This window comes from Phosphitispora fastidiosa (assembly GCF_019008365.1).
GTDB lineage: Bacteria > Bacillota > Thermincolia > Thermincolales > UBA2595 > Phosphitispora > Phosphitispora fastidiosa.
The window spans coordinates 1-57,274 of sequence record NZ_JAHHUL010000022.1 but is presented as its reverse complement, the minus strand read 5'-3'; the positions used below and the strand labels follow the sequence as shown (position 1 = coordinate 57,274).

Below are 57,274 nucleotides of genomic sequence, written 5' to 3'. Positions count from 1 at the left end.
TTAAGGACATACAAGCCGGCTGCCGAGCTGCCCAGAGGGCCGGTAACCATAATTATATCTCCCGGAGAAGCGCCGGAACGGTAGACCACCCGGTCAGGTTCAACATAACCGGTGAGGGCCACGTTAACGGTCAGTCCTTTGGTTGAACTTACAGTATCACCGCCAACAATGTCGATTCCGTATTCTCTGGAACAGTCAATCAAGCCGGAGTACAGTTCTTCGACCTGTTCAACCTCCCAATCTGGAGGAATACTGACAGATACAGCCGCAAAGCCGGGCACCCCGCCCATAGCCGCAATATCACTGACATTAACAGCCATAGCCTTCCAGCCCACCGCCTTCAGGGAAAAGTATTTCAAGCTGAAATGAATATCCTCTACCAGCATATCTGTTGTCATCAGCAAAAACCTGCCGGGTTCCTGTCTCATCACGGCAGTATCATCACCGATTCCCTTTACCACCCTGCCGGAGTGCGGCAGTATTTTTTTGACAAGGATATTAATCAGCCCAAATTCTCCCACTTCCCTGATTCTCATGTTTATTCGGCCTTCCTGTAATAAAATACTAGAATTATTATACCTGTTAACCTTTGCGGTTGCAACCATGGTAAGGTGTTGTACCGTTTTTCCGCACTGCCGCCGGAGAAATCTAACCTTGTTCCTTGCGAAGTTCAGGAACACCGCCAATTCGGCGTCCTGCCTCAGTGGCGGCGCGGGCCATCCGTGGCCCGCGTCCTGAACTTCGCTTAGCGGAACTGCGGTAATATTTCTCACGGCGGCAGTGCAAGGAAAATCTTGTACAACGCCTCACCATATGCCGTGGTCATTAATGCAAAAGAAATTGAAAAATAATATTGACGGGGCTGAACATGCTTCAGAAGTACGGCCTCACTATGAACTGCATGGTTCTCTTAAGATTTTTTTAATATTTGGTTAACAATTAATACATGATGGGAATATTTAAGAATGAAGGCTATAAATTTTTTACGAGTAGAACGATAATTTATGTAAGAAAGCGAGAGGAATTTTTTTGAAAATTAAGATTAAAACGACTCGTTTTCCTATTGTGTCTTGCAAGCGAGTTAGATATAATAAAAACAAGGTAGTTTGCAAGCAAAACATGTTAAAAAGAAGGGAGGGGCGACTTGTGACTGAATTTGCACAAAAGCTCGATAAAATCCAATTGCCGCCCCACATTTTACGAGAACTTGGTTTGGAGAAAGATTGGCAAAAAAAAGTATCCCCAGAATTTATTCATAAAGTGGTCAAAACTGCAGAGAAATACAAAGATGTTTTAAAGGAGTTGTCAAAATATTAGTCACCGTTATTTAGCAGTAGCTGATTTGCTTATTATTCATTACGTGGTAATAGATGAGTATTTCAGCGAATTCAAGGATGATAGTTTTGACCAAAGGGGCATCAAAGACGCCTCTTTGTTTTTGTCTGCACTTAATCAACCAAATCGGAATGCCCCTGTCAGGGCATATGGTTGACATCATAACACGCCAGGATAACCCCACTTATATGAAGAGTTATCACCACCATGTCTACCAGGTTATTAATCCAAGGTTGGACTATACCGCCCTGAACATTGCCGCGGCTTTGGAAGCAAAAGGATTCCAGGCATTGCCAGTGGCGGATTCCCTGACAACTGATGAGAAGAATTTGAAGGGCATGTTCACCCATAAACTGGCGGCCAACCTTGCCGGCCTGGGCTGGATCGGCAAGAGCTGCTTCCTGATAACCCCGAAATACGCTTTGATGCCCAAAAGTGCGGTCGGCACCGCACAGAAAAAGAAAAGGCAACAGGAAGTCTTACCTGCGGCCTTTGTGTGTATATATGTCCCCATGGGAAACAGATGAAATGAGGTGATTTAACATCATGTCCCCTAAATACCTGTTTGCTGAAATGACATGGCCCGAAGTAAAGGAAGTGATTAAAGAAGAAAGAATAGCTGTTGTTCCAGTGGCAATCATTGAAGAACACGGTTACCATCTCCCGGTTGACACTGACCTTGTCCTGGTCTCCGAAGTATGTGCCAAAACAGGCCGGAAAATCCCCGGAGAAATTGTCGTGATTCCACCCGTTAACCATGGTTACGCTCCACATCAGATGGATTTTCCCGGAGTCATCTCTATCAGTGGCGAAACCTTTACCCGATATGTAACTGATGTTTGTATGAGCCTGGCCCGCCAGGGATTCCAAAAGATTCTCCTGGTTAATGGCCACGGAAGTAATATATCGTTTCTGCAAATCGCAGCCAGGGCAACAATTCTGGAATACCCGGATGTGATGTGTGCCGCAATCTCTTACTGGGACCTTCAGCCTGTTATTGATACCGCAGCCCGGATACGTGAATCAGAAAACCCGGGTGGAATGAATCACGCCTGTGAGCTGGAAACTTCGATGTACTTGGCCATCAAAGAAGAACTGGTTCAGATGGACAAGGCAGTAAGAGACCTCGATAAGTTTACTGCTTCAAAATACTTCTGGCTGGATCTGGTTGGGCAGGGCGAAGGCCGTCCCGTCATCATGATTCCCTACTGGAGCAGTATTTCTGAAACCGGAACTCTAGGTGACCCGACCACTGCCACAAAAGAAAAGGGCAGGCAGCTCCTGGCGGCAGCAGTAGAAGGCCTTATTGAGTTTATCAGCGTTTTTAAAAGCCGTAAACACTGTTCCCGCATTAGTCACCTCCCCTGAAAACACAACTTGTTTCCCCCTGAAATGCTGAAGAACCGGACTATTTCCCGACCAGTTCTCCAAAATTATGTCCCGCTAATTCGCCGATCAACTTTTCCTGAATACCTGCCAATGTCCGGTGTACCAAACATTCAGGCGCGCCCTTCTTACTACAGTAGGAAGGATCAATAAAACACCTATTGATTGTAATCGGCCCTTCAATGGCCTCAACGACATCAAGAAAAGTAATGTTTTCCGGGGCTTCCGCCAGAAAATAACCCCCTTTGGCTCCCCTCTGAGAGCCTGCTATACCTTTCTTTATCAGTGAGGGCATTATCTTCAGCAGAAACCGCATTGGAATGACCTCAGCTTTGGAAATTGTCTGGGCATCCACAACCTTTCCCTTGGTCTGTCTGGCAAGGTATAAAACTGCTCTGAATGCATAATCAGTAGCCTGATTAATGTTCATTATATCTACCGCCTTAAAGTATACCTTTCAAGTGTAGTTCGATTATAAACAAAAATGCACCGGTTGTCAATGCAACCAATGCATTTTTTCCCATATCAGCACTTATATCAATTATATCAGCACTTGGGAAACTGTGTCCCCAGGTATTCACCAATCACCTTCATGGCACAAAACTCGCCACACATAGTACATTCCTTCATGCCTTCCGGGTTTTTGTTCTTTCTCAAAGCCCTGGCCTTCACCGGGTCAATTGCCAGGTTGAGCTGGGCTTCCCAGTCCAGGTTCTTCCGGGCCTTGGCCATAGTATCATCCCATTTCCTCGCTCCCGGTACACCCTTGACTATATCGGCAGCATGTCCGGCTATCCGGGCTGCGATAACACCTTCATGGACATCCTGGTCAGTGGGCAGCCCCAAATGCTCCGCGGGAGTGACATAACACAAGAAATCAGCGCCGCTCCAGGCTGCAATTGCTCCCCCGATGGCTGATGTGATATGGTCATAACCAGGCGCCACATCTGTAACAATAGGGCCTAGCACATAAAAAGGCGCCTCTTTGCACAACCGTTTCTGAATCACCATATTTGCGGCAATCTGATCCATGGGTACATGCCCCGGTCCTTCAACCATGACCTGGACCCCCTGTTCCCATGCCCTCTCCACGAGTTCACCCAGGATGATCAGTTCCTGGACCTGGGCCTTGTCTGTAGCGTCAGCCAGGCACCCCGGCCGCAGACCGTCCCCGAGACTTAGAGTGACATCGTGTTTCAGAGCGATTTCCAGGAGGCGGTCATATTGTACAAAGAGAGGGTTTTCCGTTTCATGGTGCAGCATCCACCCCGCAAGAAATGCTCCCCCCCTGCTGACAATATCGGTAATCCTGCCTTCCCGGCGCAGCCTTTCGATCACTTCAAGGGTGACGCCACAGTGAACGGTAATAAAATCCACACCATCCTCAGCCTGTTTCTCAATCACCCCAAAGAGATCATCAGCAGTTAGCTGCATCAAGTTGTCGTACCTTTCCTTAGATTCCACAATTGCCTGGTAGATAGGTACGGTTCCGACACAAACGGGACAGTTTTCGATTATTTGTTTCCGGCATGTATTGATTTCGCCTCCCATACTGAGGTCCATCACAGCATCTGCCCCTGCGTCAAGGGCCGTCCGGAGTTTAGACATTTCTTTTTCGATGTCAGGATATTGGGGAGATGTCCCTATATTGGCATTCACTTTTGTTTTCAGTCCTTGTCCAATACCACAGGGTTTTAGATTACTATGGTGAATATTGGCTGGAATCGCTATCTTCCCCGCGGCCACCCTTTCCAAAATGATATCCTGGGCAACACCCTCCTTTTCAGCAACTTCCTTCATAGCAGGTGTTAGTTCCCCTGCTCTGGCTTTTAATATCTGAGTCATTTGCTGTCCTCCTAAGTATGATTTGCAGTCTGGTGATTACTTTTCTTTACCCTGTCAATTTCTGTAACCAAGTCCCGGGCTGCCCCGGCAATATCGGCTGCCCCGACAACAGCGCTGACAACCGCAGCGCCATCTGCCCCGGCCCGGATTACCGAGGCCACATTATGCAGCTTAATTCCTCCAATGCCATATATCGGCAGGGAAACCGCCTGTCTTACCTGTCCCAGTATTTCCAGTCCCCTGGGGGGCCTGGCATCCTTTTTGGTCTCGGTGGGGAAAACAGGCCCGACACCGATGTAATCAGCCCCGTTTCTCTCCGCCTCCAGCGCCTGTTCGGGAGTCCCTGCTGAGACACCGACTATCAGTTTACTGCCAACAAGCCTTCTTACAGCCTGCAGCGGCAGGTCTTCCTGTCCTACATGCACGCCATCAGCCTCCAGGGCCAACGCCAGGTCGACACGGTCATTAACAATAAACAGCGCTCCTCTTTTACGAGTAATCTCGCGGACTTCGCGGCCAATCTCGAAAACCCGGGAGACAGGCCAATTTTTTTCGCGCAGCTGAATAATACCCGCGCCACCTTCAATACATGCATTAATCACATCCCGGTAAGCCCTCCCCCCGGAAAATTCCATTCCGGTTACTACGTAAAGGCCTCCCCTGGCAGTCTTTTCTGCATATTTCATCAAAATTATACCCCGTCACCTCCCAAACGGCCAAACCCGGCAAAGTGATTGGGCGGGCCACCGCCACGCCCCACGGAATAACTGTGTTCCAGTGCGTAACTGACATACTTTTTGGCTTCTTCGACCGCTTCCCTGGTATTTCTGCCAAGGGCCAGTCCGGCAGCAACCGCTGCCGCAAAGGTACAGCCGGTCCCATGGGTATTTCTGGTAAGCACCCGTTTGCCGGTATATACATAGAAGCCGCTCCCGTCAAACAACAAGTCAACAACTGTATCTCCATTTTCCAAATGTCCGCCCTTAATAACAACATTGGGCGCACCAAGGCTCTGCAGGTCTATGGCAGCTGCTTTCATATCCTCCAGTCCGGTAATTTCCCTGCCTGTCAGGATTTCTGCTTCAGGTATGTTGGGGGTCACAATATGTGCCAATGGAATCAGCCTGTTTCTTAATGCCCAGATAAAATTCTCAACCCGATCATCCATCAGCAGATCTCCACTGGTAGCGATGATTACCGGGTCTACCACAATATTCTCTGCATTAGACCTGATAAACTGATCACAGACAGCTTCAATAATACCGGTATTTGCCAGCATTCCTGTTTTAATGGCAGCAATTTCCATATCCTCAAACAAAGCCGAGATCTGTTTGGCCACAAATTCCGGGGGAATGGCATGAACCCCGGAAACTCCCACTGTATTCTGAGCGGTAATGGCAGTCAGCGCACTTAATCCATAAACACCCATAGCGGCAAAGGTCTTCAGATCCGCCTGAATTCCCGCCCCCGCCCCGGAATCGGAACCGGCGACAGTCAATACCTTTTTCAGAGTCATAGCCCTTCTCCCTTCATTATCAACAGTCTTGCAAAAAAGTTAATTCCTAAATAAAAACAAACCCCACCTTCCTGAGGTGGGTACAAGTATGTCCTAACTTATGCCCACTTCCCTCCGCCGGTATTATCCGGTTGTGTGCAGCACCGCCCCAAAAGCCGGGACAGATATGCATTCGTCAGGTTCCAAGGGTTGACCCTAAAGTCTCTCAGCCGCCGCCGCAGCACCCCCAGTGGTCTGTATGAGTTTACTAATTATAGCATTTCAGATAACTTGTTGTAAATAGACACAGCATAAAAACACAAAAGACCGGTTCAGCGACCGGCCCAGCTCTAATTGCTCTTGCTGTTACAATGCAGATGCCCTGGGGAATATCTTTCGGGATACTTCATGAATTATCTGGCGAATCTCATCAACATCAAAGGGTTTGATGATACACTTAAAAGCTCCATTGGTACGTGCCTTATCAATGACATCCTTCTCAGTGAAAGCAGTCATAATAACTACCTGACAACTACATCCCGTCTCTTTCATCTTTTCCAGAGCCTTGGTGCCATCCATAACAGGCATGCGGATATCCATAAAAACTAAATCGGGGTTTATCTTAACAGCCTGTTCAACTGCTTCCTGGCCGTTAACTGCCAAAAAAGGCCTATGTCCCTCTTCCCTGATAATGGCATCAAGCAAATAACGCACCCCTGCCTGGTCATCTACTATTAAAACATCGAGGCATTGAGATTCCATAATGACACCCCCTGACATAAATTGCCCCATTCGACTTGTATTTTCCATTTTAATTATCCTTCGACGCTCACAGGCTAATCCCTCTAAAAACTTATAGTCTTTTTCCGACAAATAACGAGCATTATCGATAATAAGGGAGAAATTTAAAATATTCAGGCAATTCAGCCCAAATACGCGGTTTTTCCGCCTATTATGACATGTTCAATTCTAGTCTTTATTTCCAGAGGGTGTCCATTCATAATAATCAGGTCAGCATCTTTGCCTTTTTCAATACTGCCTATTCTGTCAGCAAGCCCGATTATTTCAGCAGCATTAATAGTAATCGCCTTTAAGGCCTCAGCTTCCTCCATTCCGGCCTTTACAGCAAGAGCCGCGCTCAAGCTCAGATAATTAATGGGGATAACAGGGTGATCTGTCATGATAGCTACCTTGACTCCTGCCCTGCTGAGTATGCCTGCATTTGCATTGGTGCGGTCTTTTAATTCAACTTTAGCCCTGCCTGTGAGCGCCGGTCCGGTTATCGCAGGAATGCCCCTGCGGGCCAGTTCATCAGCTATCTTAAAACCCTCTGTGCAGTGCTCTATGATAATTTTTACCCCGAATTCATCAGCCACCCTGATGGCAGTCATGATGTCATCAGCCCTGTGAGCATGAGCTCTTAGCGGCAGGTGCCCCTGAAGGACCCGAACCAATGTCTCCATCCTAAGATCCCTGTCCGGCAGCTTATCGGGGTCTTGGACACCCAGTTCCAGTTTCCTGAGATAATTCTGTGCCTTAACCAGGCTTTCCCGCAACAGCGCAGCAGTAGCCATCCTGGTCATAGGGCTTTTTTTGCCGCCGCCGTATACACGCTTCGGGTTTTCGCCAAAGGCAACCTTAACTCCAACAGGACTTTTCAGCACCATGTGGTCAATAATGCTGCCGGCGGTTTTCATGGCGAGATTCTCGCCCCCAATGACATTTCCGCTGCCCGGCCCGGTCACTACAGTTGTCACCCCACCCTCCAGGGCATCGGTAAACCCCTGGTCTTCAGGGTTTATGGCATCAATAGCCCTGAGGTGAGGTGTTACCGGATCTGTCATCTCATTAACATCATCACCTTCAATGCGGTAAGTTTCTTCCAGAATGCCCACATGACAGTGGGCATCAATAAAGCCCGGCATGACAATCTTCCCCGTGGCATCCAGAATGTCGGCGGCCTCGGGAATCTCTACATCTTTTCCCACTTCCTTTATCTTGCCATCTTCGATCAGGACAGTCCCTTTATCGATATCAGCACCCGCCATGGTTATAATTCTGCCGTTAATTACAGCCAGCATCATTTTTCTCCCCAATCTGTACATATTATTAATTCTCCCGGAATTTCAATTCCATTATAATATTACTCATTACTCAGGTTCAATGACTCCACTCATCCGAAGTACCTGCAGGCCTTTTTTCTCAAATTCACTGATAACCTGATTAATGCCGACAGAGTCACTGGCCATATGCCCAGCCACGACAACATTGCCGATATTCTGTTGTTTAACCGCCTTAATCGTACTATCAGGCATGTGCATGACAACAAGGGTGCCTACACCCGCTTCAAAGTAAGCTTTGGTAACATCTTCACCGCCACTGGTCCCCCCAGCCATAGTCACAAATACCCGACCGGCGTAATCAGACTCCCGGCCCACCCGGACAACCGGCTTGGCCAGGGTATTGCGGTACTCGGGAAGCTGTCCTAAAGCCCCTATCACATCCTTAACCGTAGCTTTTCCGGACTGCCCGAGCGTCCTATCCAGATGTCCCTGAATCAGGTTTTCCGCCAATATATCGGCAGGGGTATGGATAACGATAAAAGGCATTCCCATAAGCCTGGCTGCAGACATTACCCGGTCATAGTTGCCTACGTGGTGAGCCCGGCTCACCTCTTCCATACGTTCTTTCAAAGCCTTCTGGGCCTTATTTACAGGAACCCCGGCCTTAACCATCCGGTCAATCTGGTTAGACATCACATTATGGAACTCAACCATGGGCAGCCCGCCCCTGGGATGATGCGTTATCACCGCATCAGCGCCCAGTTCCCGTGCCAGCAGCAGTTCGGCAACCTCAATATCAACTCCGAAAGCGACCTTGGTAATATTATCTCCTGCCACTACCACCCCCGAATCAGCCGGGGTCTCCTCCAGCCCTGCAAGCTTCAGAGCCGTATTTAAAATATCCTGAGTATTCAAAAAATCACACCTCCATTTTTTCCCGGGATCAATCTGCCCCCACTGAATCAGGGGTCAGCGGGTCCCTTCCCAATAAGGGTCAGCGGATCCCCTCCCAATAAGGGTCAGCGGGTCCCCTTCATGCTAAGGCTCACCCGCTCTCTGGCCATATCCACACCGAGAACCCTTACCTTTACATTATCTCCCACTGAAACAACTTCCATAGGGTGTTTGACAAATTTATCAGCCAACTCCGAGATATGGACAAGTCCGTCATGCTTCACCCCAATGTCAACAAAAGCGCCGAAATCAACGACATTTCTAACTATTCCCTCCAGCACCATCCCGGGTTTCAGGTTTTCCATTGAGGTTACATCAGTACGGAAAACAGGCTTGGGCATTTCATCTCTGGGATCCCGCCCCGGCCTCTGCAGGGCCTCAATAATATCCCTGACGGTAGGCACTCCTGCTCCCAGCTCTGCAGCTACTGTTTCAGCATCGAGGGAAGCCAGCTTATGACGGATATCCTTCAGACCGGCTGTGCAGAGGTCATTGGGAGCAGCGCCAACCCTCTGCAAAATCTTTTCCGCAATATCATATGACTCCGGGTGAACCGGGGTGTTTTCCAGAGGGTTATCTCCATCCGGCAGCCTGATAAACCCAGCACACTGCACAAAGGTCTGGCCGCCCAGCCGCGGAATCTCCAGGAGCTGTTTCCGGCTGCTGAATCTGCCATGCTTTTCCCGGAAGCTAACAATACTTTTGGCCACCGCAGGTTTAATCCCGGCAACATACTTCAGAAGTGACGGTGAAGCAGTGTTCAGGTCAACCCCTACTGCATTTACACTGGATTCCACAACACCTCCCAGGGATTCCTCCAGCCTTTTGGAAGACACATCGTGCTGGTACTGGCCGACACCGATTGACTTAGGATCAATTTTTACCAGTTCGGCCAGCGGGTCCTGCAGGCGCCTGGCAATGGAAACTGCGCTTCTTAGGGAGAGGTCATATTGGGGAAACTCCTCCCCGGCAATTTTCGAGGCAGAATAAACAGAAGCACCGGCCTCACTGACTATGGTATAACTTACAGTGAGCCCTTCCTCCTTTATCATCCCGGCAACCACGGTCTCCGTTTCCCTTGATGCCGTGCCATTACCGATGGCGATAAGCCCTGCGGCATTCTCCCTGATCATCCGCTGCATAATTTCCCTGGCCTCTGCAGTCTTGTTCTGCGGCTGGTGTGGATACATCACACCCACCTCAAGCACTTTACCTGTTTCGTCAACAACTGCCAGTTTGCAGCCTGTTCTGAAGCCGGGATCAATGCCAAGAACAGTCTGCCCTCTGACCGGGGGCTGCAGCAAAAGACTGCGCAGATTTGCGGAGAAAATTTTTATCGCCTGTTCCTCAGCCTTTCCGGTTAATTCATTTCTGACCTCCCGGTCTATTGAAGGGGCCAGAAGACGCTTATAAGCATCCTGAGCCGTTTCCTCCAGGACTGTTCTCCAGATGGTTTTTTCATTCAAGATCAACCGTTGACAAATCAGGGAAACCAGTTTTTCTGCAGGGGCCTCCACCTTTACCGAGAGTATTTCATCTTTTTCGCCCCTGTTGATGGCCAGGATCCTGTGGGGAGGAATGTTCCTCAACGGCTCGTGGTAGTCGTAGTACATTTCATACGGGGTGCACTTTGCTTTATCTGCGGCCAGGGTCATCATAATACCTTCGTTGAATGTCAGCCTGCGCGCCAGCTTACGCATGTCGGCATCATCAGAAATATTTTCGGCGATTATATCCATAGCTCCATTAACCGCATCTCTGGCAGTATGTACTTCCATTTCGGGGTTGACATAACACTCCGCCAAATTTTCAGGGGTCCCGTCCATATCCTGCTGACCCATTATTCTCAGAGCCAGCGGCTCCAGGCCGCGTTCCCGGGCAATTGTGGCCCGGGTGCGCCGTTTTTGCCGGTAAGGCCGATAAAGATCTTCCACCTCCTGCAGTTTGTGAGATTTAACTATAGCATCCCTCAGTTCACCGGTCAGCTTGCCCTGTTCTTCAATTAACCTGATAACTTCCTCTTTCCTTGACTCCAGGTTACGGAGGTAGCTGACTCTTTCTTCAACATCCCGGATCATGTTTTCATCCAGTTCACCGGTGGCTTCTTTACGATACCGGGCAATGAAAGGGACCGTGTTGCCGTCATCCAAAAGCCTGACAGTCCCCAGAACCTGAGGCTCCCTGAGCCCCAGTTCCGCAGCAATCGTTTTTACATGCTGTTCCGCCTGTGATGTCTTATTTTTTGTTTCCATCATCTACTCTCCTCATAACTATAAAATTGTTTTGGACAGTTTATTTAAGATAATTGTTTTAGATAAATTATTTCAAGTAGCGCTGCCGCTTTTTCTGCTTACCATGTCTGACAAGGCCGGCCAAAACCCTGCCTAAAGGATTTACCTGCTTCATTTGCACGGCTTTGTTGGGACACAGCTCCTGACAGCAGAGACATGAGATACACCTGTTGTAATCTATTACGGGAATCTTTCCCGACAACTCCATTGCCTGTACAGGACAGCTATCCACACAAAAGCTGCACCCGGCACAGGCATCTTCAGCAATTACAGGCCGGGCTCTGAGCATTCCCAGAATTCCGCTGACCAGAAAACCGGGCAATAGTTCAAACATTAAATTGGAGGGAAGGTCAAAATCCCGAAGCTTCAAAGTTTCCAGCTTTTCTCCCAGTACCTCGATTTTAGACAGGTCTCCCATACCCAGACCTCGCTGGTGGGCAATCCGGGTTGTATGAATCTTAAATGGGGCCACCCCTGCTATGTAGGCCACAACTGCATCCAGGGCCACACCGTCCCCGGAGGCCAGAACCAGCCCCATATTCCTTGGGCTTCCTGCTGACGGCCCGTTACCTTCCATGCCTACTATGCCATCCATTATAGTCAGGGCCGGTCTTGTCAGACCATAGATATCTGCCAGCACCCTGGCAAAATCCTTCAGCCGCGGCGCCATCCGGTGGTATTCAGACTTCCTGTGTCCGGGCACACATCCAAACATGTTTTTAACTGCTCCCGTCAGAATGGTCACTGAGTGGGTTTTCAGCTTTGGCAGGGAGATCACTACATCCGCCTCCAGAACCGGCTTGGCCAGATGCAGTGTCCGTATAGGCCCCTCAGCAGCAACAGCGGCAACACCTGCAGAATCAAAATTGACCAGTTCGGCTCCCGCTTCTTCAGCCGCCCTGGCGATCCCGGCAACCTCAAAGGTACTCTTTGTGGGGGCCTGTCCGGCTACCATGCCCCCGGAACTGTCACCCACCAGGGGAATACCGCCGGCTTTTTTAACTTCAGCAGCCACAGCCTTGATAACAGCAGGATGGGTGGTTACCGCTTCTTCCGGAAGCTTCATTGTAAGTGCATTAACCTTCAACAAGACCATCAGACCGGGCCGGACAAACCGTTCCATACCTCCAATTAGCATTATTGCTGTACGTACCGCACTGTTTACCCGGTCCTGGTCATAATCAGCACACCTGGATACCGATACCTGTACCATTTTATCCTCCGTCCTGTTATTAGGAATATCTTATCTTAGGTATTATACCTTGAACATTATTATTCCATGAGCGCTGCAAATCCTGCCTCCGGTAATTAATTTTTTCGGGATTGGTCAGTCCGTGATGCCGCTTCTGTAAAAGCCCCGATCAGCAGCCTCGCATGCCGGTCCTTGGGCGCCATGCACTCAGGATGCCATTGGACCCCGATGACAAAAGGGCTTTCCCGGTGCTCAATTGCCTCAATAACACCGTCACTGCTCCTGGCAGTGACCTCAAATCCCGGGGCCGGGCTGCGGACTGCCTGGTGGTGAAAGCTGTTGACCCTGGTGCTGTTACATTTGAGAATCTCTGCCAGGCGGCTGCCTTTGGCAATGCTGACCTTATGTGTGGAGTGCCACCTGGGAGCTGATTGGGAATGCTTCAGGGGTTTGCCGATTTCTGCGGGAATATGCTGGATAACAGAACCTCCACAGGCCACATTAAGTATCTGAATTCCCCGGCAGATGCCCAGAATTGGTATCCGCCTCTGCATAGCAGCCCTTACCAGCATGATTTCAAACCTGTCCCTTTCAGGAGTGACCTCACCCAGTCCGGGAAGCGGCTCTTCATCAAAGAAACCGGGATCTACATCCCCACCTCCGGTCAACACAAGACCTCTGACCGCCCTGAAAAATGGCGCCACAGCTTTGATACTGCCTGAACCCGGCAGAATCAAGGGGATACCCTGGGCTTTAATAACGGCCTCCACATAAGCCTCGGGCAGGAAAAAACGCCCGTCCATATGGTTATACGAACACGAAATCCCGATTAAAGGCTTCATCCCTTACCCTCCCAACAAATTATATTGAATATGCTTTACTTGTATCATATTATTTAGCTTCGTGGAAAATGTTGCTGGGATGTCTCATTATGTCATCCAGGTCATTTCCAGAGCCTTGATGTTGGGAAAAAGTCAGAACGAAACCAATTTGAAAAATCAGGAAGTGATTTCCCAGCAGGAAAAAACGCCCCCTAGGGCGAACAATTTAACATATCCCTTTTAAGGAGATGAGGACATGGGCATTATCATTCCATTTCCCAATAACCGGAATATCCGGAAAATAGAAGACGGCGAAGAAACAGCAATACTGAGCGGAAAACATAAACAAGTACTCCAGGACAAACTTGAGGAAAAGACCAGATATGTTTCCGAACAGGATATCAAAACCATCGAAAGACTGACATACCATAAACTTAAGAAAATCCGCAGCCGGAAACTGTTTGTAAAAAAGATGCGGGAAAGAGTCAAGCTGCTCTATGAGATGTTATTTGACGAGGAAATTAAATTGACCAAAACAGCCAGGAAAACGGTGGCTGCAGGATTACTTTATTTTGTTTCCCAAAAAGATCTTCTGGCAGATGATATTCCCGGTCTGGGTTATCTGGATGATGCCTATATAATCAGGCTGGTATGTGAAAAAGCCGGTTCCGAGATCCAGAATTACCTTGCCATTAAGGGAAAAGATGAAAGATTGTATATCTAGGATGCAATCCATAAATATAATTCACAAACTCAACCATAAACACATTATACCATAGATGATCCGGGAGATTTATTATGTCAGTGATTGTTCTTAATGAACTGATTCAGGAATATGGACCGATGGTTTCTTCTATCAGCCGGAGAATGCTTCGGGATGAGGAACTGGCAAAGGATGCGGCCCAGGAGGTCTGGCTGCAGGTAATCAAAAGCCTGCCCGGCTTTCGAGCCGAGTCCGGGGTATCAACATGGATTTATACCATTGCCCGCCGTGTGGTTTCTAAGCATGCCCATAATGAAAGAATTTACTCAATCCGCTTTTTGAGAGATTATTTTCACCAGGGAGATGTTGAAGCCCCTTTTTACGAGGAGTATGATAAAAGACTCTGGATTAAGGAAATGTGTGACAAATGTCTCACAGGAGTTTTGCATTGTCTCGACAATGAATCAAGATTAATTTTTCTCTTCCGGGATGTTGCCAGGTTATCATATGACGATATTGCCGCGATTTTCTCCCAGGATAAAAGCGCTGTCAGGCAGACTGTTTCCCGGTGCCGGAAGAAATTGCGAAATTTTTTAAACTATGAGTGCATGTTATTTAATCCCTCAGGTAAGTGCAGGTGCCGCATGAAAAACCTGGTGGCAGATGTTAACCTGGCAGGAGAGTATGAAAAATTAAGGAGACTTGTAGGAAGGGTCAACCTCTTCCTGGAATCAGAAAAAATTCTGCCTGCCAAAAACTACTGGGAAACGTTTCTGTCGACGGATGAGCACCATTAATAATTTTTATCCAGAATAACAAAAATAATCACCGCCAGGCTGTCACAATTTTATAATTCCCCCCCACTAAACTAATAAAGGCAGTTAAAAATCTGCCAGCCAAATAATTGGGGAGGGGATTTATATGAACGTGGAAAACAGGCTCAAGGTGCTGCAAAACCTTTATGTGGGAGTTTTGGTTGATTCTGTGCGCAGGTATACCGCTGCAGGCATTCTAGACAAAGTGACTGAAGAAAAACGCAATGAACAGTTGGTGCAGGGGGCCCAGATAGCGAAGTCATTGAATATCCAAAAACCTGAAGAGGGTTTTACCCTGCTTGCCGAAATAACCAATTGTGCCCGCTGGGAAACGACCGAAGGTCCGGAAGGGATTGTGATGGAAACCGGCAGCTGCCGGCTGTGTGCCTTTGCCAAAAATCTGGCCACAGGCTGCCCATGCCACATTTATTGCCTGAATCCAATGGAGGGCATGCTAAAAGGCCTTGACTCCGGTTATGACTTCATTGTTGAAGAAACCCTGTGGCACGGAGCCAAATGCAGGGTCAGAATCGGGTAGGCCATACAAATGTATATACCTGAAAAACACCAAAGCAGGCGGAATTCCGCCTGCTTATCCTTTGCCGGTTCAGATTTGTTTTATTGATATGTTATGTCCGAAATCCTCAAACGGTCACCGTCATCCCGTAAAGTTGTGATCCGGTTCACTTCCGGCCAGCGCAAATCAGGGTTGCCGTTTCCTTTGATAACCACTGTTGATGGAGTAACTTCAATATTAAGATTCTTTTCAATAGAACTCAGGGCATCAAAATACTCCGTACCCTGAACTTCATATACCTCTTTTTCTTCTACTGTCGTTTTAATAAAAAAGTAACTGAAGATGTCTTCCGCTTCGGAATCGGTGTAATGTTTGGCAAGGGTATTTATAATCAGGTCCTTTTGCTCCAAACCTATCACCGGGGGGGTTTGGCCGGCCACAACCGCTACTACCTGATTGGTCCAATTCTCCACTCGGAGAAACCAGTCAAAGACCCCGTCAGAAGACTCCTGCAGTTTTTCTGCGGTAAGAGGCTCAGGAGCAGCAACCTTTTCCAGGGCTGCTTCAAGAGGGTCCCGGGCTTGCCCCTCAGAATCACCGCTTTCCTTCTGCTGTGGCACATCTTTTTCAGGTGCATTTGTACCGGACACATTGGGGCCGGAACCGGGACCGGTGTCACTGGCAGGTTTAGTTCCCTGGCATCCGGACACCATAATGCTTAACATAATTGCAGCAATAATTAGCAGATACCTCATGATAAATCCCCTCCATATGTTATGATGCTTCTTACATTATGTAAGACGAAAAAACCCCTCTCGGGGTTTCGTCCTTTCAGGGCTTTTCAGGCATAGTTACAGGCGGAATCCGCCTGCTCAGGCTGCTGACAAAGCCAGTAATTTTGAGCTAAAAATGTTATAAGACTGGGGTAGATGTGTTCCGGATGGCGGAGTCTATCGTCCGCCCGGCCAGCGATCCGCGAAGCGGGAGCTGTTTGCCGGCGGAGATGTAGCCCGCCGAAGGAATTCATCTACCCCTGTCTATAAGTTTAATACTCAAAAAAATATGGGGTTTGTCAATAAGCTGAGCAGGCGGGATTCCGCCTGCTTATATTTCAATTAATCCCAGAGAAATCTCCATCGCCTGGGCAATTTTTTCCATTATCTCTTCATTAAGTGTGGTTACTTTTTCCTTTAATCGGCTCTTATCGATTGTGCGAATTTGCTCAAGAAGAATTACCGAGTCCTTTTCCAGGCCGCTGCTCTTCGCAGTAACCTCCACATGTGTCGGTAGCTTCGCTTTACTAATTTGTGAGGTGATTGCTGCCACAATGGTTGTCGGACTGTACTGGTTACCGATATCATTCTGCAAAACCAGCACGGGTCTTGTCCCACCCTGTTCTGAGCCAACAACGGGGCTCAGATCGGCAAAATAAATTTCTCCGCGTCGAATCTGCATTTATTCATCCCCCGACAAGCGCCCACTGTATAGTTTACTGACTTCGTGTTCCAGGGCAAAGTTCTCCCCGGCCAGGGCCAAGTTAATTTTAGCCATCTCAATATATCCCTTTTTCATCTGTTCCCTTATAGTTCTCCTTTTTCTCTCCTGAATGTAGAGTTTCATTGCCTCACGGATAAACTCGCTCCTGTTGAGTTTTTCCGCAGCAACAATTCCGTCAACTTCGCGCAATAGATTGTCCGGGAGGCTGATCATTATCCTCTTAACTTCCGCCACCAAAGGGCACCTCCTTAGTAAAGCGTATAATACCAAGTATAACATCAAGTATACACCCTATTATATACCAGAGTATATACTGCAGTCAACTCACATGCCGGCATTCCGTCATCCTTTTGGGCATGTATTTAAGGTCCCATGTGCGCGTCTTACGACCAAGTCTATGCCGGAGTATACAGGTTTCCGTAAGGACGGTGGGAAACCGGTATCAGTTTGACAAAGTTTTCTTTAGTTACCTCTTCATAGTCTATACCTAAATCATTACAATATTCATTAAGGCAGCTGCCGAGAAGTTTTTTATCAGCTTCATCAAGCTCAAACACAGCAACCTCGCTGCCGAGGAGAGTTGAATCAACTTCACCTCTCACATATATTACCCCTCCGTGCATCCCTGTACCCAGATAATTCCCAGTAATCGGTCTGCCGGATTTGCGCTCCAGTCCCAACACAACCAAAATACCTCCGGCCATATATTCACCCAGGAAGCTGCCGGCTGTCCCGCCCACTACGATAACAGGAATATTATCTTCATACTCCTTCATGTGAATTCCCACGCGGTAACCCACATCACCCCTGATGAAAAGTTTCCCGCCCCGCATGGCATATCCCAGGACATCCCCGGCATGGCCGTGAACCACAATTTTACCCGAATTCATCGTATTGCCTATCGCATCCTGCCCGTTATCACGAACTATGACGGTAGATCCATTCATAAATGCTCCCAGGTCGTTCCCCGGCACACCTTTTATCTCTATCTCAACAGGCCTCCCTACCCTCGTGCCGATATACCTTTGGCCATTGACATTAGTCAGGACGATCTTTGCAGCCCCCTCATCAACAGCCTCCTGGATCATGTCATTAAGCTGCCTGTAATATAACCCTTTTGCATCTATCGTTTTTATCATTGTACCGCCCCCCCGCTCAACCTGGCTTTTCTATCCGCCTCGGGAAAATCAACATATCCGAATCCGGGACTCATAAGCCGCTCCTTAAATGGTGTAATATCTGTCTTTTCTTTGATTAAACCTGTAAGTATCCCGGCACGGTCTACTTTATTGAGCAGAATATAGCCTACAATCTTATTATCCTTCAAAATAATCTTCCGGTAAGAACAAGTCTCAGGATCAGCATTGACCAGGATCTCAAATTCCTCTGAATCAGGCTTTACAATTCCAGCAGTAAGCATCGGGAGGTCCCCAAAACCAATCGCATTCATTGCCAGCCCGCCATTAAATATGGTTTCAACCCCAGCCATGTTGCGGCCTGCCGCCTCTCCCTGAAGATATGCATTAGGCAGCAGCGGCAGTACCCTGTTAGCGCCGGAACTGATATCAAAGCCCTCGGAAACATCACCGGCAGCATATACACCGTCCAGGCTGGTTTCCATTTTTTCATTGACCAGGATACCCCGGTTAACACTGACCCGTCCTTCAACCAGACCGGTATTAGGCCTTACCCCAATGGCGACAACCAGCATATCACACTTGACGACGGTTTCATCTCTGAGGGTGACTCCGGTCACTTCAGCATCACCGATTACTTTTGAAACACTATTATTAAGAATAAATTTGATTCCCGTTCCTTCCAGGTATCCCTGAACCATCTGTGCTGACTCCTCATCAAGTATGGCCGGCAGGATACGGTTGGCAAGTTCCACAACAGTAACGTCAATACCAAGCCTGTTCAAGGCTTCAGCTGCTTTCAGGCCTATCAGTCCGGCGCCGATAACCACGGCTTTCTTCTTACCGGCAGCAGCCGCATGCTTGATTTCTTTAACATCATTAAGCTTTATAAAAGTAAAAACTCCCTCTTTGTCCAGGCCGTCCACAGGTGGGATAACCGGCTTCCCGCCTGCAGCTACAAGCAGGCGTTTATAAGGAACAACGGTCCCGTCTTCCAGTTCTACCTTCCGGTCCTCAAAATCAATCCTGCGGACCCTGCTGCCCAGCATTGAATTAACATTGTTGATTTCATAGAAATTCTCTTTCCGGAACATCATTTTATCTTCAGCAACTTTTCCGGCCAGCCAATATGAAATCAGAGGCCTGGAATAAGTATGGTAAGGCTCATCCGAAATCACGGTAATCCGGCCCTCCCGGTCAACCTGCCTGATTCCCTCAACAGCGCCGACGGCAGCAGCGGAGTTACCTATAATAACATAGTCCATTTCCGTCCCTCCTTAGTTTGACCAGGCATTATTCCCTCTCTTCAAACACCAGGGCTTCATTGGGGCAGTTGGCCACACAGGCGGGGACCCCATCACCCCTGCTGCACAAATCACATTTAGAAGCCACCTTTTTACCTGATTCGTCTCTCCGAATCGCCCCGAAAGGGCAGGCCAGGACACAGGTCCAGCAGCCAACACAGCGGTCTTCGTCATTGGTGACGATTCCCGTTTCCGGATCCCTATACATGGCGCCGGTGATACACGCCTTAGTACAGGGGGCCTCAGCACAGTGGCGGCACTGCAGGGCAAAAGAAACCGGTCGGTTCTCTTCTACAATAACCCTGGATAATGGCGGAACTCCTTTTTTGAAGGCCTTTACAATATCATTCGGGTATTGGGAGTGAGCAGCTGTACAGTATACTTCACAAAGTTTGCATCCGGCACAGACATCTTCTTTGGCATAAACTCTCTTCATAGTTCCCCTCCTACTCTCCGGCTGCTTTGACGCCAAGTATTTGCAGTTCCTTTTCAGAAAGGCCCACACCCCGCAGCATCAGCCTGTTCCCCCTGAGGCTCTCCAGGGCATTTATGCCCATGCCACCAAGCAGTTCCTTGATTTCAAGCGTCCAGGCCCTGAGCAGTTTGGCAGCACGCTGTGCTCCTATGTCAGGGTTAAGCCGCTTCACCAAATTGGGATTCTGGGTCGCAATACCCCAGTTGCACTTTCCGGTATAGCACTTCTGGCACATGTGGCAGCCCAGGGAAATCAGGGCTGCTGAAGCAATATATACTGCATCTGCTCCAAGAGCCACAGCCTTCACAATATCAGCGCTGTTCCGGACACTGCCTGCTATTACCAGAGATACCCTGTTCCTGATCCCTTCCTCGCGCAATCTGGTATCCACAGCCGCCAGAGCCAGCTCTATGGGAATCCCCACATTGTCACGTGTCCTCAGAGGGGCAGCCCCTGTACCGCCGCGCAGACCGTCAATTGTAACAATATCAGCGCCCGCACGGACAATCCCTGACGCAATGGCAGCCACATTATGAACAGCGGCAATTTTTACAGAAACTGGCTTTTGGTAATTAGTTGCTTCCTTAAGGGAAAAAATCAGCTGGCCCAGATCTTCAATGGAATAAATATCATGATGCGGAGCAGGTGAGATGGCGTCGCTTCCTTCAGGAATCATCCGGGTCAGGGATACCTCCCGGCCTACCTTTTCACCCGGCAGATGACCGCCGATACCCGGCTTGGCGCCCTGACCAATCTTTATTTCCACGGCAGATCCGGCATTCAGGTATTCGGAATATACGCCAAAACGTCCTGAGGCTACTTGAACAATAGCATTCCCGCCGTACCGGTAAAGGTCACTGTGCAGGCCGCCCTCACCGGTGTTAAAATATGTCCCTGATTCTGTCGCCGCTCTGGCCAATGACTTCTGCACATTGAGACTGACTGAACCAAAGGACATAGCGCCAAACATGATGGGTAATTCCAGTTCCAACTGGGGAGGCATCTTTTCTGCCAGCCGACCGTTCTCTATTTTCAGGGAATCAGGTTTACGGCCCAGGAATGTTTTCAATTCCATAGGCTCACGAAGTGGGTCAATGGAAGGGTTGGTAACCTGGCTGGCATTCAATAGGAGATGATCCCAGAAAATCGGGTAATTACGGTCTGTACCCATACCTGTAAGCAGAATTCCTCCTGAAGCAGCCTGTTTGTAAATACTGTTAATATCATGAGCAGTCCATCCGGCGTTTTGCCGGTATTCCAGGGGATACCTTCTGATAGTAAGGGCCCTGGTGGGACACAGAGCCACACACCTGTGGCAGTTGACACATTTAACATCATCAGAGATAACCCTGTTTTCCTCTTCATCATATATATGGGCTTCATTGGCACACTGGTTAACACATACCTTACAATTAATACACCTGTCCCTGTTTCGTTCTATTAAAAATTCCGGAGTTGTGTAGTCAAGGCTCATAATATAGTGTTCACTCCTTCCAACATCCCGATAACAGGTTCGCCGCCCCTTGGTATCCAGATATTTTCCGGTTCAGGGCAAATCTCCCTGATGGCAGACTCCTCACTGGCCACATATAGAAAATCTCCTTTGGTCGCGGCAACCAGGGAACGCAGTTTTATCCTGTCATTTAAGGCCACCATCCCATTGGCGGTCCCCAGGATAATTGAAAAGGGGCCGTTAATCAGGAGGCTGCTATAAACAGTCCTCAGCGCCCGAAAAAGCTCCCTGCGCTCAGCATCCATGCGGTCAATTTCCTTCCACAAGGGAGCAGCCACAGCAGCTATAGCCATTTCCAGAGGAAGGCCCTGTTTTCTCATCAGGTAATCGAAAATATAGGTAATGGCTTCCGTGTCTGTCTGCAGGGTACACTTGTAGCCAAACATCTCCAAAAAGCGGGCATTTGCATGATATGAAGAAATCTCACCATTATGCACTATTGACCAGTCCAGCAGGGTAAACGGGTGCGCCCCGCCCCACCAGCCCGGGGTATTTGTCGGAAAACGGCCATGAGCAGTCCAGATATATCCCTTGTACTCTTCAAGACGGTAGAATTCGCCGATGTCCTCCGGAAATCCCACCCCCTTGAAAGCTCCCATGTTTTTGCCGCTGGAGAATATATACGCGCCTTTGTAAGAACTGTTAATCTTCATCACACACCGGACCAGGTATTCGTCCTCTGTCAGTTCTGAGTTTGACAGCCTGTTTTTCTTGGGCTGCACGAAATATCTCCATATCAGAGGTGGATTGGTTATCGACTTCACCTTCCTGGTGTGAATCAGTTCACTGGTATCAACATTAAAGTGTTCATTAATAAAATCCTCTGCGGCCACCCTGTCATTCAAGCAGTCATAAAACACATGCAGGGCATAATGTTCCTTGTACTCAGGATAAATCCCGTAAGCGGAGAATCCTCCGCCCAGGCCGTTGGAACGGTCATGCATCAGGGCTATTGATTTGATTATGTCAGTCCCCGGAATACACTGCCCCTTTTTGTTCATGATTCCGCTGATGGCACAACCTGAAGGAATTCTGGGAAAAACTTTATCCATCTATTCCACCTACTTTTTTTAACATTTATGTTAAGTTTTTCCTGGCAGAGGTCAAAGGAATACCGGCTAAACAACATCCTCAGCCGGCACACCGTCATTCAGCAAAGTTTGTTTAGTATACTGCCAGGTATTCATCCAGTTCCCAGGGATGGACCTGTACTCTGTACTTATCCCACTCAATCATCTTGGCTTCAATAAAACGGTTATAAGCGTGATTGCCAAGAGCGCATTTGAGGACTTCATCCCTGGACAGATACTGAATCGCCTCATATATACTTGCCGGCAGATTTTCAATACCTTCAGCCAGTCTCTCTTCAAGAGTCATTTCATAAATATTCTTATCTGTCGGCGGTGGCGGCTGTATTTTGTTTTTAATTCCGTCAAGACCCGCTTTCAGCGCAACAGCTATTGCCAGATACGGGTTACACGCCGGGTCAGGATTTCTCAGTTCAATCCTGGTACTGACACCTCGCTTCGCCGGGATGCGGATTAAAGGACTCCTGTTCCGGGATGACCAGGCAATATATACCGGAGCTTCATATCCCGGAACCAGACGTTTATATGAATTTACGGTGGGATTGGTAATTGCAGCCATGGCCTTGGCATGTTTAATCAGGCCGCCAATATAATATTTAGCCACATCACTCAACTGGTCAGGGGTGTTGGGGTCATAAAACGCATTGTTTTCTCCCGAAAACAGTGACATATTGAGGTGCATTCCCGACCCGTTAATACCATAAATGGGTTTCGGCATAAAGGTTGCATGAAGTCCATGACGCTGGGCAACGGTACGCACCACGAATTTGAAAGTCATAACTTTGTCTGCAATATCCAGGGCATCATCATATTTAAAATCTATCTCATGCTGCCCCGGAGCTACCTCATGATGTGAGGCCTCAATTTCAAAACCAAGCTCCTCAAGGGTCATAACCATGTCCCGGCGGGCATTTTCACCGAGGTCCACAGGGGTAAGGTCAAAATACCCTGCTTTATCATGGGTTATTGTGGTCGGTTTACCCTCAGCATCGGTATGGAAGAGGAAAAATTCAGCTTCAGGACCCACATTCATACTGAAGCCCATCTCAGCAGCCTCAGCGAGAGCCCTTTTCAGCGTATTTCGCGGACATCCCTCAAAAGGAGTCCCATCGTAGTTGTATACATCACAGATCAGGCGGGCCACCGAGCCCTCCCTGGGCCGCCACGGGAAAACTGCAAATGAATTGGGATCAGGTATAAGGTACATATCAGACTCTTCTATCCTCACAAAACCTTCTATAGATGAGCCGTCAAACATTATTTCCCCGTCAAGAGCCTTTTCAAGCTGCTCAATAGTAATGGCTACATTCTTCAAAACCCCGAAGATATCTGTAAACTGCAGCCGGATAAACTTAACATCAGCTTCTTTTGCCCTTAGTAAAACATCTTCTTTGGTTAACGTCATTGTTAACACACCTTTCTATATAAGTATTAAAAGTATTGCTGCATGAGAAACAGCTTAAAAAGATTGCCCCTCCCTTCCAAAAAATCTTATATGAACAATAAGCTTCAGATCAATAATAAAGCGCCCACAAAAACAGGTTTATACACCCTGTCATTCGTGAGCGCCGTTGCTCAGATTCCCAAAATGATACATCATTGTATCCGGGATATTTATTTTAAGATAAACCATCCTCTTATCTGGTAACAATTATATCACAAATCACGTCAAATGCAATACTTATTTTATTGCTTATTATTGTATACTTTGATGTGATATTCGGCAAGCCCCTCCGTAATATGGTATCCATTATTTACTTGAAGGTATTTGCTGAAAAGCCTTGAATTTCACCATCAAGAAAGTTATCATTAAGTCCGCACCGCTGCCATTAATTCCTGTCGGAGTTAAGAAGAGGTGCTTTATTATTGATATGGCTGTGATTTAGTGTATGGTTGTGATTTAGTGTATGGTTGTGACTAGTGATATGACTGGAATTGTGAAATCTTTCATTTTCCTGCCGTTACCATGTACACCATTATCCTACTAGATGAAAGGAGACTGATCAATGATTATTAAAAAATTACTATCTTTACTAGCAACTACCCTGCTACTGTCAGTTACCTTTGTATCTCCGGTTTTTGCGGCCTCAATTGAGGTGCCGGCCCCTAATGTACAGTCTATCTGGAACCATGTTCAGGACATGATTAATGGTCAAGACTCTGCACCTTCTCCAGCCACAGCTGATGTTCCGGCGCCACAGCCAAAACCTGAACCACAGCCGGAGCCGCAACCGGTTCCGCAGCCACAGCCAAAACCCGAACCACAGCCGGAGCCGCAGCAGAAACCAGTCGCCGGACAACAGTTCAGTCAATTTCAGAAAAGAGTGGTCGAACTGGTTAACATTGAACGTCAACAAGAAGGCCTTCAGCCTCTGTCTGCAGACCCGCTCCTGATGAAAGGCGCTACGGCAAAATCACAGGACATGGTTGATAATGGATACTTCAGCCATAATTCGCCGAAATATGGTTCACCGTTTAACATGATGAAAACCTTTGGCATCAGTTATCGTTATGCGGGAGAAAACATTGCCTCAGGCCAAGCATCTCCCGAATCTGTTGTCCGTGCCTGGATGAACAGTCCCGGACACAGGGCAAACATCATGAGTTCCAAATTTAATAAAATCGGTGTCGGCTATGCATATACAACTGGTGGCAGCTATCATCACTTCTGGACCCAGTGGTTTACCAGCTAAACATTGACCATTATAAGGAGCGCTCCTAGGGGCGCTCCTTATATTATGTCAACACGGAGTTAATCGGTATTTCCTCTGTAAACACTGGCAAATTTTACTTAAAGGGAATCAGTAAATGATGGTTGAAACATATAAAAAAGGCTTTTTATGTTAACATTACACTAGTTTACTAATATTTAATTTCGTAAAGGAGGTGATGCGCCGGATAAGTGGTACCATATTTTCAAAATCGGCAGTACCCGCAAATGATCCAAAAAAATTCCGCAAATTTTTTGATTTGAAAGGAGACTACAATGAAATTGAAAAGAATACTGTCCCTTCTCGTTGTAACCATGTTCCTGTCAGCTGCCTTTGTGACTCCTGTCTATGCGGCTACATACAACTCGGCCTCGTTTCAATCGGTATGGAGTCTAATATACAAAATCAGGGCTTCACAGACTCCACAACCGGCTCCGGCTCCAACTCCTGCACCTGCTCCAAAACCTGAACCGGCACCTGCTCCGGCTCCTGCTCCAGAACCGGCTCCTGCTCCAGAACCGGCTCCTGCTCCTGCACCCGGATACCAAATGAGTGCATTCCAGAAAAGAGTAGTTGAGCTGGTTAACATAGAGCGCCAAAAAGCAGGTTTGCATCCTCTGGCTGCCAACACTCTGCTCATGAAAGGCGCTACGGCAAAATCACAAGACATGGTTAATAACAGGTACTTCAGTCATACATCACCTACGTATGGTTCACCCTTTGCAATGATGAAGACCTTTGGTATCAGTTACCGCTATGCAGGTGAAAACATTGCCTCAGGCCAGACATCACCCGAATCTGTTGTCCGCGCCTGGATGAACAGCCCCGGACATAAGGCAAATATAATGAGTTCCAAATTCAATAAAATCGGTGTCGGCTATGCATACACAACCGCCGGCAGCTACCACCACTTCTGGACCCAGTGGTTCACTAACTAAACATCAATCTATTTAAAGAAAATGGGGAAACATTTCCCCATTTTCTGTTTTAAGAAAAAGAAATCCCGGGATGCTGGGCCCGGGGTCAAGAATCTATATTAAGTGAGTTCAGCTAGCTCATTGTAATTGCCTTGCCGCGGCATACCCTTTCACACTTGCCGCAGCCGAGACACCTTTTAGTATCTATTTCCACAGGACCGTTGTGAACAAGGTCCTCAGCCCAGTGATGAGTTATAGCATCTATGGGACATGCCAGCATGGCATCACATACTGCACACTTCTCACATAAATTTAGGTCGATTTTGGCAATGGCCATATAACTTCACCCCTTTCGAATCGCCTATACCCCTACCGGGTATGCCTATATTTTATCACCATCCTTTTTGCCTTGTCAATAGCTCTTTGGATGTATTTTTTGGATACCCATAGAGAGCTAAAAACCATTGTTTTTGATTGACATATGGTTTGTGAATGCTTAAAATAGAAACATAATATCTAGGGAACACATACCCGTACCCCCTATGTTTCTAAAATAATGCAGAGGAGATGAGAAATATGGCCCAAGTTGAAATTGATGCAGGAATCTGCGGTTTTTCAACAAATGTGCAGGCAGAGAGTCAGTCTAAATACCAGTGTAAACTCGATATCCAAAGTCAATGCAAACACGTGCAAAAGTTGGCGGAAAAGCTGGATGAAGTCAATGCAATGGATGAATTGTTTAAGAAAGGTAAATCCCAGGTCCTGGCCGCAGCTCAGGAGACACTTCCCCATCTCACCTGCCCGGTTCCCATTGGAATATTAAGAGCAGTCGAGGCATCTACCGGACTGGCGCTTCCCAAAGATGTAACTGTGAAATTTAAGTAAAAGGTAAAAATAGCTTCAGAAAAAAACAGGCCGTTCCTAAAAAGGGAACTGCCTGTTTTTTATGCTGACACTACTTCTTCCACAGACCATGCAAATTGCAGTATGCCCTAACCTCGATATTATCCGAATTCAGAAAAAACTCAGCTATCGGTTCATCTCCCGGTTTTAGAAACTTCCGCTCGGTTCTATCACCCCCGATAACTTCAATCCATTCAATATAGTGTTTATCCACCATCGGGTGCAGTACACTGCCAACACTGACCTTTATTCGGTTACCGGCGATTTCAACTACCGGTACATGTTTTTCTACACTGGCATCCTGAACATTAGGCTGCTTCAATTCCATCGGCTTCTCACAACACACTAGCTGCCCTTTTCCGGTATGCACCATCGCAACTATATTCCCACATATACCGCATTTGTAAACCTGATGCAGCTCTGTCATTTTGAAGTCCCCCTTTTTTATTTAAGAGTTCATCTGGCTTATTTCCTCCATAGCTTTTCCTTTCTCCCCGGCAGGTATGTCAATAAACCTGGTCAGGCTGTCTATACCAACCTTGTCGATGAATTTGCTAAGGCGCTGCCCTTTACGGGCCGCCTTTTGATACAGGGTGATGATACTGTCAACTATTTCCAAGACCTCCTCGGCGCTCTTCCCTTCACAAATTGTATCAGCAATTCTCGGCTGCCCGCCTGCATTTCCGCCGGCCATAACCTTGAAACCATTGGACGTCCCAACAATTCCAATATCCTTTACCGCACTTTCGGCACAACAGTTCGGACAACCGCTGACACCAATTTTAAATTTATTTGGCAGCTGCATACCATGATATTTCCTGTCTATGGCCAAGCCAACTCCGACAGAGTCCTGTTTGGCCCTCTTACAAAAGTCAATCCCAGGGCAAATCTTTACACTTCGGACACAAAATCCTATTGCCGCACCCTTCTCAATGTCAAGCTCGGCCCAAACGTTTTCTAAATCTTCTTCCTTCAGACCCACCAAAGCTATCCGCTGCGCAGAGGTAACCTTTACCAATTTACATCCGTATTTATCACCGATATCAGCCAGTTTTCTCAAGGTGGCCGTATTAGTAATCCCACCCGGTAAATGCGGAGCTATGGCATAGGTCTCCCTGTCCCTCTGTACGATAGCACCCTGCTCCAAGATGTCTTTTTTAAATTCATTTGACTCCATATTATGTACCCCCTTCTATTAATTACTAATTTGTATACATTTTTTGTCCACATTCCAGATAAAAAAATATTGTTTACCCGTTTGGTATAGTTTTATTATAATAAACCTCTGCTCCTGTGTCAACCAAATTTTATGCTTTTATATTTTCATTTTTCGCTGCTTCACAAGTTTTCCTAACAATCTCAAACCTGCCCTGCCGGTCAGATATATCCCTTTAGCAGATAATTTGACTGCCTTCCCCAGCAATGCTGCCAAAATTCGTTTGGCAGCATCCAGGTCACTGTCGATTTCTTCTATTGTGATCCCATATTCAGTCTGATAGCGGGCTGCGATTTCCGGTGGCAGACCTTTCAGGACCATTTTAAGACTTCCTAAAGCAACCAATATATCATCTATTTGTCCTGCAACCGGGATAAATCCCGGAACAAGGTCAACCGGTGAAACGGCATAAAAGGCGCCCATAGCCAATAACGCCTTTTGTCCGGTTGTCAGTGAAGGCTCTCTGGATAATGCCCATGCCAGCTTTAAATAAGCGGGCATTCTTTTGAGCACCGGTTTTATTAAATCCTTGATTGCCTCAAGATTCACGATATCAGCTCCGTTTTTAATTTGATACCATACCTTATATTATATCATTTACTGCAAAAAACTAAATGACCGGTATCCGCCCAGACGGTTTTACCGGCCATTTAATTGATTCCCGTGGCCACCATTAATATTGAAAAGATCTTCGGAGTAAAATATACCTCAACAAAAGCGCATAAGGCAGTAAAGACCCCTAATAGCCCCAATACCCGGGCTTTTACAAGGGGGCCGGAAACATTGGAAAAAAGTACCCTTCTGGTTACTTCCATGCCAATTGCACCGGCCAGGCTTACTGCAAGCAGTTCGGGGAGTCCATGCGGGAGAATAATTCCCGTAAAGATAAGCATCACATTTTTGCTGATACTTGTAGAAGTCCCGTTTAAAATAACAGCAATGTTCACTGCCTGGCGAATCAGAAAAATAGCTGGGAACAGGTACAACAGCACCTTCTCAAATGCCGAAATATCGTCACTCCGGCTGCGCAATTTCTGCCATACCCTGCGCAGGAGAAGGGCAAGAGGTGTGAAATATACCAGCAGCACAACAATAAAAAAATTGTTCGAAAATATCTTCAGGAATTCATTCACCATATATTGGTCGTAATACGTCAGAAACTCTGTGAGACACTGACCGGTAAGTGAAGTCTCTCCTCCGGATGCGGTTATGGCGCTAATTATAAAGAGTGATACTATAAAGGCACAAACAGGGCTGCCAAAGCACAGGGTAAAAAACACCGGATTAAAGTGATCGGTTAAAGCGCTTTGCTTAATCTGTTCCATATGATACCTCTGTATTTTTCAGATTTTTGCAACAACAGTTAACTGATATTGTAACAAAAATACCTCCTATTGTCTTGAAAAAAACGTCGCCAACCATAATAAATTAGCGACATTTTTCGACACACGAATAACTATGTAATTACAGTTGACCGCCGCACCCCGGGCAAAATTTGCCTCCCGGCTCAACCGCAGCCCCACATCTGGGGCAGTTGGCTGCAGCGGCAGACTGTTGTGAAGCCTGCTCCGACAACGGCGGCTGCTGTCCGGCAGCTTGCTGTCCGGCCTGCTGTCCCTGTGCCTGTTCTTCCTGCATCTTCTGGTCAAGCTCAGCAACCTGTCTTTCCAGGTCCTTGATTTCCTCACAAACCGCAGCAGCCGCACTGCCTGGTTCCAGTCCTGACGCGAAAGCCTTATAGACCAGATCTCCCAGTTGTGTTTTCTTGTCCTTAATCTTGCCCTCAATTTGTGTCTGCTCTATTTTCAATCTCCCTGCAGTATAAAGTTCCTGTGACTTTGAACTGAGTGTATTAGCAGTACTCTTGGCAGTATCCGTCAGCTTCTTGAAAAAACTCATCAAACCACCTCCAGAGCTATTTTAAATTAATTAAACACCAAAAACCGGAAACTGTCAACCATTGTTACAGGGGCTGTCTGAGACAGCCCCTCAACTGATTGACAAACCCCATATTTTTGATATTAAAATGTACCAAGGGACAGGGGTAGATGAATTCCTCGGGCGGGGCCCCCAATCCGTTACCGAACCCCGGCCTTTCAGAAAGGCCGGGGCTTCGACGGATCGGGGGGACCCCCAGACATCTCCGCCGGCAGCCGCTCCCGCTTTGCGGTCGCGGGCCGGACGGACGACAGACTCCGCCCTCCGGAACACATCTACCCCTGTCCTATAACATTTTTAGCGTTCAATATTATTGACCTTGTCAATAATATTAGCCGCTCACTGCAGCCCTGTTTTCTCTTCTTTTTCTTATTTTCCGTATCAGCCGCTGTTTCAGGTCATCCAAAAGGGTATAAGCAACCGGAATTAAAATGGGGGTCAGAATGGTGGAGGTCAAGAGCCCCCCAACCAATACAATACCCATCCCCCTCCTAATCTCCGAGCCCGCAGCCAGGGCCATGGCAGTAGGAAGCATCCCAAAAATCATTGTAGTTGAAGTCATAAAAATAGGCCTGAGTCTTGTTGTCCCTGCCTCCAACAGTGCATCCCTAAGGCTTGCGCCCCTCTCCATCAGTGTGTTGGTATAGTCAATCAGCAGTGTACCGTTTTTAGCCGCTAAACCCTCAAGCATAATTAGGCCTATTATTGACAGGATGTTCAGGGTGTTGCCCGTCAGCAGGAGAGCAAGCATGGCCCCGATAATCCCGCAGGGGAGAGAGAGCATTCGGATAAAAGGGGTCAAGAATGATTCATAAAGGACCACCAGAATCATATAAACAAGCACCAGAGACAAAACCAGGGCCTGAGCCAGGTCTGTATTGGAATCATTCATCTGCTTTATCTCACCGTCATAGCCGATATCATAACCATTAGGTATATCAAGTTTGGCAACTTCGGTCTCAATGTTGTTTACAATTGTTGACAGAGATTCACCCTTGTAATTTGCCAGGACTGTTACCATCCGGGACCTGTTTTTATGTCTGATTTCGGTAGGACCCTTGGCAGGAATTATGTCAGCGAGCTGCTTAACTAAATATGTCTGTCCAAAACGGTTGGAAACAGTTATATTTCCTATGTCTTCCGGGCTTTTCCGGTTGACATCGCTTAACTGAACCCAAATATCCATTTCCTTGTTGTCAATGGTTACAGTTGAGGCCTCCTCACCGGCCATGGCAGCCCGCATCGCCTGAGCCACCTCGGCGGTGGTTAGACCCATGGCTGATGACTTGTCACGGTCTATAACCACCTTGAATTCGGGCTGAGCGTTTTCCTCCCATGACATGTAGACATCATCAGTTCCGGGTGTTTTCTCTACTATTCCCCGGACTTTCCCGGCCAGGTCTGTCAGGACGTTCATATCTGACCCGCGGATCTCCACCATAATAGGAGCTTCCATATAATTGAGACCTGCCATCTGGGCCTCCAGAATTTTTATGGTAACTCCTGGGTAATCTTCCCAGCCGCGGGCTATGTCGGCAACTTCCCAGACACTTTTGTCCCTCTCGTTTTTGGGCTTCAGGATTACCTGGATGCTTGCCAGGTGAGGTGAACTGGCGCCACCGATGAAACTTGTGTTACTGGTTCCGCCGCCTACAGTAGAAAAGGTATGTGACACCTCAGGAATCTTTTCCAGCCTGCCTTCCAGGTTCCTGACAACCTTGTCAGTTACGTTCAGAGTTGTTCCCGGCGGCATTTCCACAGTTACTTTAAACTTACCCTGGTCAGCCTTGGTCATAAATTCGAAGCCGATTACGGGAATCAGACAAAGGGAAGCGATTACACCTGCGAGTACCACGGCAATAACTTTTAAGCGGTTATCCAGCGCCCAGACAAGTGTCTTCCGGTAAATTGCTGTTATAAACTCACCCAGACTTCCGGTTTTACTGCCAATCCATTCCCAGAGGCGATTTTTTTTCTTCTTCTGCCCGCTATCGGGAACATATTTATAAAACTTGGCAGCCATCATCGGAGTAAGGGTAAATGACACAAAAAGTGAGAACAGGGTAGCCACAACCACGGTAAGACCAAACTGTTTAAACATCTGTCCTACCATACCCTGCATAAAGGCAATCGGTCCAAAGACCACCACATCGGAAAGAGTGATGGCAATAGCAGCCATGCCAATTTCCCCACGCCCCTCTATAGCCGCTGTGTCAGCGTCTTTGCCCATCCTCAAATGACGGTGGATATTTTCCAGAACCACAATGGAATCATCAACCAGGATACCGACACACAGGGACAGCCCCATGAGTGACAGCATATTAAAGGTATACCCAAAGAAGTACATCATCATAAACGTAGCGATAATCGATGTAGGAATTGCCAGCATTACTATAACCAGTGACCGCCATTCCCGAAGGAAAAACAGGAGTACCAACCCGGTCATAATAACGCCTTCCACCAGAGTACGCTGTGTATCTGCCAGGGAGTCTTTAGTAAAGGTGGAACTGTCGTCTGATACTACAATATTGATATCCTGCGGCATAACAGCTTTTAAGCTGTCCAGTTCATCCCTGAGACCCTCAGCGGTGTCGACAATACTGGCATCACTCTGTTTCTGAATAATCAGCCCTACAGCCTCATTGTCGTTAAGCCGGCTGTATTCTTCCACCTCAGCGAAAGAATTTTTTACTGAGGCGATTTCCCGAAGCGGGACAGTTGCTCCTGCCGGAAGTGGAACCGGCAGTTTTTCAATATCGGCAAGGCATTGGAATTCCCCCACCAGCCTCACGTCATAACGCATTGTATCCCCCTTGATGTTGCCACTGGGGACATTGAGATTCTCTGCCCGTAAGAGCCCGACCACCTGATTAACAGACAAGCCGTAAGACTCCAGCTTAACACGGTCAATCTCTACCCTGACCTGTTGTTTTTTGCCTCCAACAATATTAATCGAAGCTACTCCGGGTACTGTCTGCAGACGTTCCTTAACGGTATCATTTGCTATCTCATAAAGCTCGTTTAAAGGACGTTCTCCGGAAACCGCCAGGATGAGTACGGGATCAGCATTCATATCCACCTTCTGGACAATGGGTTTTTCCATGTCTTGGGGCAGTTTCATCATCACCCTGTCGACAGCCTTCTGGGCATCCATTGATGCTATGTCAACATCTGTGGCCATGGTGAATTCCATTACAGTTGTGGCTATCCCCTCAGCAATCCACGACCTGGTGTCTTTCAGACCGCTAAGTGAGGAGACGGCCTCCTCTATCTCATCAACCACCTGGTTTTCCATTTCCTCCGCCCCCGCGCCGGGGTAGACACTGATAATGGTAACAACAGGAATATTAGCCTTCGGAAACAGGTCAGAACCAATTTTAGAATAGCCAAACATACCCATGACTACGAAAAACATTATAATCATCGACATTGCCGATGGACGTTTAATCGCAAGTTCAGTTATCTTCATCTTTAAGCCCCTCCCATGAAACTTTAACCGGAATCAAAAAAACATCCCTGCAAGAACAACCCCGGCATCAACACTTTCTGCTTTTATCCCTTGATAAAAAACATCCAGCCCCTCTTTAAATATCTCCAGCAAGTCCTGCTCGGGGTTCCCCAGCCAGGTAAGAATATTCGAGTAATAAACACCCATATAATGCTGAGTAATCACGGCAGCAGAAAACATAGGGGAAATATCCCCCTGGTTCTGCCCCAGGGTAACCACTTGTTCTACAAAATCCTCATAACCACTCCTTGGTATTTCATCGGTTTCCACTCCGTAAAAGTAATGCCGCGGGTCTAATGCATAAACCTCAATTAAAGTAGCATTTTCGGTCATCCATTGGGCTGATATCCGGCACATAGCCAGCAGCCGGTTATAAGTTGAGTCCAGGCTGATAATCTGATCCCATCTTTTTCGGGCCTGGTCCTCGACAACAATATGCAGATATGTTGCTACAATGGATTCTTTGGAAGGAAAATAATTGTAGAGGGTCCTCAGGGCTACATCCGCTTTCCCGGCTATATGCTGCATGGTGGTTGCCGTAAAACCATTTGTGTTTATCAGTTCTATGGCGGCATTTAAAATTCCGGCTTTGGTAGCTTCTTTTTTACGTTCCCGCATTGTCTGGTCAGTCATCCAAACCCTCCCCTTTTTCTGCTCTGCATCCTAACCGTTTTGCACCATATGTATTTTTGCATAGCGTGCAAATTACACCTATAAATAATTATAAAACCGGAAGGCTTTAGCGTCAATATAAAAAAGTCCAAGGCCAGACCTTGAACAATTTTCGTGAGACTTCTTATTTAACATATATTAATAGTCATAAAGTTAGGGGCAGATGTGTTCCGGAAGGCAGAGTCTGTCGTCCGTCCGGCCAACGACCCGCGAAGCGGGAGTTGCTGCCGGCGGAGATGTAGCCTGCCGGAGGAACATATCTGCCCCTATTCAAATTACAATTAATATGTGCTTAAATAAGAGTCGATTTCCCACTGACTGACTCTTATCCTGTAATTATCCCATTCTATCTGTTTGCCTGCTACAAACTTGTTAAACACATGTTCACCCAGCATTTTTTTCATAACCTCGTTCTGCTTCAGTTCCTCCACCGCTTCTGCCAGGCTGGCCGGCAGGCTCTGAATTCCGGCAGAATCTCTTTCCGCAGCTGTCATATTGTATATGTTAGCGGCCATTTCTGCGGGAGGACTGATTTTGTTTTTGATACCGTCTAAACCGGCAGAAAGGGCGGCAGCTATAGCAAGGTACGGATTGCAGGACGGGTCCGGGTTTCTCAGCTCAACACGGGTACTGGCGCCGCGCTTGGCAGGGATTCGTACCAGGGCGCTTCTGTTAGCTGCTGACCAGGCCAGGTAAACAGGAGCTTCATATCCGGGAACCAGCCTTTTGTAGGAGTTCACTGTTGGATTAGTTAGGGCAGCAAAGGAGCGAGCATGTTTTAATAAACCGCCAATATAGTAATAGGCTTCCTCACTGAGTTTCTTCATGCCATTGGGGTCATAAAAGGCGTTGGCGCCATTTTTAAAAAGTGACTGGTTGATATGCATTCCAGAGCCGTTAATCCCAAATATCGGCTTTGGCATAAAGGTGGCATGCAGTCCGTGGCGCTGCGCGATTGTCCTGACAACCAGCTTAAAAGTCATTACTTTGTCAGCAACATCAAGGGCATCAGCATATTTGAAATCAATTTCATGCTGTCCCTGAGCCACCTCGTGGTGTGAAGCCTCAATTTCAAATCCCATCTGCTCCAGATTTAACACCATGTCGCGGCGGGCGTTTTCACCCAGGTCCACAGGAGTCAGGTCAAAGTAACCGGCAGTGTCATGGGTAACCGTAGTAGGCCTGCCGTGTTCATCAACCAGGAAGAGAAAAAACTCGGCCTCAGGGCCTACATACATGGAGTAACCCATATCAGCCGCTTCCTTAAGGGCCTTTTTGAGGACATAACGGGGGTCACCTTCAAAGGGAGTTCCGTCCGGCATATAAACATCACAGATCAGTCTGGCAACCGAGCCATCTTTAGGCCTCCATGGAAAGACCAGGAAGGTATCCGGGTCAGGTCTCAGGTACATGTCGGATTCTTCAATCCGGGTAAAGCCTTCGATAGAAGAGCCGTCAAACATTAATTCACCGTCAAGGGCCTTTTCCAGCTGTTCAACAGTAATGGCCATGTTTTTCATCACCCCGTAAATGTCGGTAAACTGCAAGCGGACGAACTTTACATTCATTTCTCTTGCTTTTTCCAATACTTGTTTCTTATCCATGTAAACACACACCTTTCAGAAATTTTTATTTTTTGGAGAAAAAATTAAACGCCCAAAATAAAGGTCTGAAAACCTTGATTTCAAGCGTCATTGCCATAGTGCGGATACAACCCTGTATCCCCGGTTATTCTTTTACATGTTTATTTCATGAGCCAGAATGATTGCCTTGGCCACAGATTTCATCGATACACGCTTATTCATGCTCTGTTTCTGGATCCTTTTAAAGGCCTCGCTTTCGGTCAGCTTATAACTATCCATCAGAATTCCCTTGGCCTTTTCGACCAGTTTTCTGGTTGCAATAACGTCCTTGAGCCTTGATACCTCCTGTTCAAGAGTTCTGATTCTCGTGTAGTTCTTGATCACGATGTCAATAACGGGAAGCAGGCTCTGCTCGGTAACCGGCTTGATAGCATAAGCGAAGAGCTGCTGCTCATCAGTTTCTTTTTGTATGGCAAACTGATCTCCGGAAGTCAACAATATTATCGGAGCTAAACCGTCCTCTTCGACTATATAAGCAAATTCGGAGCCATCCATAACAGCCATTCTGGCATCTAAAATTACCAGGTCAGGCTGTCTGGTTCTTATCAGCTTCAGGGCCGTTAAACCGTCTTCCGCCTCTCCGGTAACCAGATGTCCCGCCTGGTTAAGTATCGCTTTAAGCGCTTTTCGTGACTGGGCGTCCGGGTCTGCTATGACCACCCTTGCTTCCCCCAAAGCAATCCCTCCTTTCCCGCTATAATATAAAAAAGCCCTCGAATTAAAAGCTTTCGCTTAAAATTCTGAGGGCTTCCTCGCCACATGTTGATACTTCATTGTATCACTATTATTTTGTGTTTGGATGACATACTATCTATATAAATCATTATAGCAGAGTTTTTCAAGATTGCAACATCAAATTTATTCAAATGGCATCTTCCCCGCCCTCACCGGTTCTAATGCGGACAGCATTTTCGACAGGGTAAACAAATATTTTGCCATCACCTACTTCACCGGTTCGCGCCGTATTGATAAATATCCTGACAACCTCGTCAACCCATTTATCCTTGATAACAATTTCCACTTTTATCTTGGGTAAAAGGTCAATTGTATACTCAGTGCCCCTGTAAACCTCCTTTTTACCTTTTTGCAAACCACATCCGATTACTTCGGTTACTGTCATGCCATGAACACCAAATTTGCCCAGGGCATCTTTGATATCATCCAGTTTAGAGGGACGAATAATGGCCTCAATCTTTTTCATAAGGTAACACCTCCTAATTAATAGACTTTGCTTGAATCACCGGAGTATGGCCGGATACTTTCGAGCTTCTGATTGCCGACCCGCCTGAGGCAAAATCCCGATAGGCATCCTCACCATGCTGGGTGATATCCAAACCTGCTTCTTCCTCCTCGGGGGATACCCTGAGTTCAAAAACCAGACCAATCGCTTTCAGGATAACAAATGTGCCAATTGCGGCAAACAGGTAAGTAACCACTACAGCAATAACTTGTTTGATTACCAGCGAAGGATCGCCGTAGAAAAGTCCGTTAGCGCCCCCTGGGTTAACAGAAGTGGTAGCAAAAAAACCTGTTGCAATAGCCCCCCATGTACCGCCAATGCCGTGAATACCAAAGGCGTCAAGAGAATCATCATAACCAAGTTTGCCCTTAACCACAGCAATCATGAAGTAACATAGAACTCCGGAAATTAAACCAATTACAATTGCAGCCATCGGTGTAACAAAACCGGCAGCGGGGGTAATGGCAACCAGACCGGCTATGGCCCCACTGACCAGGCCAAGCACGGTAGGTTTGCCATGATGCCTCCATTCCACTAATAACCAGGCCAACGCGGCAGCAGCTGCAGCCGTATTGGTGTTTACAAAAGCTGCCACAGCAATGCCGGTTGCACCCAGGGCGCTTCCGGCATTGAAACCAAACCAGCCAAACCAGAGTAATGCGGCACCCAAAACTACCATTGGAATGTTATGCGGCAGGGTGGGGTCGCTGGCGCGGTTTTTACGCTTTCCAAGTACCAAAGCAGCCACCAAAGCAGATACCCCGGAAATTATATGCACTACAGTACCACCGGCAAAATCAAGGGCGCCCAGGCTGCGGATCCAGCCACCCACACCCCATACCCAGTGGGCCACCGGGTCATAAATCAATGTTGCCCAAAGCAGAATAAAAACAATGTAGGCCGGAAATCTCATTCTCTCAGCAACAGCGCCGGAAATAAGAGCCGGCGTAATGATGGCAAACATCATCTGAAAGGCCATAAATAACTGGGCTGGAATAGTTGCCGCATAATCCGGATTTGGATCCAGCCCAACACCCTTCAGGCCAAACCAGTCCAATCCACCAATAAATCCACCAATATCAGGCCCAAAAGCCAAAGTATATCCTATAACAACCCATTGTACTGAAATCAAGGCCATCACAATAACACTTTGCATTGTGGTACCTAATACATTCCTTTTACGCACCATGCCCCCATAAAAAAGTGCCAGACCGGGAGTCATTAACAAAATCATGGCTGCAGATATTAAAATGAAAGTAGTATCCCCGGTATCAACCACCGGAGCGTCAGCAGCCCAGGACATGCCAGGCGAAACAAATACTAACAGCATCGTTAAAGTTAGAATTAATTTGGAAGTCTTCATCGGCGTCACCCCTAACATTAATTTATCCAATCAAACAAATATGCTCTCCTTCAGGAATCGGCGCCAATTCCCGCTAGAGAGCATCTTTGCTCAACCCAAAAATACTACAAAGAATCCTGGGGTATGAAAATCCAAAATAAAAAACGCTTTTAAGGAAGTATCCCTTCCAAAAAAGCGTCACTGCTAACAGATACATCAACGTATCAGATATTTAATTTTGATTTATTTTAGCATGGTTAGTTTCACCAGTCAACATATTTTTTCGTTTTTTTCGGGTGTTATTTTAACCATACATTAAATACCTCCCCCCACCTTCCAAAGTTTAAACCTAAAGATTAACCAATGGTTAAAAACTATTTTAACCTTCGTTAAAAAAAGTGTTGCAATAATAATTCCTATGTGCTAAACTTTAAAATATCAAAAATCAAATGATACACAGACGTATCGAGCAATGGCGCTTTCCGGAGACTAACATCTCTGGCAAGCGCTTTTTTTCTTACTGACATCAGGTTACAATGGTGTATAACCCCGGGCGCTGCAGCCCTAATGACGGAGAGATATTCTCTATCATTAGGGCATTTTATCTTAATTCCCAACTAAAAGTTATTCGGAATTAATACTATTAACACGGAGGGTTGGTCGGCAGGACCACACAGACTCTAAATCTGTGCAGCCGGGTTGGACTCCCGGACTCTCCTCCAATTAAAAAATTTTATTTAACAGGAGGTAGATCAAAATGGCTTTGGAAATGACTTCCCGGGAAAGGGTTTTAGCAGCTCTCCGGGGTGAAGAAACAGATTGTTTACCTGTTATCTGTGTTAACCAGCATGCTACGTATGAACAAATGGAAAAACTGGGGGTCGGGTGGCCGGAAGCACATAATGACGGTATCAAAATGGCAGCCCTGGCAGCCGGCGGCTATTCCATTTTGGGGCTGGACGCCGTCCGGGTTCCCTACTGCCAAACCTTTGAGGCCGAAGCCCTTGGATCCGGTCTGAAAGACGGTGGCAAGACGAACTTACCCAGTATTAATGTTCACCCATTGAAAATCGGCGATCGCCCCCAATTCCCCGCGGATTTTTTGGAGCGCGGCCGAATTCCTGAGCTAATCAAGGCAGTTAAACTGCTTAAGGAAAATATAGGTGATCAGGTGGTGGTAATGGCCGGTGTCATCGGCCCCTTCAGCATTGCCACAAGTCTGTTGGGAATAACGGAACTGCTGATGGCAAGTTTTAAAACACCTGATGCAGTCAGGCCATATATTGAATTCGCCGAAAAAGCCGGCACAGTTCTGGCCAATGCACTTATCGAGGCCGGGGCCGATGTAATTGTAGTGGAAGACATGATGGCCTCCCTTGATATGATCAGCCCGAAGATTTTTCGGGAACTGGCGGTTCCTTATCAGAAAATGCAAATCGAACAAATTAAAGCACCTACTATTATACACATCTGCGGCAAACTGGATGCCCTGATGCCGGATATCGCCAAAACAGGCGCTGCTGCCATCAGTGTTGAGCATACCGTTGATATTCCCGGCGCTCTTGGCAAGTTCAGGGAGGAAGGCATTAAAGTACCCATTATCGGCGCCATTGACCCTGTAAAGACCCTCTTTCAGGGGACCCCGGAAGCTGTCGCCGGGGAAGTACTAAAAGGGTATCAGGATGGTGTAGCTCTAATCTCACCCGGCTGTGCCGTCCCCCCCGCCACTACCACCGGTAATCTTCTGGCAATGGTGGCAGCTGCCCGAGAGATCAAGCCGGGAATGAAAGGAGGTGACACAAATGAGTAAAGACAACATCTTAAGTAAACTGCAAAAATCCATCGAAGAGTTTGATGCCGGTCAGGCCGAAGCAGCTGCAAAAGAAGCTCTGGCAGCAGGCCTGGATCCCATTGAAGCTATTCAACAGGGTCTTTCCCAGGGAATGAATACCATCAGTGAATTATTCGATGAAGGTGAAATCTTCGTACCCCAGATTCTGCTTGCTGCTGAAGCCTTTGAAACCGCAGTGAATGTACTGACTTCCACCATTTCAGTGGAAGAAAAAAATAAAGCCTCACTGGGTAAAGTTCTCATACACACGGTACAGGGGGATATCCATGACGTTGGCAAGAATATTGTCAAAACCATGCTTGCCGCCAGCGGCTTTGAAGTTATTGACCTGGGCCGGGACATCCCGGTTGACGAAGTCGTGGCTAAGGCCAAAGAGCTTAATGTGGACATTATTGCCGGTTCAGCCCTGATGACCACTACAATGCCTGCCCAGCGGGACATCTTGGCATCATTGGGCGAAGAAGGTATTAGGGCCGGGGTTAAATGCCTCTTCGGCGGCGCCCCGGTAACCCAGGAATGGGTAGACCAGATTGGCGCCGACGGGTACGCCGAAAATGCAGCCGAGGCCATCAAACAGGCCAGGAAACTGGTCAGTTAATATCATTTGAGAGGAGGTAACAGAACATGGCATTAGCAAAAAAGGTAACCGTTTTTGACGTTTTTGACCGGGCTAAAACCGGCCCCAAGGTCGCAGAGAAAGAATGGGACTATAAAACAATCCCTCAAACTGCGACCCGGCTTAAGGAAAAATACGGCATCAAAATGGACAAAAAAATGATCATTCCCACGGATAAGACCCTGATTAACAACCTTTTTAAGGCCGGTTTGGAAATGCTGGTGGAATGCGGGATTTACTGTATTGATACCGGCCGGGTTATCAAATATACCGAAGAAGAGGTGCTGGCTTCAATCAATGCCGCTCCCTCCAGGGCTATCCTTGGTGAAGGTAAAGATGCAGTGGAGCTGGCCGGAAGGAAATACACCGATGCCACCCCACCCGTCATTCAAGGCGGCCCGACAGGTGCTCCTGTTTCCGAAAACTATTTCATTCAGGTTCACGAGTCATATGCCCAGGAACCACTGGTAGATACCATTGTAGACGGTGTACTGCAGACCATCAATGGGCATGACCCGGTTCCCAATAGCCCATGGGAGATAGCTGCCGTTAAATCGGAAGCTATTATGGTCCGGGCAGCTCAATTAAGAGCAGGCCGCCCGGGCATGGCCTTGTAGGGGAACGAAACCTCACTTTCAGCCGCCGGGGTAATCGCAGCAGATTTCCCGGGTGGCATGCGGCCATCTGACAGCCATGAGGTATCCCAGCTGAATGAGTTGAAGATTGACGTAGGTGCGTTAACCTTCTGTGCTCATTACATACTGGCCGGGAATGTCATCATGTGTGAACAGATGCCGATTTACGGCGGTTACGCCGGTGGTCTCGAAGAGACTACCATTGTTGACGTGGCCACCACTATCAATGCCTTTGTGATGACACAGGCAACCTGGCATTTGGATGGTCCCATCCATGTGCGTTGGGGCATAACCACCGCTAGAGAGGCTCTGGCAGTGGCAGGCCACTGCGCCATGGCAATTGAAGCCAATACCCATCTGATGCTGGGTAATCAGTATTACACCATGGCCGGCCCCTGTACCGTAATGTGTCTGCTGGAAACAGCGGCCCAGGCCATTACGGATACCGCCAGCGGGCGTGAAATTGTTTCCGGCGTAGCCTCTGCAAAAGGAGTGGCCACCAATTATACCACCGGACTGGAAGCCAGAATGATGGCCGAAGCAGCACGGGCTGTAGCCGGAATGGAAACTGAAAAGGTTAATGTGATTCTGGACAAACTTGTCGCTCTGTATGAAAAAGACTATAAAACAGCGCCGAAGGGCAAGCCCTTTGAGGAATGCTATGATGTCATGAAACTTACCCCGACTGACGAGTACCTCAGGGTATACGATGAAGCAGTTAAAATCCTCACTGATTTAGGCCTGGATTACTGGCGGAATAAATAGCCGGTTTACCGGCCGGCAGGCCGGGAGTTATCTGACTTCGTCAGTATCCCGGCGCCTGCCGGTGAGGTGGCTGACCAATGCCCCTCACTCACTGGAGGTGAACAGATAATGAGTATCAGGAAACACCAACCGCCCGGAGAGATAATTCAAAAAATAAAACTATGGCCGTCCCTGAACGGTATCCTGCATGGAGTTAAATCAGTCAAAATAAAAGGAGCCTATATTGAACTGATTACTCACTGTGGGCAGCAGATTAAAATCAGGAACTCCCGCCACAGCAGGGTGGCCCGCTGGCTGAGGAACAAGTGGTATGCCGGAGCATGTCCCAAATGCCGTGTCCCGGAATGGAAGTTAGAGAAATACTCGCAGACAAAATTTCTATAGTTGGACAACAATTGGGAAGTTACCGAACCATGGGTTGGAGTTGGCTTTGGACTGGAACGACTCGTCATGGCCAAAGAAGGATTTTCTCAGATCAGGCGGGCCGGTCGCAGCCTTGTTTACCTTGGTGGGGCCAGGCTGAACATATAACAGGGCAAACATATAAACGGGAGGAAGATATAATGAACCTTGACACGATACTGCAAAAAGCCATTAATGCTCAACCCCTTACCTACAATGAAATCATGTTCCTGCTGACTTTGAATAAGGAAGCCGACTATACCAGGGTCTTTGCGGCGGCACGCGAAGTCCGGGCAAAACACTTCCAGGACAAGGTCTTCCTATATGGATTCATATATTTTTCCACCTACTGCAAGAATAACTGCAGTTTTTGTTATTACCGCATGACTAACTCTGAAAGTCCCCGTTATCGCAAGAGTATTGGCGAAACGGTTCGGATAGCAGGTGAACTGGCTGAATCCGGGGTTCACCTGATTGACCTGACAATGGGTGAAGACCCCCTTTTCCATAACCCTGATGGGTACAATGAGCTTACCAGGCTGGTCAGGGAGGTGAAAGAAAACAGTGACCTGCCGGTAATGGTTTCCCCTGGGTTAGTCCCTGCCGGGTCACTCTATGAATTGAAACAGGCGGGTGCCGACTGGTACGCCCTGTATCAGGAAACCCATAACCAAAACCTATACAAAAAGCTCCGCCTGCAGCAGGAATATGAGCATCGGATGTCCGCCAAACTGCTGGCGAAAAGGCTTGGGTTTTTCATTGAGGAAGGCATATTGCTGGGTGTGGGTGAAGATTTTACCGATATTGCCACATCTATTTTAACCATGCAGAATTTAGGAGTCCACCAGGCCCGGGTCATGAGCCTGGTCCCCCAGCGGGGGACCCCCCTGGCAGGACAGAGTCCCCCGCCACAGCTAAAGGAACTCCTCTCAATAGCGGTGATGCGTCTCGCCCTGGGAAATGTCCTGATTCCGGCTTCCCTGGATATTGAAGGGATTACAGGATTGAAAAAGCGCCTGGAGGCAGGCGCCAATGTGGTCACATCGATTATCCCGCCCCGGACAGGCCTGGCCGGAGTTTCACAAAGCTCTCTCGATATCGAAGCAGGTTTCCGCACTGCATCCGGAGTCACCAGGGTTTTAACAGAATTAGGCCTAAAGAGAGCTTCCCTACAGGAATACCAGGACTGGCTGTTGGCGCAAAAACCGGAGCCACATCAGAAAGGAGGGGTTGTTAATGAAAGTCGGCATTATTGGAGGACGGCTGCAGGGAACTGAATCTGCCTATCTGGCTAAACAGGCAGGATACCAAACCCTGCTCATTGACAGAAATCCCGAGGTCCCCGGAGCATCATTGGCTGACGAGTTTATAGTACTGGATGTAATAAACAATTATAGGCGTACCGGTGAACTGTTGCGGTCTGTGGACCTGATAATTCCCGCCAATGAAGACATCCTGACCCTGGCCAAGGTACACCAGCTGGCCCTTGAAATTGACCGTCCCCTGGCCTTTGACCGGAGGGCATATGCCGTCTCCTCTTCCAAACTAACCTCCAACGCATTTTTTCAGTCATTGAATATCCCGGTACCGGCAAAATGGCCAAATTGTCGTTTCCCGGCAATTCTTAAACCTTCTAATGGAAGCGGCAGCACCGGTGTAAGGACCATAAACACCGAGCGAGAGTTAAAAAAGCTTCTCATGAAACTGGGATCACAACCGGGCAACCCGGTAGTTGAGGAGTTTGTTCACGGCCCTTCCCTGTCTTTGGAGGTCGCCGCGTTAAACGGGGAGCCCCTGGCGCTTCAGGTAACCGAACTGGAGTTTGACCCCGATTATGACTGTAAGAGAGTCCTGGCCGGAAAACTGGTTGATCCCCAGGTCTCTGCCGAGCTCCGGCGCATCGGCTGTAATTTGGCCGAGTCCCTGCACCTGACCGGGATTATGGATGTGGAAGTGATGGTAGACAATGACATTCCCAAAGTAATTGAGATTGATGCCCGCCTGCCCAGTCAAACCCCAACCGCAGTGCTTCATTCCACCGGAATCAACATGGTGGAATTACTGGCAGAGATTCTTGTAAAGGGAAAACTCCCTGCCATTGATATAATTTCCAAACGCACCGTAATATACGAACACATCAGGGTATCCGGAAACCTTCTCGAAGTGACCGGTGAACACATTATGGCATCAGCGGGACCATTAGAATGTCATCCAGATCTTTACGGTTTTGACCAGGTCATCACTGATTTTAGCGAGGACCAAAGGAAAGCATGGGCAGCTACTTTAATTTCGAGCGCACCAAATTTCACAGAAGCAAAAATCAAGCGCCACCAGGCTCTCAAAAGCCTGATGGCAGAACATAACCTACAGGTATTCCGGGACCCGGTTCCGGCAGAAATTTAGGTGATGGCAGGATGACCAGACTTAATTCTGAGATGATTGCAGATATCCCTGATACGCTGCCTGAATATTGTGTTCCAGACACTTTTCCCCGGCACACGTCATATAATACCTCTGAAGCAAAAACTCCGGTACAGCGCCGTGCCGGTCTGGTGGCAATGAGGCCACAGGGTAATTGGAGATACCCTGTGGCCTCATTGTTTTGGGACAAAGTATATGCAAACAGGAGGATTATTTTATGTGTGGAATTACCGGCTGGATAGACTGGGACAGAGACCTGACTAAAGAAAATCTGATCCTGACAGCAATGACACAAACCCTGGCCCGCCGCGGCCCCGATGCCGAAGGTTATTGGCTGTCCCCAAGGGCCGCTCTGGGACACCGCAGGCTGACTGTAATTGACCCTGCCGGCGGAGGCCAGCCCATGAGCCGCAGGAGCGGAAACCGTGAATATGTTATCGTCTATAACGGTGAACTCTATAATACCCCTGAACTGCGCCGGGAACTGGTATCCCGCGGCCATATCTTTTGGGGACATTCCGATACCGAAGTGCTGCTGACCTCATATATTGAATGGGGACCGGCCTGTGTGGAACGGCTCAACGGAATATTTGCCTTTGGTATCTGGAATGAGGCAGAACAAAGCCTGTTCCTTGCCAGAGACCGCCTGGGTGTGAAGCCTCTCTTTTACACGGAACGAGGACGTTCCTTTCTGTTCGGCTCAGAACTAAAGGCCCTGTTGGCTCACCCCGAAATTTCCCCTGAGCTGGATACAGAAGGCCTGGCGGAAGTCCTTGTCCTTGGTCCGGCACGGACTCCGGGTCATGGTGTATTCCGTGGTATCAAAGAACTCAAACCTGGTCATTCCCTGTTATTTGCCAGGAAAGGTACTTGGATTAAAAAATACTGGGAACTGGAGAGCAAACCACATGAAGATGACCTGGAGACAACGGCAGCAAAAGTCCGTCATTTAGTCACTGATGCCATCAGGAGGCAGCTGGTTTCCGATGTCCCAGTCTGTACCTTTCTGTCGGGCGGAGTTGATTCCAGTGCCATCACCGCTGTGGCAGCGAAACAGTACCTGAGTGAAGGGAGGGAAAACCTGAATACCTATTCAATAGACTATGTCGACAACGACCGTCATTTCAAACCCGGCAGGTTCCAGCCCAATTCTGACTCCGACTGGGTACAGTATGTCTCAGAGCATCTCAATACATCACATAATTCTATATACTTTGACACACCGGATCTGGTTGACTCCCTCAGTATGGCCACAACGGCACGGGACCTGCCCGGAATGGCCGATATCGATTCCTCCCTTTACCTGTTCTGCCGTGAAATAAAAAAAAGGCACACAGTGGCCCTCTCCGGAGAATGTGCTGATGAAATATTCGGGGGCTACCCGTGGTATCACAACCCGCAAGATCTGCAAGCAGACACCTTCCCCTGGTCGGCAAAAATTGCGACAAAAATGAAGGTTTTCGCCCCTGAACTGACAGCACAGTTAAAACCCGCAGAATATATGGCAAGGCGTTACCGGGAAACATCTGCCGCAACCCCGCCCCTCCCGGGAGAGTCCCCCCGTGAGGCAGAAAGGCGTCAGATGTTTTACCTTAATTTTCACTGGTTTATGCAGACTCTCTTGGAACGCAAGGACAGGATGAGTATGGCCACGGGACTGGAGGTCCGGGTACCCTTCTGTGACCATAGGATAGTTGAGTATGTCTGGAATGTCCCCTGGAAGATGAAAACCTGTAACAATATTGAAAAGGGCCTGCTGCGGCGCGCCCTTCAGGGTATCCTCCCACAAGAGGTATTGTACCGCCGCAAGAGCCCATATCCGAAAACCCATAATCCCGGTTACCTGATCGCTGTCAGGGACGCTTTACTTACCAGAATCAGTGACCCTGCTTCACCCCTGCTTGATCTAATCAATATAAAACAGATTAGGAAAATGGCTGCAGCAAAAGCAGATGTCTTTGACAGGCCCTGGTTCGGTCAGCTAATGACAGGCCCGCAGCTATTCGCTTACCTGATCCAGACAGATATCTGGCTGAGAGAATATAAGGTAAGAATCCTTTAAGGAAACCTTACTGTAATCTCTACTATCTCCGGTTTATTCCCGATACGGATAGGTGGCCCCCAGGTCCCATATCCTGATGACACAATCAGGTTCAGGACGCCTTTTTGCAGCAGTCCCCAGTCCTGTTCGTAGATTTTTCCTGTAATCAGGTTATTGGGAAACAACTGCCCGCGGTGGGTATGTCCCGATAACTGCAGGTCAACACCGTTTTCCCTGGCATTTTCCAGGTCAACAGGTTCGTGGTCTAGCAAAATAACCGGGAGGGTGCGCTCTACCCCCCCCATCAGTGCCGATAATTCCTGCCGTTTCGTTCGTGGTGCCTGGTGGCTGCTGTTATCCCTGCCTACTATATAGAAACTGTCGGCAACTTTTACATACTCATCCCTGAGGACACGGAAACCGCCCTGTTCCAGGTAGCGGAAGGCAGCATCGACGTGACCGCTGATATACTCGTGATTCCCCGGAACAGCGAACTTGCCGTAACGTGCCGTCATCTTTTCAAAGACCTTTACCATATTGTCAACTTCCAAGGGCTCCATACTTTCATCAACAATGTCACCGGAAAGAAGAATCAGGTCAGGTTTTACACGCCCAACCTCCTCAGCCAATTTCTGCAGCCGTCCGGTACGTACAATTGAACCCAGGTGAATATCGGAAACCATGATAATATCCAGTTTCTCCACTGAGCCGGACGTTTTGTCAATAGTGAGGTCATACCTGGTTATCACGGGGTTAAGGGCATTAAATGTACCATAAATAAGGATGGCTGCTACTATGGCCAGCACCACGCCACCGGTAACCGGCGGTGCCAGGGGATTTTCCCTGACTACCTGCGGCAGGATATAAAAAAACCTGTCAAGCAGCCGGACAGCATCGATTACCAGTATTATCAGCAGGAAATAAAACATGGCTGCCGTCCAGTAAGCTCCGCTAATTGTCAGCCCTCTGCCTATCCCTGCAGGAAGAAACCGCTGGCCCATCTGGGCAGCCGGGTATGCTGCCACCAGAAGCCAGAAAATAACCCAATATACCCGGCGGTTCAAAAAGGAAATGCTGTTCCCCAGGGAATGCCACCCCCGGTAACCTATATAGTAATTAAATGCCCCATAAATAAAAATAATTATTGCCACAACAAAGAAGAAGATAACAGATCTCATAATTACTCCTTTTGCCTGTCATTTTTTGTTGTCATTAGACCAATTATAATATAGACAAATAATGGCGGGTTTAACAGTAAAAAACTACAAAAGACGAAAATCTCAAAGTCTTTATCCTGTATGGCTTAAATCCTCTGCAATCAGTTCAGCCTGTTTTAATACCGTTTCCGTGGCCAGTTTCTGCATATCGGGGGGGTAACCATACTGCCTTAAAGTCCGTTTGACGATCACTTTTAATTTTGCTTTGACACTTTCTTTTATTGTCCAGTCAATTGATGCATTTCCTTTCACTTTTTCATAGAGGACCACAGCCAATTCTCTCAATTTATCTTTTTGCATTAATTCCCTGGCGCTTTTGTTGTTGGCAATGGCTGTGTAAAAGGCATACTCATATTCGGACAACCCCATTTCCTGATGCTCTTTGTCCATTTTTTGAATATCTTTGCCCAGTGAAATCAATTCTTCAATAACTTCTGCTGCAGTTATTATCTTATTATGATATTTTTTAATTGAGTTTTCCAGCATTTCCATTAAAGCCTTGCTTTGTATCAAGTTCTTTTTGGTCCTTGATTTTATCTCATCATTGAGCAGTTTTTTAAGGACTTCAAGAGCTATATTTTTGTGCTCCATATTTTTGACTTCCATAAGAAATTCTTCTGAAAGTATGGAAATATCCGGTTTTTTAATCCCAGCCGCGTCAAAAACATCGATTACCCGCTCAGTTACCAAGGCTTTATCAATTACCTGTTTGATAGCAGTCTCAATTTCTTCGTTTGTTCTGCCTGCTCCGGCGCTATCAAATTTGGATAATCTGGACTTTACAGCCTGGAAGAATGAGACCTCATCTTTCACATCCAGGGCCTGTTCATGGGGAATGGCAATTGTAAAGGCCCTTGATAATTTTGTCACTTCATCAATATATCTTTTTTTGCCGTTTTCCAGATCCAGGATATATTCCTCAGCTGCCAGGATAAGGGACAGTTTTTTTGACGTATCTGCATCAAAATAATCCTCATATGAAAATCCATGATACATTTGAGAAACAACTTCCAGTTTTTCCAGCATTAATCTTACGGCTTTTTCCTGGGTAATTGCCGGGTCACCTTTTCCACCGCTGTCAGAATAGAAAGCCAGCGCCTTTTTCAGGTCTGAGGCAATGCCAAGGTAATCCACTACCAGGCCGCCGGGCTTGTCTTTATAAACCCTGTTTACCCTGGCAATAGCCTGCATTAGGTTATGGCCTTTCATAGGTTTATCAATGTATAGAGTATGTAATGAAGGAACATCAAAACCTGTCAGCCACATGTCCCGCACAATGACCAGTTTCAACTCATCTCCCGGGTCTTTCATCCTATCTGCCAATACCCGTCTCTGCTCTTTTGTCGTGTGGTGCTTTGATATCTTCGGTCCATCGGATGAGGCTGAAGTCATCACCACTTTGATGATGCCTTTTTTCAAATCGTCACTGTGCCAATGTGGTTTGATTTTAATGATTTCATCATATAAGTCGGCGGCAATCCTTCTTGACATGGAAACAACCATGCCCTTACCTTCAAACACTTCCTGTCTTTGCTCGAAATGGTCAACAATATCCCGGGCAACCTGCCTAATCCGGTTTTCACTCCCAATCAGGGCCTCCAATTGGGTCCATTTTGTCTTGGCCTTTTGGGCCTCATTCAAATCATCCTCACGCAGTTCATCATCCAAATCGGCAACCAGCTTTTTACCTTCTTCGCTAAGATAAATCTTAGCTAGTCTGCTTTCGTAATAAATCCTTACAGTTGCCCCATCGTCAACAGCCTGTGAAATGTCGTAAACATCAACATAATTGCCGAAAACGGCAGGTGTATTTACATCTGTGCTCTCGATAGGAGTTCCGGTAAACCCGAGGTAAGATGCATGGGGCAGGGCATCACGCAAATATTTTGCGAAACCATAAACAGTTTTTTGGCCGATTACATTTCCCTGTTCGTCCTTATCATCAACAGTTTTGGCTTTAAAACCGTATTGTGTCCGGTGGGCTTCGTCGGCAATGACAATGATATTTTTCCTGTCTGAAAGCCGTTCGTAAACATTGCCTTCATCCGGCTGGAACTTCTGAATTGTTGTAAAAACCACGCCACCGGAGGCCACTCTTAAAAGTTCTTTCAGATGTTCCCTGTTTTCTGCCTGAACGGGTTCCTGCCTGAGAAGCTGTTTTGCAGAAGCGAATGTATCAAACAACTGGTCATCCAAATCATTGCGGTCCGTTATCACCACAACGGTCGGATTTTCCATCACAAGTACGATTTTCCCGGTATAAAACACCATCGACAAGGATTTTCCGCTTCCCTGGGTATGCCAGACCACGCCGCCCTTACGGTCTCCGGCAGGCTGCAGCTTGACACCCGGCACACCGTAACTTTCGGGTGATTCCTTAGCAATATTTCCGATTGACGATGGTGAAAATCCTGCAGCTCTTAAGGTGGATTCTACTGCCCTGTTTACCGCGTAATACTGGTGATAAGCAGCCAATTTTTTTACTGTCTGGATAGTGATAATGCCGGTTTCTTGGTCTTCTTTTTTTGATTTTTCAAATACAATAAAATGGCGAAGCAGATCTAACAGTGTTTCCTGATTAAGCATTCCTTTAATCAGCGTTTCCAATTGCCCGATTAATGGCGATGCCTCTGTTTTACCGTCAAATGATTTCCAGGTCATAAAACGGCTTAAAGCGGCAGACAGTGAACCTGCTTTTGCTTCCAAACCATCGGATATAACTATAAGACCGTTGTAAGTGAAAAGACTTGGAATAGCTTGCAGGTAGGTTTGCATCTGGCGGTAAGCGGCGTTTATGGTGGCATTTTCATCAGCAGGATTTTTGAGTTCAATAACAGCTAAAGGCAGTCCGTTTACAAAAAGAATAATATCTGGGCGTTTATTTACTCCGTTCTCTATTACCGAAAACTGATTGGCAACAATAAAATCATTGTTATCGGGGTATTTAAAATCAATCAGCCAGACTATGTCTCCCCTGTTGTTTCCGTCCTTTTGCCAGCTTACTTTTATTCCTTCGGTGAACATCCGGTGAAATGCCTCGTTATTGGCTATCAGTTCCGGTGAGTTGAGACGCTGGATTTGTTTGACGGCCTCTTCCCGGACATCGGGCGGAATCATGGGGTTTATCCTGCCAATAGCTGTATGCAGGCGTTCCACCAGCAGCACATCTTCAAAGGACTGCCTTTCCGGGGTATCGCTGTCAGGGGCGATATCCGGGGCGTAGATGTAGTGATAGCCTAATTTCTCCAATAATTCGATGGCAAACTGCTCTATGGTGTTTTCAGTTATTTTATTATTCACCATCTTCACCTTCTTCGCTTTCGATAAAAGCTTTTTGCTCTGTTGAGTAGGCAGGGTGGTCAACATGATATAAAATTTCACTCGCTGTATATGAATAATCACCCATTACAAAATCGCCATACACATCATCCCAGAATTCGTTAAAATCTTCATTTTCAATATACAATACTTTAGTTTCGACAATTTCATTTTTGATCCTTGGATTTTCATTTTCAAAAGCTCTGATTAGAAAGCATGCAACAATCATTGTCGAGTCTATAAGAAATTCTTTTGTTAGTTCATCAACAAGAAAATTACGTTCCTTCAATTTTTCCAAGGGTTTCCCATGGGATGTCACTCCAATCTCATTTCTTAGTTCACCCATTTGTTGACCAATTGTTATTAAAGCAGATGAAATTTGAGTGGTCAAGCTACTGTTGTTGTAACCAAAAGCACTAAAAGCTTTTTTTAATATATTGTGAAATCTTATATTTACGCCGATCTCTATATCTTTTGAACAGCAAATTTCTTTAGAAATGGTTTCTAATAAAGCTTTTGCATTTTCTAATGAAAGGCTAAAATCGGTTGTGATATGTGCTTCAATTCTATCAATATAGGTTGATAAATCTGACCACCTTCCATATTGCTCAATTATTTTTCTCAGTTTCTCCATTAATCACAACCTCATTTGATTTCATATTCAACTTGAACTTCTCCACCCATAATTTTTGGCAATAAAGTATGCCGCAGATTTTCGAGGGTGTGGATTTGGGATTTATTATATAATATTTTATCATCAATTTTCTTAAACATAGGATAATACCCAGCCTGAATATGTTTAGGAGGAAATTTCACTTTGAAGCTGAGTAAATCCCCTATTTTCATGTTTAGTTGAACAGAAGTTCCGTCAGATATTCCATAGATATGTTCTAAAAAATCATCGGTTTTGAATAAATAATAGAGGAAAATAGAATATGTTTTTTCCTTATTTGGTCTTATTCTTGCTAAACCATTATTAAATACAGCATTTAAATCTTCACGAGTAAAGTAAATAATGCCTGGTGAACAAGTCCTTGCCATAATTATGTCTCCAACTTTTAATCTTGCTTTTTCAAAATCTTTATAGGTTACCCTTGCATTACCCCATTTAGAGAAATTCTTTTGTTGAGAAATATCCTGAATTCTTAAACACTTAATCCCAGTATCTTGTTCAACAATTGGTGCCCTTCTTATCGCATCCAAACCAGTATTAGCACATTCCACCATATTTGCAAGTGTCGTGTTCTCCCAATCCTCTTCTGTTTCCTCCACAAACCACTGCCGAAAAAGCGTTTCCGCCATTGCTTCAAGGTTTTTATTCTGACGGTGAAGAAGGTCTATTTTATCATCAAGACTGCCCAGAACGAAGGCTATGGCCTTTTGTTCGGGGAGGGACGGCAAAAGGATGGGTAAAGCCTTAAGAACAGACAAATTAATAAGTGGTATAGTTGAACCCGTGTCACTATTTATTATTGTTTCGGTCATTTTTGGACTTGAAAACCAATAATATGCAAATAATGGCTCAATTAAATCTTTGTTTAATGTAACTCTAAGTTGTTTGTTTGATATAATATAGCGGTTAAATCTCTCCTTCCCCTGTAAAAGTCCTACTTGCCCTATCGTACCTGCTGCAGTAAAAATCAAGTCATCTTTTTCAGCCCAAGTTCCTAGTTCATCCGCTTTTTTCTCTGAAATAAATACAAAACCTTCATCAATAAATTTTTGCCCTACATCTAAAGAAAGGTTATTTCCTCGAATAACCGGGATCCCTGATTCAATAAAGTATTTACTGCTAATATTAGAGCCAAAAGGGCCTGATATAATCGCCTTTTTGTGTTCTTCTGCCACTTCCCCCAACTTACATTTCTTCCACTCACTCATCTTTACTGCCCTCCAGCCTTTTAAGCCTTGAACCGTCAGCTAAAATTCGCATTTGCTGAATGGCAATTTTATTCAGCCTGTCCAAACGGATTTCTTGTGGTAGTCCTTCATTGATAAAAAGAGCATTAAGATTTTCCAGATTAGCCAGGCAGACCAACTGGGAAACATTGACGTAGTCCCTGATATTCCCCTTCTTGTCAGGGTTTTCATCCCTCCACTGGGCTGCTGTTATGCCAAAAAGCGCCATATTTAATATATCCGCCTCAGATGCATAAATATAGTTGATCTGCGCTTTACTCAGCTTAGCCGGGATAAGGTTTTCCTTAATGGCATCTGTGTGAATACGGTAGTTTATTTTGGCCAGGTTTCTTCTGATATCCCAGCCGAGCTGTTTTCTTTCCTGGTCTTTAAGACGCTGAAACTCTTTAATAAGATACAGTTTGAATTCAACCGATATCCATGAGGCAAATTCAAAAGCAATATCTTTGTGAGCATATGTCCCGCCGTACCGGCCAGATTTAGAGATTATCCCAATAGCGTTAGTGGTTTCTATCCATTGCTTAGGAGTAAGGGTAAAACTGTTAAGCCCAGCCATCTTTCTAAACCCGTCGAATTCGACGGGTTTAAAATCCGGGTTGTTAAGCTGCTCCCATATACCTAAAAATTCAATTGTATTGCGATTTCGAATCCAGTTTCTAATAATGTCATCAGAACCATCTTCCTTTTTATACTTTGCAATATCCGTAATGCAGATATAATCATCTTCATTGACGGTATAAAATGATATTTCCTTATTCATCACATTGATCTTAGCCATTCTTGCACACCACCCTGGCACATCTTTCTATAACCTCTCTCAACTGCCTTACTTATCAGCCTTTTTCGCCAGCTTCTTCAGTTTTTTCTCAGCTTCAAGAAAGTGCTTTTCTACCTGAGTAGGCAGTTCTTTGATCCGCTCCCGGTATATATCATACTCCCGACGGGCTTTTTCCAGCGCCTCAGCATGGGAAACCGTGCCGCTGTGGGTGAGTATGTCCCGCTCACTGGTCCGCAGGAAATCATCCAGCTTTTTAGCCCAGTCAGTCATATACATCGGCCTGCCATTTAAAGCCTGAAGTTCGGCAAAATCCAGGTACATGGAAACAATGCGGTTTAAGACATCCAGTTCCTGTTCATTGAGATAATTTTTAGCCACCTTTGCTTCCTCAAGGCTGGGTCTGCTTCCTGTAAAGTTGGTCATACCCATGTTATCTTTAGTCCCATCAGCCCTGCCGGCAATTATTTCTGCCGCAGTATGCCCGTGAGTTGCCCAGTGCATTTTGTTCTGCACTGTTTTAAAAAAAGTTTGGGTAACCTTAGCCCTGGAATCATAATCAATACTGGTGGCGTAAATATCCAGAACCTGCCGCCAGAAAACCTTTTCCGAAGACCGTATATCCCTGATGCGGGCAAGTAATTCCTTGAAGTAATTACCCCCATCTGCCTGCTTCAGCAGGTCATCATTCATGGTAAACCCTTTGATGATATATTCTTTAAGCCTTTGGGTGGCCCAAATCCTGAATTGTGTACCCCGATGGGATTTCACCCGGTATCCTACCGAAATTATAACATCAAGGTTATAAAACTTTGTTTTGTATTTTTTCTTATCTGAGGCAGTTGTCAAGTATTCCTTGACAACTGCCTTTTGACTTAGTTCGCCTTCTTTAAAAATATTGTTAATATGTAAGCTGATGTTCTGTTTTGTTGTTTGAAACAAATTTACCATTTGTGCTTGAGTAAGCCAGACAGTTTCGTCTTCCATTCTCACTTCAATTTTGGTTTGTCCATCTTCGGTTTGATACATCAGCACTTCATTCATATTATTTATCGTTGCCATTACCAATCACCACCCTGGCAAGATTTTCAAGGATTAAGGCATTCAGCCTTTCTTCTTCTTTAAGCTGTTCGATAAACTCTTTCTTCAGGTCTGTAAATCTTTCTTCAAAATTAAAATCATCTTCCTCCTCAGGCAGACCGACATATCTGCCCGGTGTCAGCACATAATCCAGTTCCCTGACCCTTTCAATAGATACAGAATTACAAAAGCCTTTTATGTCTTCATAATTGCCATCAGGATTACGCCAATTATGGTAAGTATCCGCTATTGTTTTAATATCTTCTTGCGATAACTCCCGTGTTCTTCTGTTTATCAGATGTCCCATATTCCGGGCATCAATGAACAGAATTTCATCAACTCTGTTCCGGAATTTACCGTTTGCTTTGTTCCTGCTCACAAACCACAAACTGGCCGGAATCTGTGTATTCAAAAAGAGTTTTGCCGGAAGATTCACAATACAGTCAACCAACCGGGCTTCAATAAGTCCTTTTCTGATATCACCTTCACCGGAACTCTTGGAGGTCAAAGCCCCTTTGGCCAGGACAAACCCGGCTTGTCCACTGGGACTGAGGTGATAGATGAAGTGCTGTATCCAGGCATAGTTGGCATTTCCGGTGGGCGGCGTACCATACTTCCATCTGCCGTCTTTTCTAAGTAAATCACCGCTCCAGTCACTGTCATTGAAAGGTGGGTTGGCAATGACATAGTCGGCCTTTAAGTCTTTATGACTGTCATTTAAAAAAGAACCTTCATTGTTCCATTTCACCTGTGAACTGTCAATCCCCCTGATGGCCAGGTTCATTCTTGCCAAACGCCAGGTTGTTTGGTTGCTCTCCTGTCCGTAAATGGAGATGTCGTTTACTTTTCCCTGGTGGTCCTGGACAAATTTTTCCGATTGCACAAACATTCCGCCTGAGCCGCAGCAAGGGTCAAAAACCCTTCCTTTGTAAGGCTCCAGCATTTCTACCAATAGCTCGACAACACTTCTTGGGGTGTAAAACTGTCCACCCTTTTTCCCTTCGGCTAAGGCAAATTCGCCGAGGAAATATTCGAAAACATGACCCAGAATGTCGGCGCTCCTGGCTTTGGCATGACCCAGGGCAATGTTTCCGACTAAATCAATCAACCCGCCCAAATTTGCGGGGTCAAGGTTACCTCTTGCAAAAACTTTCGGTAAAACGTCCTTAAGGGACGGGTTTTCTTTTTCAATCGCATCCATTGCTCCATCAACGTCTTTACCGATTTCCGGCAGTTTTGCCCTTGACTGCAGGTAAGACCAGCGTGCCTTTTCCGGGACAAAAAAGACATTTTCCGCTTTATATTCGTCTTTGTCTTCAGGGTCAGCGCCGGCAAAGTCCCCTTCACCTGCTGCTAATTTCCGGTATAATTCTTCAAAGGCATCAGATATATATCGTAAAAAAATCAGACCCAAAATAATATGTTTGTATTCGGCTGCATCAATATTCTTTCTCAGTTTGTCTGCCGCCTTCCAAAGCTGTTTTTCGATTGGTTCTTCGTTATTGTTCTTGTTACTCTTAGCCATCTTGCACATCCTTTTCAATTTTGCTTTTGATATCCATCAAATTTCTCCATTAAGAGGGAGAAACCCTCTAATTTCCCAGTAATATCAAGTTTTTATCCTGTGCGGCGAGAAGACTCCCACCTCTTCAGGTGGTGAGATGAATCGCCGTTCTGAATATTTTCCCCGAACACCAGTTCCCTTTCGTTCT

56 protein-coding genes and 1 pseudogene (1 of these 57 cut by a window edge) are annotated in these 57,274 nt (G+C 46.8%); 18 read left to right on the top strand and 39 right to left on the bottom strand.

Translation table 11 applies throughout. The features are described 5' to 3' along the window. A protein-coding gene (thiL, locus tag Ga0451573_RS16675) for a thiamine-phosphate kinase (protein ID WP_231685288.1) crosses the window boundary here: on the bottom strand, positions 1-536 show its 5' portion. It extends 493 nt beyond the left edge of the window; the window shows 536 of its 1,029 coding nt (coding positions 1-536); it begins with the start codon at positions 534-536; its stop codon lies beyond the left edge, outside the window. A 610-nt stretch (positions 537-1,146) separates the two neighbouring features. On the opposite strand from thiL, the gene Ga0451573_RS16670 reads away from it, so the two are divergent. The 3 genes from Ga0451573_RS16670 (at position 1,147) to Ga0451573_RS16660 (ending at position 2,703) form a co-directional block, all read left to right on the top strand. Beyond that, on the top strand, positions 1,147-1,317 hold the full coding sequence (locus Ga0451573_RS16670) for a hypothetical protein (RefSeq protein WP_231685287.1): 171 nt from the start codon (positions 1,147-1,149) through the stop codon (positions 1,315-1,317). Positions 1,318-1,403: 86 nt separating this feature from the next. Then, positions 1,404-1,862: a hypothetical protein gene (locus Ga0451573_RS16665; protein WP_231685286.1), complete on the top strand. Its 459-nt coding sequence runs from the start codon at positions 1,404-1,406 to the stop codon at positions 1,860-1,862. 19 nt (positions 1,863-1,881) lie between these two features. Next, complete coding sequence (locus Ga0451573_RS16660; RefSeq protein ID WP_231685285.1) at positions 1,882-2,703, top strand: creatininase family protein; 822 nt, start codon at positions 1,882-1,884, stop codon at positions 2,701-2,703. Between the two features lie 40 nt (positions 2,704-2,743). Here the strand turns inward: Ga0451573_RS16660 and Ga0451573_RS16655 are convergent, their stop codons facing one another. From Ga0451573_RS16655 to Ga0451573_RS16610, 10 genes are all read right to left on the bottom strand, one after another. Beyond that, positions 2,744-3,151 carry an RrF2 family transcriptional regulator gene (locus Ga0451573_RS16655; RefSeq protein WP_231685284.1) on the bottom strand — a complete coding sequence of 136 codons (408 nt, stop codon included), beginning with the start codon at positions 3,149-3,151 and terminating at the stop codon, positions 2,744-2,746. Between the two features lie 116 nt (positions 3,152-3,267). Continuing rightward, on the bottom strand, positions 3,268-4,566 hold the full coding sequence (gene thiC, locus Ga0451573_RS16650; protein ID WP_231685283.1) for a phosphomethylpyrimidine synthase ThiC: 1,299 nt from the start codon (positions 4,564-4,566) through the stop codon (positions 3,268-3,270). Positions 4,567-4,577: 11 nt separating this feature from the next. After that, entirely contained in the window at positions 4,578-5,252 is a 675-nt protein-coding gene (thiE, locus tag Ga0451573_RS16645; RefSeq protein ID WP_231685303.1) for a thiamine phosphate synthase, read from the bottom strand. A 5-nt stretch (positions 5,253-5,257) separates the two neighbouring features. Then, positions 5,258-6,082 carry a bifunctional hydroxymethylpyrimidine kinase/phosphomethylpyrimidine kinase gene (gene thiD / locus Ga0451573_RS16640; protein ID WP_331459438.1) on the bottom strand — a complete coding sequence of 275 codons (825 nt, stop codon included), beginning with the start codon at positions 6,080-6,082 and terminating at the stop codon, positions 5,258-5,260. 345 nt (positions 6,083-6,427) lie between these two features. Beyond that, entirely contained in the window at positions 6,428-6,823 is a 396-nt protein-coding gene (locus tag Ga0451573_RS16635; RefSeq protein WP_231685282.1) for a response regulator, read from the bottom strand. 161 nt (positions 6,824-6,984) lie between these two features. Beyond that, positions 6,985-8,166 (bottom strand): amidohydrolase, encoded by a 1,182-nt coding sequence (locus tag Ga0451573_RS16630; RefSeq protein WP_435052295.1) that lies wholly within the window; start codon positions 8,164-8,166, stop codon positions 6,985-6,987. A 45-nt stretch (positions 8,167-8,211) separates the two neighbouring features. Further along, a complete protein-coding gene (locus Ga0451573_RS16625) occupies positions 8,212-9,039 on the bottom strand; it encodes a Nif3-like dinuclear metal center hexameric protein (protein ID WP_231685281.1) in 828 nt (275 codons plus the stop codon). 104 nt (positions 9,040-9,143) lie between these two features. Then, positions 9,144-11,333 carry a Tex family protein gene (locus Ga0451573_RS16620; RefSeq protein ID WP_269438357.1) on the bottom strand — a complete coding sequence of 730 codons (2,190 nt, stop codon included), beginning with the start codon at positions 11,331-11,333 and terminating at the stop codon, positions 9,144-9,146. 64 nt (positions 11,334-11,397) lie between these two features. Then, positions 11,398-12,582 (bottom strand): DUF362 domain-containing protein, encoded by a 1,185-nt coding sequence (locus Ga0451573_RS16615; protein WP_231685280.1) that lies wholly within the window; start codon positions 12,580-12,582, stop codon positions 11,398-11,400. Positions 12,583-12,677: 95 nt separating this feature from the next. Further along, positions 12,678-13,403 (bottom strand): gamma-glutamyl-gamma-aminobutyrate hydrolase family protein, encoded by a 726-nt coding sequence (locus Ga0451573_RS16610; protein WP_231685279.1) that lies wholly within the window; start codon positions 13,401-13,403, stop codon positions 12,678-12,680. A 235-nt stretch (positions 13,404-13,638) separates the two neighbouring features. Here Ga0451573_RS16610 and Ga0451573_RS16605 point away from each other — a divergent pair, with 235 nt between their 5' ends. The 3 genes from Ga0451573_RS16605 to Ga0451573_RS16595 all read left to right on the top strand — a co-directional run bounded on the left by Ga0451573_RS16605 (position 13,639) and on the right by Ga0451573_RS16595 (position 15,438). Beyond that, positions 13,639-14,106 carry a YkvA family protein gene (locus Ga0451573_RS16605; RefSeq protein ID WP_231685278.1) on the top strand — a complete coding sequence of 156 codons (468 nt, stop codon included), beginning with the start codon at positions 13,639-13,641 and terminating at the stop codon, positions 14,104-14,106. Between the two features lie 74 nt (positions 14,107-14,180). Further along, entirely contained in the window at positions 14,181-14,882 is a 702-nt protein-coding gene (locus Ga0451573_RS16600; RefSeq protein ID WP_231685277.1) for an RNA polymerase sigma factor, read from the top strand. Positions 14,883-15,006: 124 nt separating this feature from the next. After that, positions 15,007-15,438 (top strand): hypothetical protein, encoded by a 432-nt coding sequence (locus Ga0451573_RS16595; protein ID WP_231685276.1) that lies wholly within the window; start codon positions 15,007-15,009, stop codon positions 15,436-15,438. A gap of 80 nt (positions 15,439-15,518) precedes the next feature. Here the strand turns inward: Ga0451573_RS16595 and Ga0451573_RS16590 are convergent, their stop codons facing one another. The 9 genes from Ga0451573_RS16590 to glnA (Ga0451573_RS16550) form a co-directional block, all read right to left on the bottom strand. Beyond that, positions 15,519-16,172 carry a hypothetical protein gene (locus tag Ga0451573_RS16590; protein WP_231685275.1) on the bottom strand — a complete coding sequence of 218 codons (654 nt, stop codon included), beginning with the start codon at positions 16,170-16,172 and terminating at the stop codon, positions 15,519-15,521. Positions 16,173-16,521: 349 nt separating this feature from the next. Continuing rightward, positions 16,522-16,872 carry a type II toxin-antitoxin system PemK/MazF family toxin gene (locus Ga0451573_RS16585; protein WP_231685274.1) on the bottom strand — a complete coding sequence of 117 codons (351 nt, stop codon included), beginning with the start codon at positions 16,870-16,872 and terminating at the stop codon, positions 16,522-16,524. Further along, complete coding sequence (locus tag Ga0451573_RS16580) at positions 16,873-17,148, bottom strand: CopG family ribbon-helix-helix protein (RefSeq protein WP_331459437.1); 276 nt, start codon at positions 17,146-17,148, stop codon at positions 16,873-16,875. A gap of 161 nt (positions 17,149-17,309) precedes the next feature. Further along, positions 17,310-18,053 carry a GltB/FmdC/FwdC-like GXGXG domain-containing protein gene (locus tag Ga0451573_RS16575; RefSeq protein ID WP_231685272.1) on the bottom strand — a complete coding sequence of 248 codons (744 nt, stop codon included), beginning with the start codon at positions 18,051-18,053 and terminating at the stop codon, positions 17,310-17,312. After that, entirely contained in the window at positions 18,050-19,315 is a 1,266-nt protein-coding gene (locus tag Ga0451573_RS16570; RefSeq protein ID WP_231685271.1) for an NAD(P)/FAD-dependent oxidoreductase, read from the bottom strand. Before Ga0451573_RS16570 ends, Ga0451573_RS16575 begins: the two co-directional genes overlap by 4 nt. 28 nt (positions 19,316-19,343) lie before the next feature. After that, positions 19,344-19,790 carry a 4Fe-4S dicluster domain-containing protein gene (locus Ga0451573_RS16565; protein WP_231685270.1) on the bottom strand — a complete coding sequence of 149 codons (447 nt, stop codon included), beginning with the start codon at positions 19,788-19,790 and terminating at the stop codon, positions 19,344-19,346. Between the two features lie 10 nt (positions 19,791-19,800). Beyond that, entirely contained in the window at positions 19,801-21,303 is a 1,503-nt protein-coding gene (locus Ga0451573_RS16560; RefSeq protein WP_231685269.1) for a glutamate synthase-related protein, read from the bottom strand. Continuing rightward, the gene (locus tag Ga0451573_RS16555) at positions 21,300-22,394 is read right to left on the bottom strand and encodes a class II glutamine amidotransferase (protein ID WP_231685268.1); all 1,095 of its coding nucleotides are present in this window, start codon (positions 22,392-22,394) and stop codon (positions 21,300-21,302) included. The genes Ga0451573_RS16560 and Ga0451573_RS16555 overlap by 4 nt, the downstream gene beginning before the upstream one ends. Positions 22,395-22,506: 112 nt before the next feature. Beyond that, on the bottom strand, positions 22,507-23,835 hold the full coding sequence (gene glnA, locus Ga0451573_RS16550; RefSeq protein ID WP_231685267.1) for a type I glutamate--ammonia ligase: 1,329 nt from the start codon (positions 23,833-23,835) through the stop codon (positions 22,507-22,509). Positions 23,836-24,436: 601 nt separating this feature from the next. On the opposite strand from glnA (Ga0451573_RS16550), the gene Ga0451573_RS20185 reads away from it, so the two are divergent. After that, the gene (locus Ga0451573_RS20185) at positions 24,437-25,123 is read left to right on the top strand and encodes a CAP domain-containing protein (RefSeq protein ID WP_337833082.1); all 687 of its coding nucleotides are present in this window, start codon (positions 24,437-24,439) and stop codon (positions 25,121-25,123) included. Between the two features lie 293 nt (positions 25,124-25,416). Next, positions 25,417-26,079, top strand: coding sequence for a CAP domain-containing protein (locus Ga0451573_RS16540; RefSeq protein WP_231685266.1), 663 nt, complete (start codon positions 25,417-25,419; stop codon positions 26,077-26,079). Between the two features lie 112 nt (positions 26,080-26,191). On the opposite strand, the gene Ga0451573_RS16535 is transcribed toward Ga0451573_RS16540, so the two are convergent. Then, the gene (locus Ga0451573_RS16535) at positions 26,192-26,395 is read right to left on the bottom strand and encodes a 4Fe-4S binding protein (RefSeq protein WP_231685265.1); all 204 of its coding nucleotides are present in this window, start codon (positions 26,393-26,395) and stop codon (positions 26,192-26,194) included. A gap of 239 nt (positions 26,396-26,634) precedes the next feature. Between Ga0451573_RS16535 and Ga0451573_RS16530 the strand changes: the two genes are divergently transcribed. Then, positions 26,635-26,943, top strand: coding sequence for a DUF6951 family protein (locus Ga0451573_RS16530; RefSeq protein ID WP_231685264.1), 309 nt, complete (start codon positions 26,635-26,637; stop codon positions 26,941-26,943). Positions 26,944-27,013: 70 nt separating this feature from the next. Here Ga0451573_RS16530 and Ga0451573_RS16525 read toward each other — a convergent pair whose 3' ends face one another. The 11 genes from Ga0451573_RS16525 to Ga0451573_RS16475 all read right to left on the bottom strand — a co-directional run bounded on the left by Ga0451573_RS16525 (position 27,014) and on the right by Ga0451573_RS16475 (position 38,541). Continuing rightward, positions 27,014-27,388 (bottom strand): desulfoferrodoxin, encoded by a 375-nt coding sequence (locus Ga0451573_RS16525; protein WP_231685263.1) that lies wholly within the window; start codon positions 27,386-27,388, stop codon positions 27,014-27,016. A gap of 21 nt (positions 27,389-27,409) precedes the next feature. Then, positions 27,410-28,138 carry a ferredoxin-like domain-containing protein gene (locus Ga0451573_RS16520; protein WP_231685262.1) on the bottom strand — a complete coding sequence of 243 codons (729 nt, stop codon included), beginning with the start codon at positions 28,136-28,138 and terminating at the stop codon, positions 27,410-27,412. A 138-nt stretch (positions 28,139-28,276) separates the two neighbouring features. Then, on the bottom strand, positions 28,277-28,726 hold the full coding sequence (locus Ga0451573_RS16515; RefSeq protein ID WP_231685261.1) for a YkvA family protein: 450 nt from the start codon (positions 28,724-28,726) through the stop codon (positions 28,277-28,279). Between the two features lie 101 nt (positions 28,727-28,827). Beyond that, positions 28,828-29,502, bottom strand: coding sequence for a stage II sporulation protein M (locus Ga0451573_RS16510; RefSeq protein WP_231685260.1), 675 nt, complete (start codon positions 29,500-29,502; stop codon positions 28,828-28,830). Positions 29,503-29,641: 139 nt separating this feature from the next. Next, the gene (locus Ga0451573_RS16505; protein ID WP_231685259.1) at positions 29,642-30,076 is read right to left on the bottom strand and encodes a zinc ribbon domain-containing protein; all 435 of its coding nucleotides are present in this window, start codon (positions 30,074-30,076) and stop codon (positions 29,642-29,644) included. 370 nt (positions 30,077-30,446) lie between these two features. Beyond that, the gene (locus tag Ga0451573_RS16500) at positions 30,447-33,584 is read right to left on the bottom strand and encodes an efflux RND transporter permease subunit (protein ID WP_231685258.1); all 3,138 of its coding nucleotides are present in this window, start codon (positions 33,582-33,584) and stop codon (positions 30,447-30,449) included. 33 nt (positions 33,585-33,617) lie between these two features. Beyond that, the gene (locus Ga0451573_RS16495; protein ID WP_231685257.1) at positions 33,618-34,256 is read right to left on the bottom strand and encodes a TetR/AcrR family transcriptional regulator; all 639 of its coding nucleotides are present in this window, start codon (positions 34,254-34,256) and stop codon (positions 33,618-33,620) included. 320 nt (positions 34,257-34,576) lie between these two features. Beyond that, positions 34,577-35,899 carry a type I glutamate--ammonia ligase gene (glnA, locus tag Ga0451573_RS16490; protein WP_231685256.1) on the bottom strand — a complete coding sequence of 441 codons (1,323 nt, stop codon included), beginning with the start codon at positions 35,897-35,899 and terminating at the stop codon, positions 34,577-34,579. A gap of 132 nt (positions 35,900-36,031) precedes the next feature. Then, positions 36,032-36,613 (bottom strand): ANTAR domain-containing response regulator, encoded by a 582-nt coding sequence (locus tag Ga0451573_RS16485; protein ID WP_231685255.1) that lies wholly within the window; start codon positions 36,611-36,613, stop codon positions 36,032-36,034. A 187-nt stretch (positions 36,614-36,800) separates the two neighbouring features. Continuing rightward, positions 36,801-37,139: a P-II family nitrogen regulator gene (locus tag Ga0451573_RS16480; RefSeq protein ID WP_231685254.1), complete on the bottom strand. Its 339-nt coding sequence runs from the start codon at positions 37,137-37,139 to the stop codon at positions 36,801-36,803. 13 nt (positions 37,140-37,152) lie between these two features. Further along, a complete protein-coding gene (locus tag Ga0451573_RS16475) occupies positions 37,153-38,541 on the bottom strand; it encodes an ammonium transporter (protein WP_269438356.1) in 1,389 nt (462 codons plus the stop codon). 736 nt (positions 38,542-39,277) lie between these two features. Between Ga0451573_RS16475 and Ga0451573_RS16470 the strand changes: the two genes are divergently transcribed. From Ga0451573_RS16470 to asnB, 9 genes and pseudogenes are all read left to right on the top strand, one after another. Continuing rightward, positions 39,278-40,330: an MtaA/CmuA family methyltransferase gene (locus Ga0451573_RS16470; RefSeq protein ID WP_231685253.1), complete on the top strand. Its 1,053-nt coding sequence runs from the start codon at positions 39,278-39,280 to the stop codon at positions 40,328-40,330. Further along, positions 40,323-40,970 carry a corrinoid protein gene (locus Ga0451573_RS16465; RefSeq protein ID WP_231685252.1) on the top strand — a complete coding sequence of 216 codons (648 nt, stop codon included), beginning with the start codon at positions 40,323-40,325 and terminating at the stop codon, positions 40,968-40,970. The genes Ga0451573_RS16470 and Ga0451573_RS16465 overlap by 8 nt, the downstream gene beginning before the upstream one ends. A gap of 26 nt (positions 40,971-40,996) precedes the next feature. Beyond that, positions 40,997-42,388: pseudogene (locus Ga0451573_RS16460) on the top strand (monomethylamine:corrinoid methyltransferase). A gap of 108 nt (positions 42,389-42,496) precedes the next feature. Next, positions 42,497-42,772, top strand: a complete 276-nt coding sequence (gene pylSn / locus Ga0451573_RS16455) for a pyrrolysine--tRNA(Pyl) ligase small subunit (protein WP_231685251.1) — start codon at positions 42,497-42,499, stop codon at positions 42,770-42,772. Further along, the gene (locus tag Ga0451573_RS16450) at positions 42,773-42,919 is read left to right on the top strand and encodes a hypothetical protein (protein ID WP_231685250.1); all 147 of its coding nucleotides are present in this window, start codon (positions 42,773-42,775) and stop codon (positions 42,917-42,919) included. 32 nt (positions 42,920-42,951) lie between these two features. Further along, positions 42,952-44,067, top strand: coding sequence for a methylornithine synthase PylB (pylB, locus tag Ga0451573_RS16445; RefSeq protein WP_231685249.1), 1,116 nt, complete (start codon positions 42,952-42,954; stop codon positions 44,065-44,067). After that, positions 44,027-45,193 carry a 3-methylornithine--L-lysine ligase PylC gene (pylC, locus tag Ga0451573_RS16440; RefSeq protein ID WP_231685248.1) on the top strand — a complete coding sequence of 389 codons (1,167 nt, stop codon included), beginning with the start codon at positions 44,027-44,029 and terminating at the stop codon, positions 45,191-45,193. The genes pylB and pylC overlap by 41 nt, the downstream gene beginning before the upstream one ends. Before the next feature lie 11 nt (positions 45,194-45,204). After that, positions 45,205-45,453, top strand: coding sequence for a hypothetical protein (locus Ga0451573_RS16435; protein WP_231685247.1), 249 nt, complete (start codon positions 45,205-45,207; stop codon positions 45,451-45,453). Beyond that, a complete protein-coding gene (gene asnB / locus Ga0451573_RS16430) occupies positions 45,429-47,273 on the top strand; it encodes an asparagine synthase (glutamine-hydrolyzing) (RefSeq protein WP_231685246.1) in 1,845 nt (614 codons plus the stop codon). Before Ga0451573_RS16435 ends, asnB begins: the two co-directional genes overlap by 25 nt. Here the strand turns inward: asnB and Ga0451573_RS16425 are convergent. The 7 genes from Ga0451573_RS16425 to Ga0451573_RS16395 form a co-directional block, all read right to left on the bottom strand. Then, entirely contained in the window at positions 47,270-48,430 is a 1,161-nt protein-coding gene (locus Ga0451573_RS16425) for a metallophosphoesterase (protein WP_231685245.1), read from the bottom strand. The genes asnB and Ga0451573_RS16425 overlap by 4 nt on opposite strands. A 111-nt stretch (positions 48,431-48,541) precedes the next feature. Continuing rightward, positions 48,542-51,772 carry a type I restriction endonuclease subunit R gene (locus tag Ga0451573_RS16420; RefSeq protein WP_231685244.1) on the bottom strand — a complete coding sequence of 1,077 codons (3,231 nt, stop codon included), beginning with the start codon at positions 51,770-51,772 and terminating at the stop codon, positions 48,542-48,544. After that, on the bottom strand, positions 51,762-52,421 hold the full coding sequence (locus Ga0451573_RS16415) for an abortive infection family protein (RefSeq protein WP_231685243.1): 660 nt from the start codon (positions 52,419-52,421) through the stop codon (positions 51,762-51,764). The genes Ga0451573_RS16420 and Ga0451573_RS16415 overlap by 11 nt, the downstream gene beginning before the upstream one ends. An 11-nt stretch (positions 52,422-52,432) precedes the next feature. Then, positions 52,433-53,668: a restriction endonuclease subunit S gene (locus tag Ga0451573_RS16410; RefSeq protein ID WP_231685242.1), complete on the bottom strand. Its 1,236-nt coding sequence runs from the start codon at positions 53,666-53,668 to the stop codon at positions 52,433-52,435. Then, positions 53,661-54,485, bottom strand: coding sequence for a KilA-N domain-containing protein (locus tag Ga0451573_RS16405; protein WP_231685241.1), 825 nt, complete (start codon positions 54,483-54,485; stop codon positions 53,661-53,663). Before Ga0451573_RS16405 ends, Ga0451573_RS16410 begins: the two co-directional genes overlap by 8 nt. Before the next feature lie 48 nt (positions 54,486-54,533). After that, entirely contained in the window at positions 54,534-55,544 is a 1,011-nt protein-coding gene (locus Ga0451573_RS16400) for a virulence RhuM family protein (protein WP_231685240.1), read from the bottom strand. Then, positions 55,528-57,087: a type I restriction-modification system subunit M gene (locus tag Ga0451573_RS16395; RefSeq protein ID WP_231685239.1), complete on the bottom strand. Its 1,560-nt coding sequence runs from the start codon at positions 57,085-57,087 to the stop codon at positions 55,528-55,530. The genes Ga0451573_RS16400 and Ga0451573_RS16395 overlap by 17 nt, the downstream gene beginning before the upstream one ends. Positions 57,088-57,274: the final 187 nt, after the last annotated feature.

Excerpts from the sequence above, each read along its gene's own strand:
- Ga0451573_RS16590 (WP_231685275.1), bottom strand. The coding sequence starts at position 16,172 with ATGAGGTATCTGCTAATTATTGCTGCAATTATGTTAAGCATTATGGTG.
- Ga0451573_RS16635 (WP_231685282.1), bottom strand. The coding sequence starts at position 6,823 with ATGGAATCTCAATGCCTCGATGTTTTAATAGTAGATGACCAGGCAGGG.
- thiC (WP_231685283.1), bottom strand. The coding sequence starts at position 4,566 with ATGACTCAGATATTAAAAGCCAGAGCAGGGGAACTAACACCTGCTATG.
- Ga0451573_RS16505 (WP_231685259.1), bottom strand. The coding sequence starts at position 30,076 with ATGAGTTTTTTCAAGAAGCTGACGGATACTGCCAAGAGTACTGCTAAT.
- Ga0451573_RS16535 (WP_231685265.1), bottom strand. The coding sequence starts at position 26,395 with ATGGCCATTGCCAAAATCGACCTAAATTTATGTGAGAAGTGTGCAGTA.
- Ga0451573_RS16660 (WP_231685285.1), top strand. The coding sequence starts at position 1,882 with ATGTCCCCTAAATACCTGTTTGCTGAAATGACATGGCCCGAAGTAAAG.
- Ga0451573_RS20185 (WP_337833082.1), top strand. The coding sequence starts at position 24,437 with ATGATTATTAAAAAATTACTATCTTTACTAGCAACTACCCTGCTACTG.
- Ga0451573_RS16525 (WP_231685263.1), bottom strand. The coding sequence starts at position 27,388 with ATGACAGAGCTGCATCAGGTTTACAAATGCGGTATATGTGGGAATATA.
- Ga0451573_RS16435 (WP_231685247.1), top strand. The coding sequence starts at position 45,205 with ATGACCAGACTTAATTCTGAGATGATTGCAGATATCCCTGATACGCTG.
- Ga0451573_RS16470 (WP_231685253.1), top strand. The coding sequence starts at position 39,278 with ATGGCTTTGGAAATGACTTCCCGGGAAAGGGTTTTAGCAGCTCTCCGG.
- Ga0451573_RS16555 (WP_231685268.1), bottom strand. The coding sequence starts at position 22,394 with ATGGATAAAGTTTTTCCCAGAATTCCTTCAGGTTGTGCCATCAGCGGA.
- Ga0451573_RS16610 (WP_231685279.1), bottom strand. The coding sequence starts at position 13,403 with ATGAAGCCTTTAATCGGGATTTCGTGTTCGTATAACCATATGGACGGG.
- Ga0451573_RS16500 (WP_231685258.1), bottom strand. The coding sequence starts at position 33,584 with ATGAAGATAACTGAACTTGCGATTAAACGTCCATCGGCAATGTCGATG.
- glnA (WP_231685256.1), bottom strand. The coding sequence starts at position 35,899 with ATGGATAAGAAACAAGTATTGGAAAAAGCAAGAGAAATGAATGTAAAG.
- Ga0451573_RS16630 (WP_435052295.1), bottom strand. The coding sequence starts at position 8,166 with ATGTACAGATTGGGGAGAAAAATGATGCTGGCTGTAATTAACGGCAGA.
- pylB (WP_231685249.1), top strand. The coding sequence starts at position 42,952 with ATGAACCTTGACACGATACTGCAAAAAGCCATTAATGCTCAACCCCTT.
- Ga0451573_RS16415 (WP_231685243.1), bottom strand. The coding sequence starts at position 52,421 with ATGGAGAAACTGAGAAAAATAATTGAGCAATATGGAAGGTGGTCAGAT.
- Ga0451573_RS16480 (WP_231685254.1), bottom strand. The coding sequence starts at position 37,139 with ATGAAAAAGATTGAGGCCATTATTCGTCCCTCTAAACTGGATGATATC.
- Ga0451573_RS16560 (WP_231685269.1), bottom strand. The coding sequence starts at position 21,303 with ATGAGCCTTGACTACACAACTCCGGAATTTTTAATAGAACGAAACAGG.
- Ga0451573_RS16420 (WP_231685244.1), bottom strand. The coding sequence starts at position 51,772 with ATGGTGAATAATAAAATAACTGAAAACACCATAGAGCAGTTTGCCATC.
- Ga0451573_RS16600 (WP_231685277.1), top strand. The coding sequence starts at position 14,181 with ATGTCAGTGATTGTTCTTAATGAACTGATTCAGGAATATGGACCGATG.
- thiD (WP_331459438.1), bottom strand. The coding sequence starts at position 6,082 with ATGACTCTGAAAAAGGTATTGACTGTCGCCGGTTCCGATTCCGGGGCG.
- Ga0451573_RS16410 (WP_231685242.1), bottom strand. The coding sequence starts at position 53,668 with ATGAGTGAGTGGAAGAAATGTAAGTTGGGGGAAGTGGCAGAAGAACAC.
- Ga0451573_RS16395 (WP_231685239.1), bottom strand. The coding sequence starts at position 57,087 with ATGGCTAAGAGTAACAAGAACAATAACGAAGAACCAATCGAAAAACAG.
- Ga0451573_RS16620 (WP_269438357.1), bottom strand. The coding sequence starts at position 11,333 with ATGATGGAAACAAAAAATAAGACATCACAGGCGGAACAGCATGTAAAA.
- Ga0451573_RS16475 (WP_269438356.1), bottom strand. The coding sequence starts at position 38,541 with ATGAAGACTTCCAAATTAATTCTAACTTTAACGATGCTGTTAGTATTT.
- glnA (WP_231685267.1), bottom strand. The coding sequence starts at position 23,835 with ATGACGTTAACCAAAGAAGATGTTTTACTAAGGGCAAAAGAAGCTGAT.
- Ga0451573_RS16520 (WP_231685262.1), bottom strand. The coding sequence starts at position 28,138 with ATGGAGTCAAATGAATTTAAAAAAGACATCTTGGAGCAGGGTGCTATC.
- Ga0451573_RS16575 (WP_231685272.1), bottom strand. The coding sequence starts at position 18,053 with ATGATAAAAACGATAGATGCAAAAGGGTTATATTACAGGCAGCTTAAT.
- Ga0451573_RS16605 (WP_231685278.1), top strand. The coding sequence starts at position 13,639 with ATGGGCATTATCATTCCATTTCCCAATAACCGGAATATCCGGAAAATA.
- Ga0451573_RS16565 (WP_231685270.1), bottom strand. The coding sequence starts at position 19,790 with ATGAAGAGAGTTTATGCCAAAGAAGATGTCTGTGCCGGATGCAAACTT.
- Ga0451573_RS16400 (WP_231685240.1), bottom strand. The coding sequence starts at position 55,544 with ATGGCAACGATAAATAATATGAATGAAGTGCTGATGTATCAAACCGAA.
- thiE (WP_231685303.1), bottom strand. The coding sequence starts at position 5,252 with ATGAAATATGCAGAAAAGACTGCCAGGGGAGGCCTTTACGTAGTAACC.
- Ga0451573_RS16615 (WP_231685280.1), bottom strand. The coding sequence starts at position 12,582 with ATGGTACAGGTATCGGTATCCAGGTGTGCTGATTATGACCAGGACCGG.
- Ga0451573_RS16510 (WP_231685260.1), bottom strand. The coding sequence starts at position 29,502 with ATGGAACAGATTAAGCAAAGCGCTTTAACCGATCACTTTAATCCGGTG.
- Ga0451573_RS16425 (WP_231685245.1), bottom strand. The coding sequence starts at position 48,430 with ATGAGATCTGTTATCTTCTTCTTTGTTGTGGCAATAATTATTTTTATT.
- Ga0451573_RS16595 (WP_231685276.1), top strand. The coding sequence starts at position 15,007 with ATGAACGTGGAAAACAGGCTCAAGGTGCTGCAAAACCTTTATGTGGGA.
- asnB (WP_231685246.1), top strand. The coding sequence starts at position 45,429 with ATGTGTGGAATTACCGGCTGGATAGACTGGGACAGAGACCTGACTAAA.
- Ga0451573_RS16570 (WP_231685271.1), bottom strand. The coding sequence starts at position 19,315 with ATGGACTATGTTATTATAGGTAACTCCGCTGCTGCCGTCGGCGCTGTT.
- Ga0451573_RS16495 (WP_231685257.1), bottom strand. The coding sequence starts at position 34,256 with ATGACTGACCAGACAATGCGGGAACGTAAAAAAGAAGCTACCAAAGCC.
- Ga0451573_RS16585 (WP_231685274.1), bottom strand. The coding sequence starts at position 16,872 with ATGCAGATTCGACGCGGAGAAATTTATTTTGCCGATCTGAGCCCCGTT.
- pylSn (WP_231685251.1), top strand. The coding sequence starts at position 42,497 with ATGAGTATCAGGAAACACCAACCGCCCGGAGAGATAATTCAAAAAATA.
- Ga0451573_RS16540 (WP_231685266.1), top strand. The coding sequence starts at position 25,417 with ATGAAATTGAAAAGAATACTGTCCCTTCTCGTTGTAACCATGTTCCTG.
- Ga0451573_RS16465 (WP_231685252.1), top strand. The coding sequence starts at position 40,323 with ATGAGTAAAGACAACATCTTAAGTAAACTGCAAAAATCCATCGAAGAG.
- Ga0451573_RS16655 (WP_231685284.1), bottom strand. The coding sequence starts at position 3,151 with ATGAACATTAATCAGGCTACTGATTATGCATTCAGAGCAGTTTTATAC.
- Ga0451573_RS16405 (WP_231685241.1), bottom strand. The coding sequence starts at position 54,485 with ATGGCTAAGATCAATGTGATGAATAAGGAAATATCATTTTATACCGTC.
- Ga0451573_RS16530 (WP_231685264.1), top strand. The coding sequence starts at position 26,635 with ATGGCCCAAGTTGAAATTGATGCAGGAATCTGCGGTTTTTCAACAAAT.
- pylC (WP_231685248.1), top strand. The coding sequence starts at position 44,027 with ATGAAAGTCGGCATTATTGGAGGACGGCTGCAGGGAACTGAATCTGCC.